General features: G+C 42.3%; 39 protein-coding genes (2 of these 39 cut by a window edge). 34 read left to right on the top strand and 5 right to left on the bottom strand.

The features are described 5' to 3' along the window. The 14 genes from KQI91_RS04670 to KQI91_RS04735 form a co-directional block, all read left to right on the top strand. Positions 1-736: the 3' portion of a hypothetical protein gene (locus KQI91_RS04670; RefSeq protein WP_216391697.1), read on the top strand. 170 nt of this gene lie to the left of the window's left edge; 736 of the gene's 906 nt are visible here — the last part of the coding sequence; its start codon lies off the left edge, out of view; its stop codon occupies positions 734-736. An 18-nt stretch (positions 737-754) separates the two neighbouring features. Further along, positions 755-1618 carry a hypothetical protein gene (locus KQI91_RS04675; RefSeq protein ID WP_216391698.1) on the top strand — a complete coding sequence of 288 codons (864 nt, stop codon included), beginning with the start codon at positions 755-757 and terminating at the stop codon, positions 1616-1618. Between the two features lie 5 nt (positions 1619-1623). After that, positions 1624-2490 carry a hypothetical protein gene (locus KQI91_RS04680; RefSeq protein WP_216391699.1) on the top strand — a complete coding sequence of 289 codons (867 nt, stop codon included), beginning with the start codon at positions 1624-1626 and terminating at the stop codon, positions 2488-2490. Next, complete coding sequence (locus KQI91_RS04685; RefSeq protein WP_216391700.1) at positions 2487-3269, top strand: hypothetical protein; 783 nt, start codon at positions 2487-2489, stop codon at positions 3267-3269. Before KQI91_RS04680 ends, KQI91_RS04685 begins: the two co-directional genes overlap by 4 nt. Positions 3270-3290: 21 nt before the next feature. Beyond that, complete coding sequence (locus KQI91_RS04690) at positions 3291-4217, top strand: signal peptidase I (protein WP_216391701.1); 927 nt, start codon at positions 3291-3293, stop codon at positions 4215-4217. Then, complete coding sequence (locus KQI91_RS04695) at positions 4214-5863, top strand: hypothetical protein (protein ID WP_216391702.1); 1650 nt, start codon at positions 4214-4216, stop codon at positions 5861-5863. The genes KQI91_RS04690 and KQI91_RS04695 overlap by 4 nt, the downstream gene beginning before the upstream one ends. Before the next feature lie 20 nt (positions 5864-5883). Beyond that, positions 5884-7791: a DUF2357 domain-containing protein gene (locus tag KQI91_RS04700; protein ID WP_216391703.1), complete on the top strand. Its 1908-nt coding sequence runs from the start codon at positions 5884-5886 to the stop codon at positions 7789-7791. Then, positions 7788-8411, top strand: a complete 624-nt coding sequence (locus tag KQI91_RS04705) for a signal peptidase I (protein WP_216391704.1) — start codon at positions 7788-7790, stop codon at positions 8409-8411. Before KQI91_RS04700 ends, KQI91_RS04705 begins: the two co-directional genes overlap by 4 nt. Before the next feature lie 30 nt (positions 8412-8441). Continuing rightward, on the top strand, positions 8442-9125 hold the full coding sequence (locus KQI91_RS04710; RefSeq protein ID WP_216391705.1) for a PilZ domain-containing protein: 684 nt from the start codon (positions 8442-8444) through the stop codon (positions 9123-9125). Next, positions 9122-10141, top strand: coding sequence for a hypothetical protein (locus KQI91_RS04715; RefSeq protein WP_216391706.1), 1020 nt, complete (start codon positions 9122-9124; stop codon positions 10139-10141). Before KQI91_RS04710 ends, KQI91_RS04715 begins: the two co-directional genes overlap by 4 nt. Positions 10142-10420: 279 nt before the next feature. Further along, the gene (locus KQI91_RS04720) at positions 10421-11257 is read left to right on the top strand and encodes a hypothetical protein (protein ID WP_216391707.1); all 837 of its coding nucleotides are present in this window, start codon (positions 10421-10423) and stop codon (positions 11255-11257) included. 108 nt (positions 11258-11365) lie between these two features. Continuing rightward, the gene (locus KQI91_RS04725) at positions 11366-12352 is read left to right on the top strand and encodes a hypothetical protein (protein ID WP_216391708.1); all 987 of its coding nucleotides are present in this window, start codon (positions 11366-11368) and stop codon (positions 12350-12352) included. 768 nt (positions 12353-13120) lie between these two features. Next, the gene (locus KQI91_RS04730; protein WP_253288359.1) at positions 13121-13735 is read left to right on the top strand and encodes a PBECR4 domain-containing protein; all 615 of its coding nucleotides are present in this window, start codon (positions 13121-13123) and stop codon (positions 13733-13735) included. 469 nt (positions 13736-14204) lie between these two features. After that, positions 14205-15131, top strand: coding sequence for a PD-(D/E)XK nuclease family transposase (locus KQI91_RS04735; RefSeq protein ID WP_216391710.1), 927 nt, complete (start codon positions 14205-14207; stop codon positions 15129-15131). A 141-nt stretch (positions 15132-15272) separates the two neighbouring features. Here the strand turns inward: KQI91_RS04735 and KQI91_RS04740 are convergent, their stop codons facing one another. Together KQI91_RS04740 and KQI91_RS04745 are read right to left on the bottom strand one after the other, a co-directional pair. Continuing rightward, positions 15273-16199: a hypothetical protein gene (locus KQI91_RS04740; protein ID WP_216391711.1), complete on the bottom strand. Its 927-nt coding sequence runs from the start codon at positions 16197-16199 to the stop codon at positions 15273-15275. A 441-nt stretch (positions 16200-16640) separates the two neighbouring features. Next, positions 16641-17579: a hypothetical protein gene (locus tag KQI91_RS04745; protein ID WP_216391712.1), complete on the bottom strand. Its 939-nt coding sequence runs from the start codon at positions 17577-17579 to the stop codon at positions 16641-16643. A gap of 415 nt (positions 17580-17994) precedes the next feature. Here KQI91_RS04745 and KQI91_RS04750 point away from each other — a divergent pair, with 415 nt between their 5' ends. The 4 genes from KQI91_RS04750 (at position 17995) to KQI91_RS04765 (ending at position 32540) form a co-directional block, all read left to right on the top strand. After that, positions 17995-19089 (top strand): hypothetical protein, encoded by a 1095-nt coding sequence (locus KQI91_RS04750; protein WP_216391713.1) that lies wholly within the window; start codon positions 17995-17997, stop codon positions 19087-19089. Between the two features lie 30 nt (positions 19090-19119). Continuing rightward, complete coding sequence (locus tag KQI91_RS04755) at positions 19120-19869, top strand: hypothetical protein (protein ID WP_216391714.1); 750 nt, start codon at positions 19120-19122, stop codon at positions 19867-19869. Positions 19870-19896: 27 nt separating this feature from the next. After that, positions 19897-20868: a hypothetical protein gene (locus KQI91_RS04760; RefSeq protein ID WP_216391715.1), complete on the top strand. Its 972-nt coding sequence runs from the start codon at positions 19897-19899 to the stop codon at positions 20866-20868. Positions 20869-20948: 80 nt separating this feature from the next. Beyond that, on the top strand, positions 20949-32540 hold the full coding sequence (locus KQI91_RS04765; RefSeq protein ID WP_216391716.1) for a hypothetical protein: 11592 nt from the start codon (positions 20949-20951) through the stop codon (positions 32538-32540). A gap of 105 nt (positions 32541-32645) precedes the next feature. Here the strand turns inward: KQI91_RS04765 and KQI91_RS04770 are convergent, their stop codons facing one another. Both KQI91_RS04770 and KQI91_RS04775 read right to left on the bottom strand, forming a co-directional pair. Further along, on the bottom strand, positions 32646-35171 hold the full coding sequence (locus tag KQI91_RS04770) for a C1 family peptidase (RefSeq protein WP_216391717.1): 2526 nt from the start codon (positions 35169-35171) through the stop codon (positions 32646-32648). Between the two features lie 136 nt (positions 35172-35307). Continuing rightward, on the bottom strand, positions 35308-35751 hold the full coding sequence (locus tag KQI91_RS04775) for an RbsD/FucU family protein (protein ID WP_022214549.1): 444 nt from the start codon (positions 35749-35751) through the stop codon (positions 35308-35310). 262 nt (positions 35752-36013) lie between these two features. Here KQI91_RS04775 and KQI91_RS04780 point away from each other — a divergent pair, with 262 nt between their 5' ends. The 6 genes from KQI91_RS04780 to KQI91_RS04805 all read left to right on the top strand — a co-directional run bounded on the left by KQI91_RS04780 (position 36014) and on the right by KQI91_RS04805 (position 42943). After that, a complete protein-coding gene (locus KQI91_RS04780) occupies positions 36014-36865 on the top strand; it encodes a class II fructose-bisphosphate aldolase (RefSeq protein ID WP_216391718.1) in 852 nt (283 codons plus the stop codon). A gap of 26 nt (positions 36866-36891) precedes the next feature. Continuing rightward, complete coding sequence (locus KQI91_RS04785) at positions 36892-37905, top strand: LacI family DNA-binding transcriptional regulator (RefSeq protein ID WP_216391719.1); 1014 nt, start codon at positions 36892-36894, stop codon at positions 37903-37905. Between the two features lie 107 nt (positions 37906-38012). After that, positions 38013-39527: a xylulokinase gene (xylB, locus tag KQI91_RS04790; protein WP_216391720.1), complete on the top strand. Its 1515-nt coding sequence runs from the start codon at positions 38013-38015 to the stop codon at positions 39525-39527. A gap of 282 nt (positions 39528-39809) precedes the next feature. Beyond that, positions 39810-40862 (top strand): galactitol-1-phosphate 5-dehydrogenase, encoded by a 1053-nt coding sequence (locus tag KQI91_RS04795; RefSeq protein WP_216391721.1) that lies wholly within the window; start codon positions 39810-39812, stop codon positions 40860-40862. A 1-nt stretch (position 40863) separates the two neighbouring features. Next, the gene (gene pfkB / locus KQI91_RS04800) at positions 40864-41796 is read left to right on the top strand and encodes a 1-phosphofructokinase (RefSeq protein ID WP_216391722.1); all 933 of its coding nucleotides are present in this window, start codon (positions 40864-40866) and stop codon (positions 41794-41796) included. 145 nt (positions 41797-41941) lie between these two features. Next, positions 41942-42943: an aldo/keto reductase gene (locus KQI91_RS04805; RefSeq protein WP_216391723.1), complete on the top strand. Its 1002-nt coding sequence runs from the start codon at positions 41942-41944 to the stop codon at positions 42941-42943. Between the two features lie 856 nt (positions 42944-43799). On the opposite strand, the gene KQI91_RS04810 is transcribed toward KQI91_RS04805, so the two are convergent. Beyond that, the gene (locus tag KQI91_RS04810) at positions 43800-44624 is read right to left on the bottom strand and encodes an MBL fold metallo-hydrolase (RefSeq protein WP_216391724.1); all 825 of its coding nucleotides are present in this window, start codon (positions 44622-44624) and stop codon (positions 43800-43802) included. Positions 44625-44793: 169 nt separating this feature from the next. Here KQI91_RS04810 and KQI91_RS04815 point away from each other — a divergent pair, with 169 nt between their 5' ends. The 10 genes from KQI91_RS04815 to KQI91_RS04860 form a co-directional block, all read left to right on the top strand. After that, positions 44794-45870 carry an ROK family protein gene (locus tag KQI91_RS04815; RefSeq protein ID WP_216391725.1) on the top strand — a complete coding sequence of 359 codons (1077 nt, stop codon included), beginning with the start codon at positions 44794-44796 and terminating at the stop codon, positions 45868-45870. Positions 45871-46073: 203 nt separating this feature from the next. Continuing rightward, positions 46074-47087: a zinc-dependent alcohol dehydrogenase gene (locus KQI91_RS04820; protein ID WP_216391726.1), complete on the top strand. Its 1014-nt coding sequence runs from the start codon at positions 46074-46076 to the stop codon at positions 47085-47087. Beyond that, positions 47084-48463, top strand: coding sequence for a xylulokinase (locus KQI91_RS04825; protein ID WP_216391727.1), 1380 nt, complete (start codon positions 47084-47086; stop codon positions 48461-48463). Before KQI91_RS04820 ends, KQI91_RS04825 begins: the two co-directional genes overlap by 4 nt. Beyond that, a complete protein-coding gene (locus KQI91_RS04830) occupies positions 48460-49635 on the top strand; it encodes a hypothetical protein (protein ID WP_216391728.1) in 1176 nt (391 codons plus the stop codon). The genes KQI91_RS04825 and KQI91_RS04830 overlap by 4 nt, the downstream gene beginning before the upstream one ends. Next, on the top strand, positions 49628-50701 hold the full coding sequence (locus KQI91_RS04835) for a hypothetical protein (protein ID WP_216391729.1): 1074 nt from the start codon (positions 49628-49630) through the stop codon (positions 50699-50701). Before KQI91_RS04830 ends, KQI91_RS04835 begins: the two co-directional genes overlap by 8 nt. A 913-nt stretch (positions 50702-51614) precedes the next feature. Further along, positions 51615-53234, top strand: a complete 1620-nt coding sequence (locus KQI91_RS04840) for a response regulator (RefSeq protein ID WP_216391730.1) — start codon at positions 51615-51617, stop codon at positions 53232-53234. Next, positions 53231-55018 (top strand): cache domain-containing sensor histidine kinase, encoded by a 1788-nt coding sequence (locus tag KQI91_RS04845; RefSeq protein ID WP_216391731.1) that lies wholly within the window; start codon positions 53231-53233, stop codon positions 55016-55018. The genes KQI91_RS04840 and KQI91_RS04845 overlap by 4 nt, the downstream gene beginning before the upstream one ends. Further along, the gene (locus tag KQI91_RS04850) at positions 55015-56007 is read left to right on the top strand and encodes a substrate-binding domain-containing protein (RefSeq protein ID WP_216391732.1); all 993 of its coding nucleotides are present in this window, start codon (positions 55015-55017) and stop codon (positions 56005-56007) included. Before KQI91_RS04845 ends, KQI91_RS04850 begins: the two co-directional genes overlap by 4 nt. A gap of 181 nt (positions 56008-56188) precedes the next feature. Next, positions 56189-57166: an ABC transporter permease gene (locus KQI91_RS04855; RefSeq protein WP_216391733.1), complete on the top strand. Its 978-nt coding sequence runs from the start codon at positions 56189-56191 to the stop codon at positions 57164-57166. Positions 57167-57186: 20 nt separating this feature from the next. Continuing rightward, positions 57187-57671, top strand: partial view of a sugar ABC transporter ATP-binding protein gene (locus KQI91_RS04860; RefSeq protein ID WP_216391734.1) — the 5' end (the start) only. 1030 nt of this gene lie beyond the right edge of the window; the window shows 485 of its 1515 coding nt (coding positions 1-485); its start codon is at positions 57187-57189; its stop codon lies beyond the right edge, outside the window.

Genomic DNA, 57671 nt, shown 5'->3' on the forward strand with positions numbered 1-57671 from the left:
TATGGCAGCAGGTGCAGGGGTGAATCTGCAGATCAGCAATTCATATAATGGGACTTATGGTTCAGCAGCCGTGCTGGAGAGTTTTTCCGGACGACTGAATCCCGTATCTACCAACCGGATCAGCGGCGGTTTTCAGAAGGTTCTTGGATTTACCAATGGCACAGAAAACCAGTCCAATCTGGTGGCCAGCCTTTTTGGCAAAGGCGATTACAGTGATTACTATCAGACAAGCCTGTTTCTGAGGACAAACGGAAATCCGACAGACATTTATATCTCGGACATCGGATTTGAGGACAGTGATGAGACAAAACCAATCTCATCAGCAATTCGTGCCGGGTTTGTGGTACATAGCGCAGGGCAGAATCAGCCAACGGAAGGTGAATATATTTTTGCCATCAGTGACAAGAAGAATCCGGAGGCAGATTATAACACAGCGACAGGACAGGAAGGCGATGTACTGGACTGCACCAAAACAGATGGAACTACAGTAACTTTTACACCATATACTTCAGATGCATATTGTACATATGACCAGAGTACAGGAGAAGTTACTTTAAAAAGCAATTCCCTGAAATTATGTACGATATCAGGACAGAATGGTTCCGCAGGACAGTCGGTCCAGATCGATCTTTATATCTGGCTGGAAGGCTGTGATGAGGACTGTACAGCCAATCTCAGCAGCCAGACACTGAAGAATCTTTCAGTGTCCTTTGCAGGAGTTGTAAAAAACACCTGAAAATAAGGGGGCAATGTTTTGGATACAGATGTTAATCAGTTAAAAAGATCGTTTACGAGAGCAGTTCTGTGGATACTGCTTCTTCTTGCTGTTGCGACCGGGTCTACCTATGCCTGGTTTTCACTTACCGGTATCAATTCCACCAATGTGACACCGATGGGAGGAACTGTCAGCAAGGGTGATGCGGTCCTGCTGATCTCAACAAGTCAGACCGGTCCGTTTGACAAGACCTGTGAACTTGTACTGAGCGGGAACCCGGATTCGCTGAAGCCACTTTCCACGGAGAATCTGGAACACTTTTTCAGAGCTGCAGCACAGAACAAAAACGGAATCACAACACTTTATACAAATGCGGACAGCAGAGTGGATCAGGATGCTGTGCATGGAACCGTGTACCTGCAGTGTCAGAATGCACCATGCAAAGTATATTTCAATAAAGAAAATCTAAAACTCGGCAGTGATGCACAGGCTCTGGCAGCGATGCGACTTGGCATGAAGGTCACGTCTCATGAAGGAAGCAGAACCTATATCTGGAAGCTGGATGAAATGGGAAGCACAGGAAGTGCGGAAACCGTACAGACGATTTCCAGAAGCTCCGCAGTGGTTTCCTCCATCTCGGACAGTGGACAGCCAACATATGCAGATGATCCTTCACAGGAGATTTCGCAGTATATGGCACAGACAGGAGAAACAGAAGGACTGTACCAGGATGGAAGCCAGATGCTGATGCAGCTGGATGCAGATGAAATTGCAACTGTAGAATACTGGCTGTATCTGGAAGGCTGCGATGAACAGTGTGTAAATGCAGTACAGAACAGAGACTCTGAGCTGCAGCTTGCGTTTGCCGGTGTGGATACAGAGGAAAGCGGGAGAGGAGAGTAGATGCCATGAAACATAGTTTCAGGACATGGTTCCTGGGTGTTACAACAGTTTTTGCAATGTTGGCGCTGGCATTTGCTACCTATGCCTGGTTTACGACGAACCGGGCAGTTTCGACAAGTACCGCGACAGCAAGGACCGGAGAAGAGACTCTGGAACTGCAGCTCAGCACTTATGGGGGCAGCAGTTTTCAGAATGCGGATTCTGCCTCAATACAGCAGATCAACAATACGGATGCACAGTATCTGCTTCCGGTCTCAACGGATGATCTGATGAATTTTGTGTATTCACCGGTAACGCAGGATGGGATGGCAAAAGTCTTTCAGCCGGTCGAAAATGAATCTTATTATTATCATGGACGTGTATATATACGGGCGTCCGGAACCGGCTGGAGCGATGGAAGCACGATGAAGCTTTATCTGGATCAGAGTGATAATGCACTGGGTCAGAAAGTATCCGGCAATATACTGAATGCGGCGAGACTGGGCCTGGTATTTGACGGAGATTATTCTTCGGCAGTGATACTGAAACTCAGCGAAAGCTCCAATGCACAGAGTCAGCAGGTATACAACACAGTGATTAACGGACAGACACTCGGCAGCAATCAGGTGCTGTCCTACAGAAACAAAAATCTTCGGGCAGTGACAGATCCATCTGTTTCAGCCAGTACCTATACCGTGAGTTTCGGAGAGGACACCATGCAGGTTCCTCAGAATGCACTGCTGAATATGCAGTTTAACAAGATTTATACAGTAGATATTTATTTTTACATAGAGGGCTGCGACCCGGACTGTTCCAGTCAGATAGAATTCAGTACATCCGATCTTCAGATAGGATTTTACGGAGTACTTGATCAGAAGGAGACAGGAGCATGAATAAGAAAGAACAAAAAAATCCGGTAAAAAGTCGTTTGTACACGTCGATCCTGCTGCTGCTTATGGCATTTGTGGCAGTTACGGCAGCGACGGTTGCCTGGTTTTCCATTGCGGACAGGGCAAAAGTTAAGACGATGAGTCTGGATATTATCGCTGATGCAGATCTGAGGATGGACCTTGATCCGCACAGGACGATAGATCAGTATGTAAAGACACTTTCTTTTGAGCAGATTGCTGCAAGGATCCAACAGGAAAAGGGATTTTCCATGGAAACGACTCCGCTGGAGCCGGTGACGACTTCAGATCAGGAAACGTTTACTTACGAAGATGGCAGGACTGTGGAGAATACCAGTGGCGCATATCTGGAATTTACCCTGCATTTTATGGCGGCGAAGGATATGATCGTCCATCTGACAAGCGGAGACAGCAGCTCGGGAGCAGGAGACGGAACAGCCGTGACATCTCAGAACAGTGCGCTTCCGGAAGCAATGAGGATTTCTTTTGCAGCGGATGGCACGACCTGGATCTTTGATCCGGGCATGGGCAGCGGAAGCAGTACACAGGGATCAGCAAGGACCTTTGGACTTCCAGATGCATCTGCGATGAAGATAAATGATGACAATGCCATGTTTTCGCTGAAAGAAGGCGTGGACAAAGAAGTAAAAGTACATATCTGGATGGAAGGAACAGATCCGGCGTGTACAGATGAACTAAGAGGTTCTGATTATTCGATCCGGCTGCGGTTTACCGGTGACAAAACAGAAGATGAGGAAACATAATAATAACCAGGGAGAAAAAATATGAAAGCATTAAAGAAAACAGGAACAATTGTGCTCAGTGTACTGCTGTGGGTGATCATACTGGTAGCTGCACTGTATGCCTTTACAACAATGGCAACAAGAGACAATCAGAATGTGTCCAATATTATGGGCTACACTCCGCTTGTAGTTAAATCAGATTCCATGGCACCGACATTCAGCGCAGGTGACCTGATCTTTATCAAGAAATGTGATACTTCCACTTTAAAAGAGGGAGACATCATCTGTTTCCATACGATCATTGACAACGAATATGCACTGAATACCCACCGTATCGAAAAGATTGAAACCGTTGGAGATGCCAGAAGTTATACAACACTCGGTGATAACAACAATGGTATCACTGATACCCATATTATTTCAGATGGTGATATCGTAGGTAAATACGTCGGACATCTGCAGAATGTCGGCAAGGTGATGGATTTCCTTTCCAGCAGCATGGGATTCCTGATCGTGATCGTACTTCCGATGCTTCTGTTCTTTATCTACCAGGTATACAATCTGATCATGATCAGCATCAGACTGAAAAAAGCAGTCGCAGTAGAAGCTGCAAAAGAGGCTGCCATTGCACAGGAAAAAGCAATGCAGGAAAAAGTGGCACAGGAAGTAGCTGCGAAGGAAGAAGCACAGCAGAATGCAGCAACCGCCGCACAGGAAAAAGCAGCATCTGAGAGTGAGGCAGAGGCAGCAAGAGCAGCGCTGGAAGAGGCGAAGAGACTGCGTGAAGAAGCGGAAGCGATCCGTGCACAGGCAGAAAAAGAGCTTGCAGATGCCAAAAAGCAGCAGAGTCAGACAGAGAAAGAAGAAAATACAGAGACATCGGAGAATGCAGATGCAGCGGAAAAAACAGAATCTGCAGAAGAGGAAACAAAGAGTGAACAGACGAAAGAGGAGGAAACGGAGTCTTGAGTGAATTTCTGAAATTTGCGTTTGAGGTTCTTTCTCAGGTCGTTTACAACATTGTGACCTGGCTGGTAGCCTTTGTAAAAGTATTTATAACAGGGTGGGGAGAATATTTCGTGATATTTCGGACCTATTTTCCGACCCTGAGCATCGCAGGCAAGATTTTATCCGTGATACTCATGGTTATTCTTGCAGCGATTCCGATCGGAATCATTCTGCTTCTGATCCGCCGTGCGATCCTGAATTATCAGCTCAAAGCAGACAAGTCAGACAATGCGGCATTATATCGTGAGATCGGCAGACTGAACAAACAGGTACTGGATCTGATGGAAGAAAAGAACAGCATCCTTGCGTTAAAAGTAAATGCCATGGGCGGTACAGAACGAATTCCATATATGGGAGCATCTGCACTGACTGACGATGTGATTCCTACAGTAGGAAATGTAACAAGTGGAGAGGCAGCAGCAAAGGCAGCTCCGGCAGCTGCATCTGCGATTCTTTCCGGAAGCAGTGATCCGAAAAAGGCACCGGTCGTGCGTGCAGTCGTTTCTTCAGATCCGGGAGAAAAAGTGGAGCACCGTTTTCCGAAACTTACACTTGTGGATCAGAAATATGCAGATTTCCAGTATCCGCAGTATAACAATGACATCACACTGGAAGAGTTTGTGGAGGGATACAGACTCTTTGCCGCAAGCCAGATGAAACTTTACTATACACCGGAGATCATCCGACGCTTTGTTGCAGGTATGGCATCAAGTAAGCTGCTGATCCTCGAAGGTATTTCCGGTACCGGTAAAACAAGTCTTCCGTATTCTTTCAGCCGATACATGGAAAACCCGGCAACGATCGTATCTGTACAGCCGTCTTACCGTGACCGTACAGAAATCCTTGGTTATTTTAATGAATTTTCAAAAAGATTTAATGAGACGGAATTCCTTCGTGCCCTGTACGAGGCAAATTACCGTCCGGATCCGACGCTGATCGTTCTCGACGAGATGAACCTTGCGCGTATTGAGTATTATTTCGCAGAGATGCTTTCCGTACTGGAAATGCCGAATGAAGATGAATGGGTGCTTGACCTCGTGCCGACTGCGTGGGAAGGGGATCCTGAGAAGCTTGACGGCGGAAAGATCCATGTGAGTACAGCGACCTGGTTCATCGGAACGGCAAACAACGATGACTCTACCTTTACGATCACCGACAAGGTATACGACCGTGCAATGCCGATCGAGCTGAACGAAAGAGCCGATGCATTTGAGTGCGAACCGCAGCCGCACTGCGACATCACGGCAGAGCATCTGGAATATCTCTTCCAGAAAGCCAAAGTGGAACATCCGATCAGCGATGATACTCTGGATAAGATGCAGAAACTGGACAATTACCTGGTTACCAGATTCAAGCTTTCTTTCGGAAACCGTATCATGAAGCAGATGTACGACTTTATCCCGGTTTATGTTGCCTGTGGCGGCACAGAACTTGGTGGTATGGATTACATCATTGCACGTAAAGTACTCAAGAAATTTGAGAGTATGAACGTGACCTTTGTAAGAGACGAGATCACAGGTCTGATCAACTATATTGACAAAACATTTGGCAAAGCAGAGATGGAAGACAGCAAGTCATATCTGAGAAGAATCCAGAATCTGTATTAAGCGCAGCAAGGGGATAGAGCATGTCAGAAACAACAATCAGTGATTTATATGAGAAATATACAAATCAGGTTGGAGAAGCTCTGGAAGATGACCGGTATTTCCAATATCTGTTTGAGATGGTTCAGGCAGGTGATAATACCCTTCAGCAGAAAAACAGGATTCTCCACAAAGTAATCGATGAAAAATGGCTGACCGTAGTAGAAGAGGGAATCGAGGCTATTTTCAACATTGTGGACAAACCACGGCGTTTTATTGCTACCAGCGAAGAAGTCGTGCCGGTGGCACTTGCCAAGAAGATCACGGCAGACAGTGTGCGACATTTGAGCCAGCATACACAGTTTATCACAGAGAATGCGGCGGGGGAGATCCAGCCGACCAAAATCCTCAATGTTACAACAGAAGAAAGTTATGATCTGTATGAAAACCGCTTCGTGTATCATCTGATCCAGCGACTTTTTGCCTTTGTTGACAAGCGAACAGATGTCATCTTCTGGTCAACAGGAGACGAGACCTGTAATGTTATGAGCATGGAAAGTAAAGTCGACGATGCTTATGAAGAAATTTCATACAAAGTAGAGATGACGATCAAAAACCGTCAGAGTTATGTAGAAAACGACACCGACCATATGGACCTCTTCAAAAGAATTGACCGTGTGCGAAGGCTGTCCAGAACTTTAAGGACAAGTTCTTTCTGCGATATCATGAACGGCTGTGCAAAGGTGCGAAGTCCGATCCAGAGAACCAACCTGATGATGAAAGATCCGGATTACCGTACCTGCTACAAGCTCTGGCAGTTCATAGAGAGCTACGACGAAGTAGGATATACCATTGAGGAACAGGATTCCGCATTACAGTTCGATGAAGAATATCTTCTGCAGATGTACATCAACTTTATTACAAACTATACCGTCTTCAAGAGTCTTCTGGAATCCGACCAGAGAAATGTGACAGAGCTTGCCAAAGAAAAGAGGGAACCTGTCAAACCGAAATTTGTCAAAGAGATCAAAGAAGAGATCGTAGAGGACAGGAACATCCCGGATGTGGAGATCCGTCAGGTCTTTGTGGAAGAAGTCACACAGGCACAGCTCGATGCAGAGGCAAAGCTGGAAGAAGAAACGCAGCGAAGAGAAGAACTCGAACGGTCTCTCTCTGAACTGGAATTCCAGATGGATTCGCTGAATCAGCAGATGGAATTCCTGGAGCAGACCAGAATGCAGATGGAGCAGGAACGCGCAGAACTGGAAGAACAGCTCCGGAAAGAACAGAAAGTCCGTCAGGAAACTGAGGCAGCGATGGTTGCTGCGGACATAGAAGCAAGAAATGCAATAGAGACCGCACAGGCAGAAGCGAAGAATGCTGTAGAGGCAGCACAGACTGAGGCAAAGAATGCTGTGGAGACTGCGCAGGCAGAAGCGAGAAGGTCTGTAGAAGAAGCAGAGATAAAGGCGAAGGAATCTGTAGAGGCAGCGAAAGCAGAAGCGAGGGAATCCATCGAGAAGACCGAAGCCGAGGCAAAACGTTCTGTCGAGAATCTTCAGAAGGTACTTGATACTGTGCGAAGAGAGAAAGAACGTGAGCTGACCGCAGCACTGGATCGTGCAGAAAAAGCCGAAAAAGATGCAAAGAATTCCCGCAAAGAAAAAGAAAAGAAACAGAAAGCAGCAGCAGAAGAGATAGACAGAATCAGAAAAGAAGCGACAGATGCAGCTGCAAGATCAAAGAAAGAATCCAAAGCAGCGGTTGCAGCGGCACAGAGAGAGGCAGCAAAAGCGGTTGAGGAAGCACTTCGAAAACAGGAAGAAGCCGAGAAAGAAATGCATAAGGCTCTGGCAAAGGCAGAATCTGCAAGTCTGTCTCATTATATTGTGAAGCGTTTGCAGGAACGCCGCGAATCCAAAAACACAAAAGAGGATGACAGAAATTCATGATAAAGAAATTTTTTCTGACATTGATAAATATCATTTCTGTGATGATCATTGCGGCGGCAGTCGTGGTCCTGTGTCTGGTAGTTTTTACGAAACAGGGAGAAGCGCCCAGCCTTGGAGGATACACGGTTTTCCGTATTACGACCGGGAGCATGAAACCGACTTATGATGTGGATACGCTGATCGTGGTCAAAAAGACAGATCCGGCACAGATCAGGGTTGGAGATGTCATTTCCTTTTATTCTGCTGATCCGGCACTGGATGGTTCGGTAAATACACACAGGGTCATAGCCGTAGAACAGGATGGGGCAGGATGGAATTACACAACACAGGGTGATGCAAATAATATCCCTGATCAGTATGGAACAGATTCCAATGCTCTGATCGGAAAAGTGGTTGCTTCCTCTCTGGCACTTGGGAAGCTGGCACGTCTGGTATCCAATCCGCTTATTTTTATACCGGTCATTCTGATACCGCTGGCGGTCATTCTTGTCAGCAATATGATCCGGACCATCCGGCTGGCGGGCAAAATTGCCAGGGATGAGGAAGAAGCAGCGGTCAGAGAAGCAATCCGCGAGATTCAGGAAAAAAGACAGAAAGAAAAAACTTCAGATAAAGAATAATAGAACAGGATTTATTAGGAGGAAACTGACATGGCAGGAAGTATACAACTGAAGAAAGGTACCAAAATGCAGCTTGCATTTGATGTGCCGGTAGGGCAGGAGCCTCAGTTTAATATGCTCTGCACATTTAACAAAGCACTGGATGAATCAGCATTTCTCGTGTCGGCACCTATGGTGGACGGCAAGAGACTGGTACCTGATGAAACACAGAAATTACTGTTTAAATATACCGAAGGAGACGAGAGTAATATTCTGGCGGGATATGTGGACGATGTCGTAAAAGAAGGAATCCGCCATTATCTCAAAGTCAGACGAGTGGCAGAACAGAGACAGTTTGTCAAACGTATGGATGTCCGTATGAAAGTCGAACTTCCGGTTACTTATATGCAGGATACCTGGGAACTGAATTCGGATGGAGAAGTAGACAGGGAAAAAGGACAGACAATGGATATTTCCAACAACGGTCTTGCGGTATACATGAACCGTTGGTTTGAAGTAGGGGAATCCTGTATCTTTACCCTTCCAAGGCTCGGAACTGCAACAGAGGGGCAGCCGTCCAGAGAAGTTGTAGGCGTGATCTGCTGGACACGAGAGATGCCGAAGGGCAGCCCGTTCCGCTTTGTAGCAGGTACACAGCTGAGATTTGCAGATCAGCAGGAACGTCAGGATATGCAGGATTACGTGGCATACGTAAAGAAAAGGTATAAACTGTGAGAAAGAAAACAGAGAAAAAGAAAGTAGATAAAAAAATCGAAAATCTTCAGAATGGAAAAGCGAACAAAAAAAGACGGCGGCTCTTTCACAGGAAGTCTGACACAGATCAGCTGATTCGTATTGAGGAGCTCGAGTCCCTGATGATGGAACAGAACGGAGAGGTAGATCCGGAAAAAATCGTCAGTATGTATCGGCCTCACAGGAAGAGACGACAGATTGGTGCGGCATTGCTGCGTATGGATAAACTCAGTCTGGTACTTATGGGAATGATGCTTCTGGTTGCGGTTCTGTTTGTTGCTGCATTTATGCAGGAAAAAATGGGCAACTTTACGATCAACCTTGATCGACTGGAACTGTATCGACGGGGTATCAGTATTGCGGATAATGGTGACTTTGAAGGAGCAACAGCCAGACTGACAGCGGCAACTGTAAAAGATGCTACCAATATTTCCATAGAAGATCTTCCGGATAATCTGGATTCCCAGGATGGAGATCATAATGGAAAAAACTATATGGCATATACTTATTATGTCAGAAATGCGGGAAAAGAGGACCTTTCTTATATTGCCAGGATTACCCTGGATTCCTGTTCCAAAGGAGCCGAGGATGCAGTTCGTATTGCAGTATGGCGAAACGGACAGAAAATAATTTATGCAGAACCGGCAAAAGATGGAAAAGCTGAGAAAGATTGCACAAATTTCTTGTCAGATGACGTCGTATGCGAGTATAATGAAGAAAACTTCCTTGTTGGAAATGTCGATAAATATACCATTGTTATCTGGATGGAAGGTGACGATCCGGAGTGCGTGGACTCCATTATCGGAGGAAGCGTGGAACTGAGCATGCACATTGATTCAGATTTCGATGATGATACCAGCCTCCTGTGGAAGTTTGTACAGGATATCAAAGATACCCTCAGTGGAGACAAGCCGATCAATGCGGCCGGTAATGAAGCTCCGAATGACAGCTACTATACAGATAAAGAAGTAACATGGAATAACAGACGTAATAAATAACAGAGGGATTGTGGAAGTGCGCGGCACGGAACAAATCCAGATAGTATAATACATAATTTTATTTATGGTATAACCGGTGCCACAACCGCCGATTATATAAATCTACAACAGAAAAACCTTTCATGGCAGAAAAGAAAGACTTGTGTGGTCAGATGAGCACCTCACCGGAAACGGTGGAGGGAAACTCTCTCAACCGGGCCCGGTGGGAGTTTGATCTGAACACAGAAAATCTTTCGAAGATGTCTCGGAGGGAAAAAACTGTATGAAGGAGAGAATGATATGAATGATACAAAAAGCACCGTAAAAGGGCTAAAAAAACAATTAGCAGCGGCTGTTGCAATGGTAACAGTTGCAGCTGTTGCGTTAGGATCAAGTACATATGCTTGGTTTGTAAGTAATAATACGGTAACAGCAACGACTACAACAATTAGTGCACAGTCAAATGCACCGTTCCTGAAAATTGCTAAAGATCAATTAACGGACGCTTCAACAACTGTTGCAACAAGAGCAGATGAAACAAGTGTAGCTCTTTATCCGGCAGAAGTTATTGCAAATGGTACAAGTCCGAAATTTGTATCAGCATATGCATCCGCAAAAGATGCTGCTACTGAGCTTGCAAATTCTCGATTTAATGTTGGTGATACAACTGCCGCAGTAAAAGGAAAATATGCAATTAAACAGTCTTTCGTTATTGGTACTACTGATGATAAGGCTGGTTCTTTCAAAAATCTGAAAGTGTCCAAGGTTGAACTGACCGGTAATACTACTTCAAGTAAACTTACAAAGGCATTATCTGTTTTGATTGTATGTGGTGAGAAGTGGGCAGTTTATAAAGCAAGTGATAATGGTGCAGTTCTTGAAAAGTACTTTGATAATACTAGTGCAGTAGGAAATAACACAAATGGTGTGTTAGCAGATACAATTGCAGCAAAAAGTTCTGTAACTGTTGATTGCTATGTATTCTATGATGGTTCTGAGGAAGATGTTCATACTGATAACTACAGCGAGAATCTGCTGACAGCCCTTGGAGCAACTGTAACATTCACAGCTACACCTGTTAATACAGATGGTACTGCTGTTGATGGTGCAAATAATGATGTAACCAGCAACAACTAATAACTATGAATGTTTCCCCACGGTTGTGGCGTGGGGGACATTTTAAAGAATAGAAACATTCTATTGATTTCCGTTTTTTAAAATGTCTAATTAATGAGGAGAAAGCGTATGAAGCAAGTAAAAAAATTGAAAAAAGAACTCGCTGCGGCAGTTGTTTCAGCAATGATTGCAGCAGTGTCGCTGACTTCGGCAACTTATGCGTGGTATGTGGCAAATAATACTGTCACAGCGACGACCTCTACAATCAGTGCAACAACAAATGGATTTATTTTGCAGATTGCAAAGCTTTCAGAAGGTGCACAGCATGGTGGAGAACAAAAATCATTGGAAGCCTTTTCTACAGGCGCGACATTAAGTCCCGCATCTTCAGATGATATGAAAAACTGGTATATATGTCAGAGCTGGGATAATCAAGGTCTGGTTACGGATTATTCAGTTCCTTCCTTTGAAACCGGGATCGATGCAAAACCGGGTAATTATAAAGTAAGTGGTAACGATTATTATGCATTTATTAGAAGTGATTATATCGTTTATACGATTACAGAGACTGGCAGGGCAGATGTGTATTTGGCAATTGAAGATAATCAATCACCAATTACTATTACTGCGAAAAACGGAAATGGGTCGGAAACGGTTACAGGTTCCATGCGAGTGGCTATAACTACACAGGAAGTTGATACTGACGGAAAGACGCCTGTCGGTGAAGAAACGCTCCGTGTGGTGTATGCGAAAGATGATGAAACAGGCAAAGGCAATGACAGCACAGCAAAAGCAGGATGGACAAGTATTCAGAATATAAATGGAAGTCCACAACTTGATACGGTTACCTATCCATATATTTACAGTGACCATTATGCTGATCAGAGAACAGATGGAGCCAAGAACTGGGTAGCAACAAAGGACGGTGAGAATTTTACAATTCCAGATAATTCAGAAGCAATAGCAAAGAATGTAGGATATAACGGAGTTGCTGTTCATGTTTATATTTGGATGGAAGGAACAGATGCTGATTGTGTTAATGGAAAATCTATTGAAAATGATTCGTCTACGTATGATGTTGAAGTAAAATTTGCGGGTGTAGCAACTGGAAATTGAATACAATTTTTTTGAAGAGTCATGGCAAACTGAGCTATGGCTTTTCTTTTCCCATGATTTCGCCTATTGTTTACTATGTTCAATCACTCTACTCATTTTCAGTACATCTGATGAATTGCTATTTTCTAAACTTCTGATATAGCCATGCAAGTGCAAAGAGCACACTCAGAAGGGAGAAATTGCAATATGTGAAAAAACAGGATATCATGGGGGAACGAAGCGCATTATGGGAATCCATAGAAAAAGTGGGCATCCGGTATCTGAAATAGAACCACCTGGAGTACCGGGAAATGCAGGCACAGGCAATCAAGCTAGTGGAGAACAATCCGGCACTGTGAAAATTGATGAATGAATCAAGAGGTGTAGCTCTGACACAGAAGGATCACAAAGACCTGTACAAATATTTTGAATTTATCTAAACTATTCTCGCGTTCAAAGCGAATATATGCTTACCACAAAATAAAATGTTGCTATTTCCAGAATTCTGCATATAATACAGATGAGCGTGGAAATTCTAGCTCCACAAAATTTTTCGGAGCTATTGAACTCTGGCAATTTTGTGATATAATGATTTCAGAGGATAGCGGCGATGACCAGCTATCGCGGTGATGAAGCAATTGACTGGTTCGGTTTCAGCCGATTGTGGAGCCAGACCGTGGGTTATGCGGTAACCACAAGCCGAATAGATTCTTTGAATCGAAGAAAAACGCTTAGTGAGAGCCTTGCTTCGGCAAGGCTCTTATTTATGTGATAAAGGAGATGATGTGTATGGAAAACAATGATCACGGATTACTGTATAATGCAGCAGTTACGTGGAAAGAACTGACAGAATATTATTATGTTTTTACATTTGGCTACAAACAGCAACTATACACAATTCATCTATCTTTCCCACCTGAGAAGTTTCCACATCTTGCAGGCTTCCAATATTTAAAGGATATCAACTTGCCACGATTTAATCCAGCTAAAACAATGAATATGATTCTTTCAGGAAAAATCAGGCACAGTCATATTGAAAAAGGATCTCAATATGAAGGATCTGTAAAACCACGTCTGGAAGCACTGATCCGATTAAAGGAAACGTTGGAACAGGATTTTCAATTACATTCTTATATGCCCCGGTTCTATTCTTTTACAACTCAGATTAAGGCAGATTATCTGATTTCCAGTGCGACAGCACCAGTGGACTTTATATTTATCATTAAGTCGAGTTCATCCGGTGAGATTTCAATTTGCGATTTCGTGTGTTGTTCTGCTTTTACGCAGACGAAGCGAGATTACCGTGAAAATCAGCGTCCACGATGTATTTTGAAAAAAGAGCGGGTACATATCGCAACCAATACAACTACAGTGCTATTTGACCGTCTGAACAAGCAACAATAAAAATACACAAATATACAAGGCACAGCTCATAAATGAGTATGTGTCTTTTTTATTGGAAAACAGATAAATTACCACTAATCCTTGACAATGCAAGCTGGCATACGACTATGCGTTCCGAAAGCCTTATTGAAGCAAGTTACAAAATCGTTAAATGGTTGTTTTTATGGGATTATAGGCGAAAAAGTATCATCGTTCAGTAAGAAACGTTGCAATGGTAACAGTTGCAGCAGTTGCGTTAGGATCAAGTACATATGCTTGGTTTGTATGTGATAACAAATTTAGTTTATGATTTCTGAAATTCGTTGTCGTCGGTAGTGCAAAAACTGTCGAACGGTTTTTCTTGCGTGCCAGGTACATATTGTGCTAATATCTTTATATCTAAAAATTCTGGCCCGTCGGGCGTTCTTAATGTTTCAAATCAGAAACAATATTCCATGAAATCCAGATCTATATGAAAGGAAAGCAGCTTATGCAGACAAAATTACAGAAATACTTTCCCATGCTTCGAAGTCGTGAGGAGATACTGAAAGACATTGATGCAAATGTGAAACTTACAGAACAATTATTCCTGAGTATTTTATTTAAGCGGAAAGTAAAGATTGTGGAAGTCCTGCCGGGAGATTCAAGCAGGCTTGCAGATGAACAGTCGTTATTGCTCATGGATATCCTGGTACGTTTTGAAGATGGTACATATTGTAATATAGAAGTACAGAAGATAGGATATGCATTTCCAGGAGAACGTTGTGCCTGTTATTCTTCAGATCTGTTGCTGCGTCAGTACAAAAGAGCCCGGAGTGCGAAGAAAAATAAATTTACATATAAAGATGTGAAAGGTGTTTATACCATCGTGCTGATGGAAAAAAGCCCGGCATTATTTCATAAATATGCGGATGATTACGTGCATACATTCAGTCAGAAGGCAGATACCGGACTGGAGATGGACTTGCTGCAAAAATATATCTTTATTCCACTTGACATCTTCCATAAAAATGTACAGAATAGAGGTGTCAAGAACAAAATGGACGCATGGCTGACATTCCTGGGAAGTGACGAGCCAGAGGAGATTATAAATCTGCTCAGGGCTTATCCGGAATTCAGCACATTGTATGAGCACGTGTATTACATATGCCGGAATGTGGAGGATGTAATGGGAATATTTTCAGAAGAGTTAAAGATTCTGGACCAGAATACGGTGAAATATATGGTGGATCAGATGCAGGAGCAGATTGACGAACAAAGAGAGCAGATTGATGAACAGAAAGAACAGATCGGTGAACAGAGAAAGCAGCTATCGGACAAAGAAGAGCAATTGAGGGAAAAGGATTGTGAAATACAGCAAATAAGGAAAGATATGGAAACACTAAAAAGACAAATGGAATCTTTCCAAAAGAAATAGAGGAAAATATAACCATTGATTTTTACAGGAAGCCGGGGGAGTAGGCTTCCTGTTTTTGAGAGTATTTCTTTTGAAATACTCCCTCAAAATGGTGATTCTTGGTTTGGAAGTGTCCTTCCCAAGGGGCACTCCAGATTCATACTAGTCTATTTCATATTTCTGGTAGAGCCTCTTAAGAACTTCAGGATTTGTCATGGCCTGAAGAAATTCATCCACACGTCCATCCTGTTTCAGCTTTGCATATAAAAGTTTTAGATGGTTTTCGCCTTCCATTATACCAGCTTCTCGTCCGGCTTCCATTCCGGCTTCATATTCTGCCTTCCGAAGTTTTCGTTCTTCCTCTTCCTTATCATATTCGAATATACTCGTCGCAATCACCTCCGACCTGTTCTTCCGAAGAAAATCTGCAAGGATATCGTTCTGAATACAGTAATTAACTGCTTTCTCTACAGCTGCATTCAATTCGAAATCTCGTGCATATGCCCTCACTTTTGCAACATATTGTGCATATTCTTTGAGAATCTGGCATTGTTCCAGCAGGTTGCTGTTGTGCCCTTCGTTGATATTCAGGGTAATGACTTTTAATTCAAGGTTTGCTTCTCCTGTCAGGTTTTCGTATGCATCTGACAGATAATTGGTCCAGCTGTCCGCTTTCTTTTCTGTGCCATTATAAAATACAAGAAAATTTGGTGCCGGGATTTTCTGAAGAGCTGAAGAATACAGGGATCTGTGATCTACAAGCTTCTGGTATTCTTCTGCTATATAAAATAAATCTCTTAATGGCATATTCGGTGTGTACGTGGATTGATGTTCATATAAAAACAATCCCGTATCCACAATAAATGCCAGGTCATTCTTCATTCCCATATAGACAGCATTTTCCAACGTTACGATTTCCAGTACATCTGGATCTTCATATGTACTCCCATTCACTGCATTGTAAAGCGACAATAGATTGTTGCGGTCAGTGAACAGCATTCGGAATACCGTATCTTTGTATTTTCTGTTGGCTGTCAGATTTTTGCCTGCATTTTTTACAGTAACTTTTCGATTCTTTCTTTTTGCCATAGGCAGTACCTCCTGTTTGGGTGCAGGAGATTAGGAACGAAATGTGCTTTACCTCGCTTCAGACCTCCTGCTTTTATTGAAATTGGAATTTAAAAGCATGGATTTCTGAAATGATTTTAGAAAAAATAGATAGACGGCAAAATGCCCTGAACTTCTAAGAAATATGCTTTAGTTTCATAGTAACATGCTTTTTTCGGGGAGTCAATGAGCAACGATATCTTCAATTCCCCTTGACATCTTTCATAAATATGAAATACAGCAAATAAGGAAAGATATGGGGATGCTAAAGAAACAAATGGAATCTCTCCAAAAGAAATAGAGGAAAATATAACCATTGATTTGTACAGGAAGCCGGGGAGTAGGCTTCCTGTTTTTGAGAGTATTTCTTTTGAAATACTCCCTCGAAATGGTGATTCTTGGTTTGGAAGTGTCAGATTCATACTAGTCTATTTCATATTCCTGGTAGAGCTTCTTAAGAACTTCAGAATCTGTCATGGCCTGAAGAAATTCATCCACACGCCCATCCTGTTTCAGCTTTGCATATAAAAGTTTTAGATGGCTTTCGCCTTCCTTTATACCGGCTTCTCGTCCGGCTTCCATTCCGGCTTCCATTCCGGCTTCATATTCTGCCTTCCGAAGTTTTCGTTCTTCCTCTTCCTTATCATATTCGAATATACTCGTCGCAATCACCTCCGACCTGTTCTTCCGAAGAAAATCTGTAAGGATATCGTTCTGAATACAGTAATTAACTGCTTTCTCCACAGCTGCATTCAATTCGAAATCTCGTGCATATGCTCTCACTTTTGCAACATATTGAGCATATTCTTTGAGAATCTGGCATTGTTCCATCAGGTTGCTGTTGTGTCCTTCGTTGATATTCAGGGTAATGACTTTTAACTCAAGGTTTGCTTCTCCCGTCAGGTTTTCGTATGCATCTGACAGATAATTGGTCCAGCTGTCCGCTTTCTTTTCTGTACCATTATAAAATACAAGAAAATTTGGTGCCGGGATTTTCTGAAGAGCTGAAGAATACAGGGATCTGTGATCTACAAGTTTCTGGTATTCTTCTGCTATATAAAATAAATCTCTTAACGGCATGTTCGGCGTGTACGTGGATTGATGTTCATATAAAAACAATCCCGTATCTACAATAAATGCCAGGTCATTCTTCATTCCCATATAGATAGCATTTTCCAACGTTACGATTTCCAGTACATCTGGATCTTTATATGTACTCCCATTCACTGCATTATAAAGCGATAATAGATTGTTGCGGTCAGTGAACAGCATTCGGAATACCGTATCTTTGTATTTTCTGTTTGCTGTCAGATTTTTGCCTGCATTTTTTACAGTAACTTTTCGATTTTTTCTTTTTGCCATAGGCAGTACCTCCTGTTTGGGTGCAGGAGATCAAGAACGAAATGTCCTTTGTCTCGCTTCAGACCTCCTGCTTTTATTGAAATTGGAATTTAAAAGCATGGATTTCTGAAATGATTTTAGAAAAAATAGATAGACGGCAAAATGCCCTGAACTTTTAAGAAATATGCTTTGACTTCATAGTAACACGATTTTTTTTGGGAGTCAATGAGCAACGATATCTTCATTCCCTCTGACAAATGGAATTGCTAAAAAGAAATAAAGGGACGCTAAAAAAGTCGCCGAACACTTCCGTCATGGCAATTTTTTATTGAAAAGAAAAGCTTCCTATGATACCATAAAACAGAGTATAGGTATATAATAAGATGTTAATATAGAGTAATTATGTAGAATAAAGTAACTACGGAGGTGTGTTCTGATGGCGGATGAACACAAAACAGATCAGAATCCGGAAGAACTCGAAAATCTGTCGCCGGAAGAGCTGCAGGAGCGCATACAGGAAGAAAAAAAGAATGCAAAGCGCAGCCTCAGATTTGCGTTTACAGCACTGCTTGCAATTATCGCAGTCTGTATTGCCTGGTTTGTGGCGAATAATCGCGTGAGTATGACGGGGACACAGATATCGGCGGATAATGACAGACCATTTGAGCTGGCGAGTGTTGGCGAGAGACTGACAGACGAAGAAGAATATCTGAAGGATGCTGATGGTAATGACATTCTTTCAGCAGGAACTGAAGAAAAATATTCTAAATATATTGATATAAATACTGGCGAGGAAGTATCGGGAGAAAAGATTTATCATACCGGCAGTAGCGGTCTTGCATGGTATATGAACAGTGAAGAAAGCCTGATTCCAGGAGCCGGAGATGAACTTGAATTTTATCTGATTCCAAAGAAAAGCGGGCTTACAAAAGTAGAAATTTCAGTGGATCTGGATGGTTATACATTTGAAACTACCAAAAAAATCTCAAAAAATACAGATTCAAAAATTGCTGATTTGCTGAATGGACATATTCTGTTCTTTCGGTATCTGGATGCAACATATGGATACCATGGCTGGCTGGGAGCTGATCGCAAAATAACACTGAATGCACCAAAGCAGACTGTGGATGGAAAGACTGTAACAGAGTTTCAAAAAGATGTTCCATACAGGGTAACTTTACGCTGGAAATGGCCGAAGTACCTGCGTAATTATATTTATACAGACAGAAGTTACGGAGATTTATTTACAGCGGCGATGAAGACAGATACTGATAAAAAAGAAGAATATGATAAGCTTATCGAATTCGTAGTGGATCAGTTGAATACTGATATAACTACTAAGGATGAGGATAAAAAAAATAAGCTTTTTTATGATTCTCAGTCAGCAACCAATAGTGCGCCAAATCCCAAGATAAGCGCCGCCGATATATCAACGACGTTACTGGATACTTACAGTAGTTATTATAATCAGGCAGATGAGTACATCGGAACAAATATACAGTATGTTTACATACAGATTAATGTTGATTAATGAAAAATGTAAATGACAGGGAACAGATAAATGAACGAAGAAAAAAAAGAAACAAAGCAACCTGACAAAAAAATATCCAACAAGAAAAAGCTATGTTATTCCATAGCAGCACTTTTGGTTGTTGTGGCTTTGATTGCAGGACTTTCTTATGCATGGTTTTATAACCAGACGGATATGGCAACACTGATGGCAATCAAACCGCCATCTACCATATCCATTCGTGGACCAGGTGGTTCTGAGATGACGTCACTGGATCTGAATTATTCAGATGGCGACAAAGATGCTGATAATAAAGTGACTGTCCGAAGAGTGATCTGTGTGCAGAGTGAAGAGAGTGTGACAGGTTATAAACTGGAAATTGTCCATACGACAAATCTTAAAGGTCTGACATTTAGTCTGTATCCAGTTTCGGAAGCTGGAAATGCTACAGTGACAGACAGTGATGAAAAAGGTACTTCTTATACATATAAGTATAATTCTAGTGAGGAAAGTAAGCTTTCTGGAAACTATCTTAATCTACAGAAGAGTAGCGATTCCGGTTATAAGTATGCAAATGGTGATAAGCATCAAAAAAACTATGGCGATTATACCAACGTCCAGGCACATGCAGAGCCATTGTACTGGCTGGCAAAAGATACTCTTAAGCCAAATGGAGATACTGCAAATCAGGTAACAATCGATGATACAACCTACAATCGTACTTATTACGTTTGTGAAGTATCCTGGACAGAAATAACTAAAGAAACAGATATTTTCTATATTCTGGTCAAAACTGCATAAGACTGCAGCAGAATAAGGAGTCAGAAAATGAAATTTACAAACAGACCAAAATGGAAAAGAATAGCACTGGCAGTAATATGTCTGATTGGTTTGCTGGTAATAGCAGGAGGAAGCTTCGCAGCGTATACCAGTCAGGATTTTCAGCGTGGTGTTGCGCGAAACAGAGATAATGAGGCAGTACGTTTTACATCAAATTATCTCCAGAGTTTTGCGTACAGTGAAAACCCGGATCCAAAATCATATGCAGGAAGAACTGTACTGTTCAGTGATACAGAAAAAGACAAAAATTTAAGTATTGATATTTGGGTATATAACTATGCAGGCAGTACAACGCTGGTAAACCAGAAAGATATTACTTACAATATGTCAATTTCCTTTGGCGAGGGAAACGGAACAGGCTATAGTGTTACCACGGATACTGGAAAAACAGTTGAGCAAAATGGAACGACTTATACGATCAGTGGCGTAACACTTCCTGGAATTACACCAACAGCTCACAAATATACCGTGACATTCCCAGGCAGTGATTTAGATAAACTTAAAATCACGGCAACGGCTATTCCACAGAAGGTATCTGTAACCAATAATCAGATGCTTGCGGCAGTTATCGCACCATGTACCGGATCATCGACGCAGACATTCTCTTTTGAGGGTAAATTTACGGATACATCAGTGGCACCGAACTTATATGATGGATTCAACTATGAGGTTTCCATTTCGAGTGGCAAAGCAAATGCCACTCTTACATGGGATGCAAGTGCAGTGGAAATAGATAAATTCTTCCTTCAGAATCTTGGAAAAAACGAGACAGAGATAGCGACTATTCTGAAAGATGGGACGTTAACGTTCGTGATGAATCAGCCGGAAGGAACAGGAGATTATCTGATTCCATTTTATATTAAGGATAGAAATAAGATTCCTGCCAGCTGGGATGATACAGAAGGCGAAAATGGAATGAAAAAGATAATTTCTTTTAATGCAACAGAAATAACGCAGTAACACAAAATCAGACTTTATGACAGATTACCTGATATTATGAATATCAGGCAGCAGATCTTAATTCTGGAGGAGTGACATTCGTGAAAAAATATAAACAGGTCATGGCAGCACTTCTGGCAATGAATTTAACGGTATATGTAATGCCGACAGGTGTAGTAAAGATCAGTGCCAGTGTTGAAAGCCAGAGTAATGAAGATACAACAGAAAAAACACAGACAGAGCCCACCACGGAATCTGTTGGTGAATCGGATACGGCAGAGAATATTAGTGTAACTGCGGCAGATTCTGCAGGTGCAGAGGCTGATGCTGTCTCAGATGCAGACGATTCTTCTGAGACAGAGCCTACAGAAACTCCGGCATCGGACAGTGCAGATACAGATGTAGAAATTACAGATGAAGATACGGAGGACAGTGAAGATATCCCAGATATAGAAATTTCTGATGAGGCAGATGCAGATGCGTTAGAAGGTCAGGGAGAGAATGAGCTGTTTTCGGATGGTGTACAGGAAGAGGAAAATGTAACAACAGATGTACAGGCAGATGAATCAGACGCTCCAATTAAAGCTGATGGTACAGTTGAACTTGAGCAGCTTTTAAATTATGATTCAACTACCAAAACAATGAAAATAACGGCTAGTCAGGATTTGATTTTGCTGTCGCACTGTGACCCGAAAAAAATTCAGAAGATTAATATATATTTTTATAATTCAGGTGATATTAATGTTTCAGAAAGTAACACGAATAAGATAACCAGTGGAAAGAATATTTCTGAGTGGTTTAAAAGTACGTCAACAGCTTCAGTAAATGAAGCAGAAAATACTGAGCCGGATATGGAAATATCTGAACAGAATGAAGAAGAGGAAAGTTCTGTTATAGAGGATAATTCAGAAAGCGGGGAAGAAACTGCTGCAGCAGACAATTCACAGGATATTGCAGTACAAAGCACGATAACAGCACCTCAGGATTATACATATCAGGGAATTGGAAATGCGGATTTTCCGTTTCAGGGATATATATATGGAGAGACCAAAAGTGTAACAGTGGACCAGACATTTTTTGGGGGATTGTCTTCAAGTGTAACATATCCGGATAACTGGAAATTATCTGTTATATGGCGAGGTAATGGAACTATACCAATGGCAGCTGATGTATATCAGTTTGATGCTGCATCTGAGGAGGGGTTTTCACTTCCAATTACGATATCAGGTGATTCGTCAGGAACGATGGGAAGCCTGATTGGAACTGTCAGAGAAACAACAGAGGATGCTGGGCATATATTAAATATTGGAGATACAGTTACTTATTATGATAAAGATACAAAGGTAGCTAGAAAAGTAGGGGTAACTCCTAAAGCGGGAGATGCAGGTTTTATATGTAATACATTAAGTGGTGGAACAATTCGTATTCAAAGTGGTTACCAGTATCCAACAGGTACAAGTGAAAATAAAGTAAAAATACAATCAGCGGATGGAAATGCCGGTGGTTTAGTTGGCGTACTGGGAAATAAGGCCTGCCTTAGAATAGAAACAGATCTGACACTTGCATTTGATGATGTGAAGTCTTCGTCTACTTCGACTGATAAAAAAGGAAATGTTGGCGGCTTAGTCGGAATGTTGGGGGAAAATGCCAAAATCCAGGTGCAAAGCAAGATTACATTTAATTCTTTAACTATTTCAGGAACAGCAAATGCCGGTGGATTGGTTGGATTGATGCAGAAAAGTGCAACGATTTCAACCGAAGGAGCAGTAGAACTGACTTCACCAGATATAAATGGAGCTGTTTCAGCAGGTGGTGTAGCCGGTACAGCAGAAAATGCAAACATCACAGGTGTAAAAGACTCATTAGAGATAACGACACCAATAGCAAAAGGAACTACAGCAGATTCAAATGCTGGTGGATTTATTGGACATTGTATACTTACTGCTTCAAATCAAGAAGAAAGTACATATGTTTTGCCTGAGTGTCTTAACCTTACCTCTCCGACTGCATCAGCAAGTGGAAATTATGGCGATACTGGTGGAGACAATATTGAGAATAAAGATGTTGCTAATACAGGAGGATATTTTGGATATTTAGAGCTTTCTGGAAAATGGAACTGTACATTCGGAAATACAGATGCTGCTAAAGTTGAGTTTACGGCAACACATGGTGATAGTGGCAATCGTGATAGATCTTATGGTGCAATTGCAGGAAAAGTAACCAGTAGTACTATAGAAAGCACGATAAAAGTGCAAAATATGGATATTACATCTATATACAAGAATAAAACGGTCTACCATGGCGGCCTGATAGGAGAACTGGGAACAAAGGGAAAGTCAGAAAAATCTGTATATATGAAAACCAGTAATGTTGGGGTTACAGTAACAAATCCGTATGCAGATGGCACTGAGCGTGGCTTCGGAGGGCTTGTGGGCTGTCTTGGTCAGGGAAGTATTCTTAGAGTAGAGGGGAATACTACAATCAGCACAAACGGAAGTGATCCAAAAATTTGGGAAGGTGGCGGAATCGTAGGTCATGCTGATAAAAGAAGTGTACTGGAACTTTCTGGAAATACAGACCTTTCAGGCGTAAAGTATGTTGGAAGCAGAAAAGAAGTCGGCTGGCTGGTTGGATATCAGGATTGTGCTCTGATTTATGCAAGGGGAGACGGGAATAGAAAAGGCTGGACTTATAAACGTGGATATGCAAAAAACCAGTTTGATGTAAGAAAATATGTTGCAAATGATATTGCCAATTATGGACAGATTATTCGACTTCAGGCAGATGGCAGTGAATCTAGGCTGAGTAGCAGTCTTATTACAATTAATGATACAAATCATGCCGTGACTCTTGGAAGTCTGTCTTTGTCGGAAAGCGAGGGCATTACTCTTGGTTCTGCAGATGATTTTGCATTACTTTCGATTGCGTGGAATTCTCGTGGATATTTTAGTCCGGATTCCAATATTGGGCCGAACGAATGGGGAAATCTCAAAGGGAAAACTATAAAAATGTCCCAGTCTATAGATCTTACTGGTAGCGGTATCACTGGATTAAGCCGTGATAACAATAATGATAGCAATGATATTTATAAAGGCATATTTGATGGACAGGGAAATACGCTAACACTGGACATAGGAGAAATTTTCGGATCCAGAGACGATGGAAAGAACACGGATGGTTGTGGAACGGTGTATGCAATTGATAATTATCATGCGGCACTTGGTATATTTGCCAAAACTCAGGGGGCAACGATAACAAATGTTGTACTTGACGGTAATATTAATTTAAGTAATAAAGGAAGTAATCCGATTGTAGCAGGAGGTATTGCGGGATATACATTAGGAAAAACGACAATAAATAAAGTAACTGCAAAAGAAACAATTACAGCAGACTGTTCTGGTGCAACAGGAACAGACAAAGTAACTCAGAATCTGTCTGTTGGTGGATTTTATGGTGAAGGAAGCGGAGGAGATGTTACATTACAAAATGATACAAAAGCTTCTGCGAATATCAGTCTCGTTAATACAGGAGATAAAGGCTCCTATGCGTATGCAGGAGAGATTTTGGGACAAATTACATCGGACGGTTTCACATTGGCGGTTAATGGGCTTACGGTAGGAGGCAGTACTGAATCGGAAAACGCCTTGATCAGTACAGATGCAACAGATTATGCTTATGTGGGCGGTCTGATAGGCATCATAAAGCCAATAACGAAAGATGGAACAGTAACAAATACAATAGAAGAAAATCGTTGGATAGAGATTCGTAATTTGACATTTAACAATTTTGCAATTACGGCAAATGAGGTTACGGAAGCATGCGGTGGCTTATTTGGCAGTATCTGGGCAAATGTTGGTGTCTACTTTATGGGAGAAAAAGATGCGGATGAAGGAGCGTACGCAGGGAAAACCAAAATGACTGTAAAAAATTCTTCTATCAGTGCACAGAAGGCATCTGGTGTTGGTGGTCTTGCTTACCGGTCAAGTGGAATCTGGGAAATTCGCGATAAAGGAATTGATATTCAAAGTATAGATATTAAAGCAAAAGGCGATGTTGGTCTACTGATCTGCAGAGGAGAAAAGGGGGAAGAAGGAGAAGATAAAACAGCAGAAAATGTCTTTGACCTTGGTGCTGTGTATGTGAGACTGACAGAGAACTGGGCAGATGTTTATAATCTGGCAACAGATAATAAGATTTCAGTTGAGAATATTGGTATATTTGATGAATTTGTTGCACATACAGCTGCTAATAGTGCGGAGATTACTTACAATGGAGACAATGGAGTGATATCACTGGCAACAGCAGAATCTGGGAATGAGCGCGCAGGAGTAGAGGAAGATACCCCGGATAATTGCACAACATACCAGAATCGTACGGCTTATGGCCAGACACACAACACAAATGCATGCAGTCGATATTATTATGACCTCGATCAGTGTTGGAACTACCTGAATAGTAATCGCGAGAAGGGAACGGATAATATAATTGACGATCCGCGAGAATTAATGCTGTGGAGTGTATATCGATATGCGAGCGATAATATTAAACATTTCTTTATAGATGCTAAGAATGCCAACGGCAATGTTGTTTCAGGTGTTTTTTCAGATCTTAAAGATTGTAATACTATTGGTGCAAATTCAGGCACTGCTATTTTTAATATGAAAAAATACAGTTACTATCCAATTGACATCAGCAATGATGTTACTGTGAAAAATGCGGAGATTACATTTTATAATGAACAGATAGAAACAGCTGAAAGTAATAATAAATCCACACAGGCTAAAAATCAAATAACCCAGCATTATACTATGCATTGTGGGTTATTCCTAAATCAGTTACAAGTAAAAAGAAATACAACTGTAACTGTAGATACTGTTACTTTTAAGGGAAGTATTGGAAAAATAAGCAGTAATGGTAATTCAGGAGTGTTATTTGCCGGAAATGTTTCTGGAACAGCAGATACACAGTTATACATTGCAACGGTAATATTGAAAGAAATTACATTTGCTGGATTAAAAGTTAATGAATGTGAGACAGGATATGCACCGCTTTTAATTAATAGTATTGGAAGCTATGCAACATTAGATGTAAATGGAATTAAAACACAGGATTATACGGAACAAACGGCTGTGGCATCCAGCTTGATTGGAAATGTAGGTTCAAATGATGGAAAGCAGATCAATCTTTCATTTTTAAATATTACGTTGCCGGATATGCCAGCGGGTGGAAATGATGGGATTTTTTCGCATGCTACTTTGCTGGAATCATTTAAACATGATGGTACATCTTCTGTAGCAACCTATAACTTTTATATGGATGATGAATGGAAGAATGGATCATATACGCATGGTGTAACTTATGGACGGGAAATTACTGAATCAGTCGAGTATAGAGAAAATGGCGAATCGAAACAGCTGTGGTATTACGATGAGGAAAATTATGGAAGTAATACTAACCGAGTACACACAGATGCAGATGATCTGACAGGTTTTTCCTCAGTATCATATCTTCCTTATGTATGTGAGGGATTTAATGAATCTAACAGAACTCACGAGATTAAAGTAAATCAACGTGTAATTGATATTACGCATGGCTGTGGCACGTACAGTCATCCATATAAAATTACTTCTGAGAGAGAAATGAACATTCTTTCTGAGTATATGGCAACAGGTACAGCGAGAACTGACTGGCGAGTTACAATCACCAATTCACAGTCTTCCTACCATGTGAGTGGTGATACAGATAAATATAGTTATTCAGGAGATAAAACATATCAGTTTGATGGTACGGAATGGATACAGGTAACGAAGAAAACAGTAAGTGGCAAAGAAGTTTGGGAAAGCGTAAAAAATTCAAGTGGTGATAAAATTACATTGAGCAGAGAGTTTATGCTGCAATATCTTCTGAATGCTTATTATGATTTACAGGGAAGTGGTACAGAAAAACAACTGAAGTTAGATAATTTTGGCGGCTTTGGTATTTCCACCCGTCCATTCCGTGGTGTGCTCACCAGCAGCAATGGAACAACAGTTGTTCTGAGTGGTACAAGTACCAGCAATGGTCTGATTCCTTATAGCTACGGAAGCGTGGTAAAGGACCTTGTTATTTCTTATGAAAAAGGCGAAAATACCGGTAAGACATTGACTTATGATGATACAAAAACTTCAGAGTATTATCAGGATGAATGCTTTGGAGGAGTGATTGGCTGTGTACTGGGTGGAGATAATATTATTGACAATGTAACTGTACAGATGGAGAGTGGATGGCTGACCCTTGCAGGGGATAAGGCACATCTGATTCAGGTAGGCGGTTATGTTGGATCTGTCAGTGGTGGCGGAGTGATTTTTCGTGATATGCCGAAAGGAACTGGTCTGGCAGATGGAGCAGTTTCCGGTATAACAGGAATTGCTGTTAATGACAAATATGATCATATGTATGTGAATCCGTACGTAGGTCGTGTGTTGGATGGATTTGCATTTTATGAAGTCAGCGATACGAATAAGTATGAGGAGAAACTGGAAAATTCAAATAAAAATTACGAAATCAATACACTGAATACATCAAAGACAGATAGTGTAACCGTGGATGAAAATAATACAGTTACAGTAAAGGATGCACAAGGACTGTTAATATTATCTGCAATTGTAAATAGTGGAGCTGCATCTGGTGGAGCTAATAATGCTTATAGTAATATGACAGATAACACAACGCAGTATTCAACAACTGGTGATAGTGTAACGTATAGTTTTGCGGGAAAGTATGGTAAAGTACGAAATGCATCTTATGGCAGCATCAAAGGTACAGCAGAAGATACAGAAAAGACACTGTCCATGGCAGATGATCAGACAAAACCAGGAACTGGCAGTATGCCGTATTTGATTAAAAAATATTGTAAGGAAAATGCATCAATATTCAGTCTTTGCAGTTCAGGAATCAAAATTAAACTGTCAGGCGAAAGTTACGATATGACAGGTTATGGAAAAGGATTTCAGGGATTTGGCGTTCGTTATGTATCCAATGCTATTTTGAGTGGAAATAACGTTAATGCAAAAGGAATTTTACCGGAACTTTCCAGCTTTGAGGGAAAAAGCACTAACAGTATTGTAACGATTGATACGCAGGTAAACGAGTATGTGGATGATGATTTTAAGACTGCATCGGTGGGCGGCTTATTTAATCTGCTTCGAGTAGGCAGTGATGGTACGGTTAGTGAAATCAAGAATCTGACAATTTGTGGAAAGAAGAACGAAGAGACAAATTCATACAGCGGAGTTGTTCTGCAATATTATAATTCCAATGGAAGTACAGCTACAGTTGAGAATTGTAATGTAGATGTAGGCGCTTTCGCGGGAGCGGTATCTGGGTTATCTGCTACATCAGGAAAAACAACAGGAAAAGCAACGTTCGAGTCTGTAACACTTCAGAATCTGAATATAGATGGTCCGCAAAATGCAGGTGGTCTGTTAGGAAGTTCGAAAAGAACTGATAAATTAGAAAAAAATACAAATGGAACTCTACGCGAAACGGGAACAGCACTTCTTTTTAAGAGTTTAGATGCTGTATTTTCTGTTGGAATCACAGCAAAAAATACAGAGCACGATAATATTACTGTTACAGCAGCGAATGCAACTGGTGGATTTGTAGGATATATAGATAATGATGCTGACAGTTCACTTATTGTGACAACAAAAGATAACACTTATCGAACAGGCAAGGATTCCAAAATTGGAAAGAGTGATAATAATACGACTGCTTATGCCGGAGGAGCATTTGGCTATGTAAAACGCTCAGATGATAATGTGGGATCATCAGTAAATTTAAATACAGGTGGAACAGAAGAGTATCAGTATGCAGTGATGCAGAATGTTACAGTAAAAGCAACAGAATGTGCCGGAGGTTTTTTCGGAAAAATCGACGGAAAAACATATCAGATTAACAAGGCTGAATTTACAGGAAACAGTGCAAAAGCAATGGCAGTTATTTCAGCAGATTCAGCGGCTAAGTACGCTGGTGGAATTATAGGTTTGGCAGATGGAAGAGGATCTGACTGTACACTTCAAAGCTGTAAGGCAACTTGGGCAGAGATAACAGAGAAGAATACGGCTTCTACAGATAGCGGTGTAACATCCGGACATGGTGGAATTGCAGGTAGAATTCAGACTGCACAGATTACTGTCAGTGACTGTACTGTACAGGAAACTTCAGTAACAGGAGGAAAAGCTGGTGGAATTATTGGCAATACCGCGGTCAGAACAGTGATTAAAGGTTGCAAGGTACTGGGGGCAGATAATAAGAAATATGAGTTGACCGGATCTGAAACAGCAGGAGGAATTATTGGGCTTTCGAATGCAGGAAGTGCCAAGATTCAGATGGAACAATGCAAAGTCCGTAATATGACGATGCTTGCTAAAAACTGGGGCTGCGGTGGAATGCTGGGAGATGTTGACTGGAATGCTGTGCTCGACACACTGTATTTGTTTGACTGTGCAGTAGAAAATTCAGAGGTAAGTGGCAATAATAACTCAGGAACAACTGCCGGTGGATTTGTAGGTGATATACGAGGAAAACTGAAAGCGGCGGATTTATTATTATCTGGTGTAACAATCCATACAAAGAGTGAAAACAAGGTAGGTATGGTTATTGGTATGGCTGACAGCAGAACAGGTGGGACTGCGACTGATAAAGAACCGGGCATTGTGTCCGTGGCTGGCCTGAGTATACAGAATGTGCATGCGTATTGTGATGCCGACTCAGAGAAGAAGTCGCTGACACAGTTGTATGGAGTAATTGCTGATGCTACAAAAGATACGACTGAAGATAATATGAAAAAGTACAGCTATTTTGCTTTTGCGGATTATACCGGCACAGCATCTGCTCATCAAGAGAACGATGATAAGACACTTGTAGGTGAGACAAAGGAAATTTCTCCTTATGTTGTAACCAGTCCTAAGAGTCTAATGGCAGTATATGAAAGTGAGGACGTGGATGCAGCATCTGGATACCTTTATGGCGATGGTTCGTCATGGGGAACAGATAATAAACTTGTGGCAGAGACAATTTGGGGAGAAAGCAAGAATGGAGCAACGGCGGGTCATTATGCATATAATAATATTACTGACAGTAAAAATGCAGGTTATGTGAAAGATTTTGACTTCTCAACAGCATTTTCTACATATAATGAAAATCAGTCCGTCAAGGCGTCAACAGATTTTCCAGTATTACAGATTAGTGGTGGAGATACTACCAAGGTGACAGATTATCTTAATATTGTGACAAATGGAGCATTTTCTATCGCAAGTAATACAAGTACTACATCGGTAACAGTTACAGAAGATGTGTATAAATATGTAATGGACGCAGACAGTGAGAAGGGAAAATTTATAAAAGATTCTACAATGGAGTCGCCGTTGAAAATAGAAACCAGAGATGGAAAAATCGCTTTTTCAACCACGACAGATTATGATAATGATAAGAATCGTTTTACTCTTTTAACAGTGACATTCACAGAAATGGATATAGATGGGGAAACGGAACATAAATATAATGTAATGGTTCCTGTTATTGTCCGTCGTATGCTGGAGGTGGATTTTTCGGCTACATTGAGTTATGGAACCAATTTCAGAGAAAGTGATTATGAGAACTTAAGTGCACATGTTCTGGAAAGTTTTGGAAGTTCTATAACAGGTTATCTGAAGTATACTTATAACAGTGAAATGGGAACATTCAGAGACTACGGATGGCAGAGTTATATCAATGCCGGAGGAGATGTGGCTGCTTCATTAAATAAATCTATCTGGTTTGACCAGAATGTGCCACTTCCAGAGGGAACACAATTATCATTGGTAGATTCCCAAAATGGTAAAGTATATTATTATACAGCTACTGGTGAGGAAAATAATAAAATTGCATTTAGTGCTTTTGTGAATTCTGATGGAGATGCATATGAGGCTCCAAGCATTGCTGAATTGATGAAAGCGAAGGTTGAAAAAAATTCGGCAGGTATCTTTGTTAAAGTTGAAGAAGACGGAAGACCGGCAGGAACAGAGATTTCCAGTGACAAAACATATCCTAAACCAACTGTTCGGATTGGAGATGATTACTATAGGCTGGCAGGATCAGATGATACTGGAGGAGATCGTTATAGCGTTACGGTTACAGATACAAATTTGAAGGATGGTGATGTGAGTGATGTTACAGAATCGTTTTATCTGGTAATTACGGTTCCTAAAGACAGTAAGAGTAGTGGCTTGAATGGAATATTAAAGACAGAAATAGAAAAAACGGTTCCGAATCATATTAATTATATGCTGATAAATGGAGTGGGGGAAGAGGGAATAGATCCGCAGGGTAATTCTCCTAGTACTTATGTCATTTCCAGTGGATATAATCAGGTTCTTAATGAGTCGTCAGAAGTAACGTTACTATCTAAAAAAATGAGTGCAGCAGAAACGGCTTTGAATGTAGATGTAATAGATACCATTACATTTCCAAACAAGCAGATTTATCAGGACACAGGAACGGTAAAAGATGAGTTATACCAGAGATTTGTAGGAAGTTTACAGAAGACAGTCAATGGTAAAACTTCTGCTGCACAGTTTCCAAGTGGAACGACAGGAAATGCACAGTTTTATGTATATACAGAAATTGACGGGACAAGAGTTTATTATATATACAGGAATGGAGTATGGAAACCAGCAGATGAGTCAGGAGACGACGTTGCAGTAAGTTATACATGGACTTCTGACGGTAGAAATATGGAATTACCGTTAGCAGATGGAACAATTGATAATATAATCAGCCTTCAGGGTGCTCGTAAGTTGGTAAAGGATGCTACTCAAAGTAAAAATAAAGATGCGGAGACAAGCACTTTTTATGTGGAAGTAAAAATGGAGGCTTCCATACCCGCAACGGGACTTGATGTGATTCCGGAATCAGAGGAGAAAAATAATTTACCGGTAGATTACGCTAAATTGACATATTCTTCGCAGCTTTCCACAGAAACGCAAAGTCTGACATACAGTACAAACCGTGCATCTGAGATGAATACACTGACTAAATATTACCGCGAAGAACCAACAGGTGCAAAACTCACATACGAAGCGGATCTGGACAAGATCGGACAGCTGGGAATCAACCTTCTGGATTTGCAGTATCAGGATGAGATTGAAACGCAATATTCGATGATTGATACAAATGCTACATATGATCTGACAAATATGAAGAATTTGGATACTGCACTGAAAGATTCCAACGGAATCAGGTTTACTTTGAATTTGCTGCCGAAGAATACAATTGCAAGCGGAACTTCATCATTGGAAGATTATCAGGAAGCAGTAAAAGATGCAAAGCAGTATCTGGAGATAAATTTAAGATCTAAAGCATCAGGTGAGGTAAAATATAGTAACGGTACGTGGTCATGGACTGTGCCTAAGACGACTTATTGGGACGACACAAAAAAGACTGTGAATACGACAAATGATGTTTTTAACGGAACAGTTTTGACACAGGATATTCAGCTCAAAGTCAGGATAGATAATGTGGAAGCTGCAAATGTAGGACACTATTATTCAAACTACAGAGTTGTACTTACAGCAGAGATTCTGAAAAACGATGGTACAGTTATGGCTAATACACATTTAGATGACAATATCATCTATACTCTTGCAAAGATTAAGCCAGAATTTATAGATTAGACCACAAATTAATAGCGTTCAACGAATCTGAACAAAAGAAATCCCCGGTCAGGAGAATGTCATTATGACAGACTTTTCTGAGCGGGGATTTTGTATACTCAAAATTTAAAATTTCTTTATGATTACACTCTTTGATTTCTTCCGCAGCAATTTTTTATAAGCACTATATTTTTTCTTTGGAACGCGTACAGTCATTTTCTTTACGGACTGATCAATCCGGGAAGAGACGGTTTTGAGTTTCTGGCTTTTGATGGTAATGGTGCATCCGCTCTTTACACTGCGAAACGCATTGCTGTCGATTTTGGTAAGTCCGGTGCCAATCGTCACCTTCTTCAGATTTTTGCATTTATAAAAAGCATTTTTTCCAATCACTGATACGTTGTTTCCAATCGACACGGAAGTAAGTTTTGTCTTGCTCTGAAAGGCTTTGCTTTCGACAGAAGTTACGCGGTATGTGATGCCATTGTATTTGATCGTAGAAGGAATGCTGACGGTTTTGATTTTGCTGTTCGTTGTGCCATAACAGGAGACCGTATTTTTTCCGGTTACGCGGTATTTCAGTTTGGAAGAAGCGGTATAACTGCTTCGCCATTGTGCATACAGAGTAACATTCTGTTTTATACGAATTGTTTTTCCAGGCTGGTACATGGTGCCTTTTCCATCTGACTGTGTGTTCCAGCCAACAAAAAATCTGGATGTGCAGAATGGAGCACTGCTGATTTTTACGGATTGACCGGCCGTGCAGGTAGTGCTGTTCTTAGGCATGTTTCCGACAGAAAGTCCCGTATTGACCTTGTAACTGACTCGATAAGTGACCGGAGTTGGAGTCGCGGTTGGAGTTGGAGTCGCAGTTGGAGTTGGAGTCGCGGTTGGAGCAGGTGTTGCAGTAGGTGTAGGTGTCGCGGTTACGGCTGTGCCGGAGGTATCGAGAGTTTTTGTATGTGCTTTGAGTGAAAAACAATAACTCAGATCACTCTGACCGACATCAACCCATTTGCGTCCATTCAGAGAATAAAAACTCTGATCGAGGGCGATTCCGGCGATGGTCGTAAACCAGGAATTATTGCTGGTTGATTTTTCCAGATAATACCGGTCATGTCCGTTCATTACCTTGATCACGACAGAATAAAGGCTGCCAGGCTGCAGGGTAACGGGACTGCTCAGAGAAATCGTATCAATGCCGGCGTAACTCTGGGTATAAGTGAGTGGCTGTGCATAGGCAGGAGTGCCGCTTGTCGGATCGGAAGAATCCGTCAGATTCGTATAGATCTGTATCTGGAATTCAGTACTGTCCTGAGGTGCGGCAGTGACGATCTCGCCAAGCTGTTCAGTCTTTCCGTTTCCGGCACTGGCTTTGAAAATATTGGAAAGATAATAACTGTTGCCGCTGCTGGTTCCGGGGAAAGTTACACTGCCTGTGGAGGCACCATCATAAAAATAATTGTTGGCATACTCAGGGGAGGTGGTAGCAGTATTACATACCATATTTGCGATAGAATTATCTTCATAGGAAAGATAAAAATATCCGTCGTCCCCCCAGTCGGGACCATAGCTGTTTTTGACGATCCATGCTCCGTCATTTTCTACATTGGAAGCGGCAGAAAAATTATTTCGGGAATAGCTGTCATCCCATCCTATGAGTGTGACTGCGTGATTGACAAGACCGGAGGCCGGGTAACAGGAAGCAGCAGTATCGGCATTGTAATAGGTTCCGGTTCCGTCCATATAGATCATTGCAGAAACCGAATGATATTCTTCCAGGAGCTGCTTGGTCCGGTCAACACTGTATTTGGAAAATACAGCATCTTCCATATAGGCAGATGTATCGTAAGCAAGACTGTCCGGCCAGGTAGTGGCAGTATAGGAAAGTGGGACTTTGGCTTCGGTGGTCATACCCGACCAGGTGCTCAGGAAAAAGGAAGCGACCTGTCCGTTTCCGGTTCCGTGATAGTCATTTTTCGGACGGATGATCTGATCACCGGCAGTATTTCCAAGCGGATCATTTACTCGATGAGCCCAGAAATAAGCAAGATGTTCTTCGGAAAGATCCCAGGTTCCAAGGTTCCTGGAAAGCAAAGAAGTTTCAAGGTTGGAAGCAAGGCTGAAAGCCCAGCATAAATTAAGACTGCCCTGGTCTTTGACAGAGGTGATCAGGCCGTCTTTGCGCGCATCGTAAGAGGCAGGATAAAGTGCATAAGTAGCAATATCCAGATTGCTTTCAACAATCTCTTCAGGAACACTGTCGGTAAGTTTCAGGAGAGGAGCAAGCTGTGCCTGTCGTTCTGCATCTGTAAGTGGACGTCCGAGGATATAAGCCGGTTCGTCGGAAGTTTCAGAAGAATATCCAGAAGTAAAAGTGTCGCTGATTTCTCCGGAAGAAAAGGAATCCGATGCGGAATCCAGACTGTCAGAGGCAGGTGCTGTGTCGGAATCCTCCGTTTCTATGGTAAAATCTACGGAATCTTCTGTATCAGTGCCGGGATTTTCCTCTGGCTGATCAGTTTCCTCGTCAGAGGAAAACGTGATATCAATGTTGGCAGGTTCTGCGGCATAGATGGAAATATTTCCAAGCATAAGGCTTCCTGCCAGAAAGAGGGAAAGTCCATGTATAAGTTTGTTGCGTTTTTTCATTGAAATCCTCCAGATCTCTTTGGTGCAAAATGTAATAGCTCACTTTTATCATAGCATATACGACAAAAAATGCCAATAAAAAGCCCCGAAGATCCAAAAGACCTCCGGGGCAGCTTAGGAAAAATCTGATTTTTGATTAGTTGTTGATGACAACACCTTTCTGCAGCATAACGTTTGCGTACAGAGCTTTTTCGCTTGTAGAAATGATGCAGTAAGCTGTTTTTGCTTCATCATAAAATGCGAATCGTTCGATATTTCCGACAACGGCATCGCCTCTGTCATCGTATTTGCGGATGATTTCTTTGTAGGTATCCCAGATTGGTGTTTCTACATCATCCCCAGGCATTACTTCCATCAGATTTACCGGATGTTCTACGTATGTATCCAGTGGGAAAACTTTCAGGATTGCTTCCAGAATTTCCGGAACACCATGTCCGTCGCAGCGAATTGTGATTGCATTTTTACCCATGGATTCTACAGGGAAGTTTCCGTCAGCGATTACAAGGCGGTCGCTGTGACCCATCTCGCACAGTACTTTTAATAATTCTGGTGATAAAATTTCAGGAATTCCTTTTAACATATCTTTATGCCTCCGTTTAAATATTTACTGATTTGTGGCATATCCCGCACAGGGATGACCTTTATATAAAGAATGTACCTGCATTCCATATACTTTGCAAGGGAATATTTTCCGATAAAAGATGAATATTTTACGGTTGACAGAATAGAGGTTAAGATGTATGATTAGCTCAAACGGAAACGTTTCGGTTTTGGAATCGGATCCGGGAAAATGATACAGTAAAAACCAAAAACATACATATACCATGAGGAGGAAAATCATTATGCCACTTGTTACATCAAAAGAAATGCTGTTAAAAGCTCAGGAAGGCGGTTACGCAGTAGGTGCATTTAATGCAGAGAATATGGAGATGGTCAAAGCAATCATCCAGGCAGCAGAGGAACTCAAAGCACCGGTTATGATCCAGACAACACCATCCACTGTAAAATACGGAACCGTAGATACCTATGCAGCAATCGTTGCAGCAGAAGCAAAGAAAGCATCTGTTCCGGTATGCCTCCATCTGGATCACGGCAGCAGTTTTGAGCTGGCTATGCAGGCAATGCATGCAGGATATACTTCTGTTATGATCGACGGATCCAAACTGGATTTCGAGGCAAACATTGCAGAGACAAAGCGTGTGGCTGATGTGGCAAGAGCACTGGACATTCCATGCGAAGCAGAACTTGGAAAAGTCGGCGGCAAAGAGGATGATCTGGAAGCTGAGGCAGATACCAATACAGATCCGCAGGAAGCAAAAGAATTTGTAGAGCGTACAGGTGTTACTTCTCTTGCAGTTGCGATCGGAACAGCACATGGATTCTATGTAGGAACACCGGTACTTGACAAAGAACGTCTCAGCGAGATTCGCGAAGTTGTTGATATTCCGCTGGTTCTTCACGGAGCATCCGGCCTTAGTGATGAAGATGTTATGGATTGCGTAAAACGCGGTATCTGCAAGGTAAACTTTGCAACAGAGCTTCGTGCGGCTTATTCCAGGGCAGTCAAAGAACTTCTTGCAGAAAAACCAGATACTATCGATCCAAAAGCATATGGCAAGACAGCTATTGCTGCAGTCAAAGAACTTGTTATGGCAAGAATGAAAGTCTGCGGATGCGACGGCAAGGCTGAATAATCAATAATAGAAGGCAGTGAAGCAAAATGGCAGCGACGATGAAGGACATTGCCAGACGGACAGGACTTGGTCTGGCAACAATTTCTTCCTATTTTAATGGAGGGAATGTCAGAGAGAAAAACAGAATAAAGATCGAAGAAGCCATTGAGGAACTTCACTACGAAGTCAATGAGGTTGCAAGAGGGCTTAAGACCAATGCGACGAAAACAATCGGTGTTGTGATACCGGAACTGAACAACACGTTTTGTGCCGAGATCATCACCGGCATGGAAGACGTCCTGCGTAGTCATGGGTATGCAACGATTGTATGCGATTGTCGTACAGATAAGAAGCTGGAACGCGAAGCGGTAGAATTTCTGATTCGCAGGCGTGTGGATGGAATTATCAATATGCCGGTGGATGAAGAAGGTGCACATTTAAAGAAATTTCAAAAAACAGGAAAACCGATCGTTCTGATTGACCGCAGGATTCAGGGAATCAATTGTGACAGTGTGCTTGTGGACAATGAAAAGGCGGCCGAAGATGCAGTGCGGCAGTTTATAGAAAGAGGGCACAGATATATTGGTATCATCGGTGGCCCGAAGGGGATTTTTACAGCGCAGGAACGTTTGGCCGGATACTACAGGGCAATGCAAAAAGCCGGGATTCCGGTCAGAGAATCTCTGATCTGTCATGGAGATTATACCATTCAGGGTGGGGCCAGAAGTCTGGAAGAGCTGGTTCAGAAGAATCCGGACATGACAGCAGTATTTGTTACAAATTACGAGATGACAATGGGTGCCATGATCGGAGTTAATGAACTGGGAATACAGATTCCGGAGCAGCTTTCGATGATCGGTTTTGACAATCTGCAGTTTGCCAGAGCCTGCAATCCGAAGCTGACGATCGTGTCACAACCGACGGATGGAATCGCAAGGGAAGTGGCACGGATCATGCTGGAACATCTGGAAAATGGCAGTCAGGAATCCGGGGAGCTTTTCACAGAAAAGCTTCAGACAGAAATCATCGAAGGCAAATCAGTAAGTGCAATTACAGATTGAGCGAGTCAGATAAGAAAACTGAGCGAAAAGATGCAGAGTACTGCAAACAGTAAGATATTTGCAAAAAAGAAGGTATCCGGATTTTCCGGAGAAATGGGAGCAGCAAAATGAAAAAATCATATTTACTTGGAATCGATATCGGAACAAGTGCCTGCAAAGTTGCTGTGTTTGACAGAACCGGAAAGGTTCTGGCAGCAGCAAATGGCGATTATCCGGTATATTATCCGCACGAGGGATGGGCGGAGCAGAATCCGGAAGAATGGTGGACCGCAGTTTGTGGTGCCACAAAAGAGACTGTTCAAAAAGCCGGGATCGCACCGGAAGAGATTGCCGGTGTAGGGATTGATGGACAGAGCTGGTCAGCAATTGCTATTGACAAAGAAGGAAATGTTCTTACAAACACACCAATCTGGATGGATACCAGAGCACAGTCAATCTGCGACCGGCTGAATCAGGAGATCGGAGCAGATAAGATTTTTGAGGTGGCAGGAAACTCTCTTCAGCCGTCTTATACAACTGCCAAAATCATCTGGTACAAAGAAAATCTGCCGGAAGTTTATGCGAATATCTACAAGATCCTTCAGTCAAACAGTTACATTGCATTCAAACTGACAGATGCTATTACGCAGGATGTATCTCAGGGATATGGAGTACACTGTTTCGATATGAAAAAAGGCTGTTGGGATGAAGAAATGTGCGAACGTCTTGGTATTCCGATGGATTTCCTGCCGGAGATCTGCAACTGTGATCATGTAGTTGGCACAGTTACGGCAAAGGCAGCACAGGAGTGTGGTCTGGCAGAAGGTACTCCGGTTGTTGCCGGCGGACTGGATGCAGCCTGTGGAACCCTTGGTGCAGGAGTTATCCATCCGGGCGAAACCCAGGAACAGGGTGGACAGGCGGGCGGAATGAGCATCTGCATGGACGAATACAAAGCCGATCCAAGACTGATCCTCGGCTATCACGTTATCCCGGACAAGTGGCTTCTCCAGGGCGGAACTACCGGAGGCGGTGGAGTCATGCGCTGGTTTGAACACGAATTCGCAGACTACGAACGAATAATGAAAGAGCAGACTGGTGTTTCTTCTTTGAATCAGCTCAATGAGATTGCAGAAAAGGTTGCTCCGGGCTGTGACGGAATGGTATTCCTTCCATACATGTCCGGTGAACGTTCCCCGATCTGGAATCCATACGCAAAAGGCGTTTTCTATGGACTGGATTTTGCCAAGACAAAAGGTCATATGGTACGTGCATGCATGGAAGGTGTAGCACTTTCTTTGAAGCATAACCTTGAGATTGCCGAAGAAGCCGGAGCAAAAGTCGAAGTTTTAAGAGCTATGGGAGGCTCTGCAAACTCTCTTCTCTGGACACAGATCAAATCTGATATCACAGGAAAACCAATCGTTGTACCGGCATCTGATACTGCGACAACCCTTGGTGCAGCACTTCTGGCCGGAGTAGGTGTGGGCTTTTATAAAGACTACGATGAGGCAGTTTCCCTCACCGTCAAAGAAACCCGCCACCATGAGCCAAATCCGGAGAACAGGGCAGTTTATGATCAGACCTATCAGACTTACCTTGAACTCTATAAGTCTCTTGCCCATATGATGACCGCGAAATAAAAACATGTTACCAATAGAATGTCCCCATACAGGAGTTCTTCTATTTTGGAACAATTGAGATTATATAATCAATAGAATGTCCCCATACAGGACATCTGACCTACATAAACAACCAGGAGAGAATACCCTCACCACAACCTTCTGCATGGAACAACCAAGAGAATTTTGGCTTTTAATGCAGGGGGAGTCTGAGGGGGCGACACTCGCCCCCTCGGATACGTCTCCATTTTTGAATGGAAGAAAAAGGGCTTTCCCTCCTTTCACGAAAGGAGATTACATATCATGAAAGCAGCAGTAGTAGTTGCAAACGAAGATGTACAGTATCAGGAAATTGAAGAACCAAAGGTAACCAAAGGCGCAGTTAAAATCCGTGTCAGATATTCAGGTATCTGCGGATCTGATATTCCGCGAGTTCTCAATAACGGAGTTCATTTTTATCCGATCGTTCTCGGACATGAATTTTCTGGTGATGTTGTAGAAGTTGGCGAAGGCGTGACCAAGGTAAAAGTTGGCGACCGTGTATCCGGAGCACCGCTTCTTCCATGTATGAAATGCGATGACTGTCAGCAGGGCAACTTCTCTCTTTGCAAACATTACAGCTTTATTGGTTCCAGACAGCAGGGAAGCAACGCAGATTATGTAGTTGTTCCGGAACAGAATGCAGTTCCGTTTGACAAAAGTGTTTCCTACGAACAGGGTGCAATGTTCGAGCCTGCAACAGTAGCAATCCATGGTGTATTCCAGAATGATTATCATGGTGGAGAATATGTGGCAATCCTCGGAGGTGGTACTGTCGGAATGTTCACTATGCAGTGGACAAAGATCTTCGGATCCAAAAAGGTAGTTGTATTCGATATCAGCGATGAACGTCTGGAACTTGCAAAACGTCTTGGCGCAGACGAAGTCATTAATACAACAGAAGAAGATTACATGGAAAAAGCTATGGCAATCACAGGTGGCAAGGGATATGGATTTGTATTTGAGACAGCAGGACAGGTGCCGACCATGCATATGGCATTTGAGCTGGCAGCAAACAAAGCACATGTATGCTTCATCGGAACACCACATGAGAATCTGACCTTTACACCAAAACAGTGGGAGAACATGAACCGTAAAGAGTTCAAACTGACTGGTTCCTGGATGTCCTACAGTGCACCATATCCGGGACGTGAATGGGATCTGACTGCACATTATTTTGCAACTGGTCAGCTGAAATTTGACCCGGGATTCATTTACAAAAAGATTCCGATGAGTCAGACTCAGGAAGCATTCCAGTTATTCAAGACACCAGGACTTGTAAAGGGCAAAATCCTTTTATCAAACGAGGAAGAATAAAATGATACTGACAGTTACATTAAATGCCGCAATTGACAAACGATATGTGGTAGATGATTATAAAGTAGGCGAAGTAAACCGCGTCCGAGAATGTTCTTATGTTCCCGGAGGCAAGGGTCTTAACGTATCCAAACCGGCATCCATCTATGGTGCGGAGGTAGTGGCTACCGGATTTGTTGGTGGTCATGCAGGAAATTACATCGAGGATGCCCTCAAACCGTTTGGAATCAAAGGTGAATTTTATCATGTAGATGCAGAGAGCAGATCCTGCATCAATATCTGGGATGAGGTGAATCACGTGCAGACAGAATTTCTGGAGCCGGGATTTACTCTGACAGAAGAAGATTTCCAGGGATTTGAAAAGAAATTTACAGAACTGGTCAAAGGCGCAGATGTTGTATCTATGTCTGGCAGTGTACCGAAAGGTCTTGACGGAACGGCATATCAGAGACTGGTCAGGATTGCAAAAGAGGCTGGTAAGCCGGTGATTCTTGATACCAGCGGAAAACTTCTGGAAATGGGAATTGAGGCATGCCCGACACTGATCAAACCTAATATTGATGAGATCCGTATGCTGACAGGAAAGCATTGTGATAATATACAGGATATCATTGATGCGGCAAAAGCGATTCATGAAAAGGGTGTGGAGATCGTAGCGGTTTCACTTGGTGCGGATGGTTCACTTGCAGTTGGGGAAGAGGGTATCTTCCGGGCAATCGTTCCGAAGATTGATGCAGTGAATACAGTGGGATGCGGAGACTCTATGATTGCAGGCTTTGCACTTGGATTAAGTGAGGGACTTTCTCTGGAAGAAACCCTGAGAAGAGCAAGTGCAATCTCGGCAGCGGCAGCGATGCGTGAAGAGACAGGATTTTTCGTAATGGAAGATATGGAGAAACTGTTACCACAGATCAAGATTGAAAAATTACAGTAAGTATTCTAAGCAATGTAAGTTGAGTCAGGCAGGAATAATTAGAATTTTGCGGTTTTCAAATTCGTCAGATTGTCCATGCTTGTATGATAATGTAACTAACAAAGCGAAAACTATATAATAATTTCAAAATCAGGAGGAAACAAAAATGGCAGAATTTATCAATCCGGCAATCGTGCCGAAAGTAACACTTCCGTCAGGAGAAGAAGTTCCGTGTATGGGAATGGGAACCTTTGGTTCTGACAGAGTAAGTCCGGAGGATGTATCTGTAGCAGTTGCAGGTGCGATTCGCAGTGGTTATCGTATGTTTGACTGTGCTGCATGCTATGGAAACGAAGATCAGATCGGAAAAGTTTTCAAAGAAGCAATGGATGAAGGCGTTGTAGAGAGAAAAGAACTCTTCATCATGACAAAAGTATGGAACGACATGCACAGAAAAGTAGAAGAAGCCTGCACAAAGAGTATTCAGGATCTCCAGTGTGATTATGTGGATCTCTATTTCATCCACTGGCCATTCCCGAACTATCATGCACCATTCTGTGATGTAGATTCCAGAAATCCAGATTCCAGACCGTTCAGTGTGGAAGAATTCATGGATACCTATCGTCAGTGTGAAGAACTGGTAGAAAAAGGTAAAATCCGTTATATCGGAATCTCAAATATGACTATTCCGAAACTGGAAGCTGTTCTGCCACTGATGAAAATCAAACCGGCAGCTTGTGAGCTGGAACTTCATCCATGCTTCCAGCAGCAGGAGCAGTTTGACTATCTGGTAGCTCACAACATTCAGCCAGTAGGCTACATGCCACTTGGTTCACCAAGACGACCAGAGAGAGATATCTGCCCGGAAGATGTTGCTGATATGCAGACACCGGAAATGCAGGAAATCGCTAAAGCACATGATGTACATCCGGCACTGATCGCTCTGAAATGGGCACATCAGAGAGGTGAGATTTCCATTCCATTCTCTGTACATAACTATACAAGTAACCTGAAATGCGTGACAGAAGATCCGCTGACAGAGGAAGAAATGGCTAAGATCGGCACACTCGAAAAAGGAAACCGTCTGGTAAAAGGACAGGTATTCCTGTGGGAAGGCGCAAAAGACTGGCATGATCTGTGGGATGAAGAGGGATTTATCGTAAAATAAGGGAACTGCCCTTAAACCGGTCAATCATCCAATTTGACAATTGAAAACTCTGCGAGGGGAGGCGCTCACAGTTGCGAAGGCCGCTCTCCCCTCGAACTCCCCACCGGGCCACGCGGTTAAGGTGCCGGTAGTTTGCTGGAGAAGAACTAAAGGGGAGTTTCTATGAATATGTAATAGTTTGATTTACCCCACCGGGCCACGCTGCCTGTGTGGGGCTTTTTATTGGAAAAATATCAGTTTTTTGAATTGTAGATGGCTGAGATTAAAGCAAGTATTAAACAAGTCCACGAAATTTCCGACCGCGGATGACCAGAAGAAGAGAAAGTATTGAGTAGGCCCACGAAATTCCCTGGTCTTGGATGGTCAGGAAGGGAGTAAGTACTTTGGAGGTCAATAAAGTGCTTGAAATTTGATGACTCTCATGAGACTTACTATAATAAGAGTCCATAAAAGGGGAAAATTTAGATGGTTTCCATAGCACTTACTGTAGATCGAGTCAATCACGGACCATTTTCTATACTATCTGACAGCAAGCCGCAACATTTCCTTATGATTTCCACAGTTCAGCGGGTGGAGAGAAGTAACTCTGTCCAGTGACTCAGCGAGGCTTTCGAGATTTTCTGAGTGCTAGCTTCCCCTTCCTGTGTTCTGTCTGAGCGAAGCGAGTTAACGAAAGGAAGGGGATAATAAGCGCACGAAGAAAATCCGAAAACATAGCGTGTCACAGGACAGAGTTACTTCTACTCATGCCCGCGTATCATAGGAAATTCACTTGTATAACTCATGCCCGCGTATCTATGAAATTTATACTATAAATCTTCACATCCCCCCACTACGCGTGCCAGAGGAATCATAATCACCCATATATAAATCCCTCGCCTGGCATGAAGATATGATACCTCTGTGCAGGATTGATCCGTTGCTGACAATCCACAAAATATGCCGGGTTCACCGCATTTACGTCATACAGATCAAAATGCGTCGGAATCAGCATCTTACAATGTGCCTCTTTTGCAAGAGTAAGGGCTTCAACACTGTCAAAGCATCCGATAATATCCCCGCGATTTCTGTAATAATCCCGCCCGTTAATTGGAAGCATCAGAATATCCGTATCCATGATTCGCTCTGTCAGTCCATCATACATACAGCAATCCCCGGAATGATACAACGTGACATCTCCAAATGCAAAACGATAGCCGACTTCTTCATATCCCCCGTTTCCGTCCGGATGCAGTTCCTCATGTGCAGACGGAATTGCCGTAAAAGAGATATCCTCATCCAAAACATATTCCTTATCGGTACAAACTCCCTGAATACGGTTTCCTGCAATATCATATTTTTCAATAACCGGGACAATTGCCTGTGGTACAACAAACCGTGCTTTTGGATTTACGCGGGCAATCGCAGAGAGGGTATCAGGATCCGCATGATCATAATGTGCATGCGTGCAGAAGACGTAATCAACAAAATCCAGTTCGTCGCCTGTAATCGGTGCAGGGTAGCGGCGGACCCACTGAACCAGTTCACTGCAGCAGTTCTGGTCTACATAATCAGAGAGATATCCATCAATCAGAACATATTTTTCACGAAACTTCATAAGAAAGCCAACCTGTCCGAGATAAAAGATTCCAATCTGGTCTTCTGTAAGATGTTTATTTAATATTTCATTTTTTAATCCCATAAGTAACCTCCTGAAAAAATATAAGTTTGCTTATTGACAATTTTATCACTGCGTGATATAAATGTCAATGAAAGATGAAACAAGAAAACAAAACAGATAACAGGAATGAATCAGACAATAAAAATAGATAAGACGATGAAAAAATAACAATGATAAAGGAGCCCGATACATGGAAAATAAAGTAATTAATCAATTGCATATGCGAGAGATGAATCTGAATGAAGTTCTGAAGATTATCCGTGAGCAGGGTCCTCTGACCAGGCGAAAACTTCAGGATCTTACGGGACTGAGCTGGGGTGGTGTTTCTCAGATTGTTACAAGATTGCTGAACCAGAATCTGATCATAGAAGAGAAAGATATGACTCAGACAGCCGGAAGAAAACCAACCTGTCTCAAAATTAACGGACAACAGAATCTTATTCTTGGAATTGATATCAACAGCAGCGGAATCACAGCAGTGATCCAGAACCTGCAAAATGAAGTCCTTGAGCAGATAACAGGAACGGCGGACTGCACTTCAAAGGAAGGGCTTCTGACGAGCGTATATCAGTTGGCGGATGAACTCTATCAGAAATACAAAGACAGAACAATTCTTGCAATGGGAATTTCCATGCAGAGTGCAGTTGATGAGCAAAAAGGTCTTTCCCTTTATCTGAAAGAATGTCCGGGCTGGAAAGACGTGCCGCTTTGTGAAATTTTTACAGAGCGATACGAAGTACCGGTATATCTGGCACATGACCCGGACTGCCTTGTTGCTTCGAATGTATCCATGTTTGGAGAAGATGTGATTTTGTTTCGTATAGATTACGGAATTGGTATGTCAGTATTCAAAAACGGCGATTTTATTAAAGCACCGGGGATGCTGGAAATCGGAAATACTCTGATTCAGGCAAAAGACCGGAAAATACAGACATTGAACAGTCTTGCAACGATTTCTGCAATTGAAAAAAAGACCGGCCGGAAAATACAGGATTTTGCACAGGATATGCCTGGAAAATCCGGGATTCTGCAGGACGCAGCAGGATATCTTGCAATGGCAATTACAAATTCTGCTGTCCTTTTTGATATATCAACGGTTTTGTTGAGTGGAAAATTGATTGAGCAGGTACCGGAAATTTTTACAGAACTGCAGAAAAATTTAAAAACATATCTTCCGGAACAGACGAGGATTTTTAAATATGACGAGAAACGTGCAGCAGCAGGAGCTGCCTGGATTGCAGCAGAAAGACAACTTACGGCATTCTGACAGAAGCAGTAGAAAGACAGCTTACAGAATTCTGACAGAGGCGGCAGAAAGACAGATTTTACAACATTCTGCCAGAATCAAAAACGCATAGAGTGGAATGGATAACAAGCAAAAACAGAGGCAGTATGTATAAGAAATGCAGACAAAAATAAAACGAAAAAATATACAGAAACAACGGTAAAAACCGGGAAAGAGAGGATTTTATGAAAGCAGTAGTAATTGAGAAACCAGGGACCATGGTCCTTAAGGACATGCCGGTTCCGGAACCGCCAAAAGGGTTTGTTCGAGTGAAAGTAAAACGTGCCGCGATCTGTGCAACAGATCTGGAAGTACTGGATGGAAATATTGCAGCAAAGTATCCGTTGATTCCTGGTCATGAATGGAGTGGAATTGTTGATGCACTGGGTGAAAACGTTGATCCGAAATGGTTAGGTGAGCGTGTGACAGGAAGTAATGATGTTGTCTGCCTGACCTGTCCTGCATGCCGGAGAGGCGAATGGCGCTACTGTAAGTCCTTTAAGGAAATTGGTTTCAAAATGGATGGGGCTTACGCAGAATACGTGATCGTTCCAGCCTACGGGCTCTGTAAACTTCCGGAAAATGTTTCCTTTGCACATGCAGCACTGGCAGAACCTCTTGGAGTAGCACTTGGAACCATGAAAAAATCCCATGCAAAACTTGGCGATACCTGCCTGATCATGGGAGCAGGTTCTATCGGGCTTTGCACTCTGGTTGTTGCGAGAGCCATGGGACTTCGTGATATCGTAGTCTGCGCATCCAGCCGTGGCAGAGAAGAACTTGCCAGAAAACACGGTGCAGATCATTTTATAGCAACAAAAGAACAGGACCTTGAAGAAGAAATGAAAAAACTTCATCCGGATGGAACAGACGTGATCATTGATGCAACCGGAATGGAAGAATGCATTCAGAAAGCACTTCGTCTCTGCAAAAAAGGAGGCACAGTGGTTCTTGAAGGATACGGAAGAGGCAAGACTATGCAGATCCGAATTGATGATATTCACATCAATAATCTTCATCTGATCGGGGCCGGAAACAACTGGAACATGCATCAGAAAGCGATTGACCTGATGGCATCAGGTGTAATAAATATCGAAGATTTTGTATCAGAAACGATGCCGCTGGATGAGTTTGAAAAAGGCATTTCCATGGTGCGCATGCGTCCGAGAGGCTTTGTCAAAGCGGAGTTTCAGCCATGATCGCCGGAATTGATCTGGGAACGTCGTCCGTAAAAATTGTCTGTGTGGATCAGGCAGGAAACATTCAGAAAGCAAGCTGTCGTTATCAGGAAAACACTGTAGAAGAATGGATGCATGCGATCCGGGAGGCTTTTTGCCAGCTTGATACACAGAAAATTACAGCAATTTCTCTTTCTTCGCAGGTGGGAACTTATATCATGGATGGAAAGGTTCTTTCCTGGAGAGACAGCGGGGGAGAAGAGGAACTGAAAGAATTACGGAAAGTGTTTACTTCGGAAGAATTTGTAACAGAGATTTCAATGATTCATCCGTCACTGGTATCTTACCCGATACCAAGAATCCATTATCTGCAGAAACGGACGGAGCCGGATCATATACCACAAAACATCTGTCAACCAAAAGAATGTATCTGTCGTTACCTGACAGGAAAAAACGGCAGCGATCAGTATTCCTGGCGAGGGCTGGCAAATCAGCAAACTGGGAAGTACAGTCAGAAATTTCTTACATATCTTGGAATTTCCGACAAAATTTTACCGTCTCTGCAGTCTCCGTTTGAACAGGTTGGGACACTGCTTGAAGCAACAGCAGTGGAATGTGGATTAAAAACAGGGATTCCGGTTTACACAGGATGTAATGATTTTTATGCGTCTCTTCTTGGAATGGGAATCGTGAAGCCGGGAGACTGTTTTGATGTAACGGGAACCAGTGAACATGTAGGCATGATCACAGAAGCACTTGTACAGGATGAAAAAGTGATTGCATCACCGTATCTCAATGGTTGTGTGGCTTACGGAGTGACGGCTTCGAGTGGTGGTTCACTGGATTTTGGTCTCAGAGAACTGGAACTGGCAAATGTCAGTTACGAAAAATATCGAAATAAAAAGAAAATGCCGCTTTTTCTTCCGTATGTAAACGGGGAACGAGCACCAATCTATGATGCACAGGCACGTGGCGTTTTCTTCGGAATCGAAGCTGATACGACAAGAGAAGATATGGCATATGCGGTTATGGAGGGGGTAGCCTTTTCCACATGGCACATTATGGAAGCACTTCCGAAAGAAAATATCCGGCAGATGATCTGCGCAGGTGGTGCAACAAGAAACAGAGAATTATTACAGCTAAAAGCGGATCTGTTCGGAATTCCATTTGTGCGTGCGGAGGAAGAAGATACGTCAGCATATGGCGCATGTATGATTGGAGCGGTCGGAGAAAAATGGTATCCGGATGTCCAGACTGCAGTCACAGATATGTGCAGCTACGCTTCTGCAATACAGCCGCAGGAAAATAAAAGATTAAAGGAAAGATTTCAGTTATACAAAAAAATATACAGAGATTTAAAACAGGAATTTCAGGAATTCAGGAGGATAAGTCAATGAGTTGTGTGATTTTTGGAGCAGGAAAAATAGCAAGAGGTTTTATCGCTCATCTTTTGAGCCTTTCCGATATTGATTTTGTATTTGTAGAAAAAGTAGATGCACTGGCAGATCTGATCAATGAGCGGGGACAGTACACCATTAATATTCTGGGTGCACCGGAAAAAAATTATGTTGTAAAAAATGCCCGTGCTCTTAAATTCAGTCAGGTAGATGAGATAACAGAAGCAATTGCAGAGGCCGATGTTGTTTTTGATGCAGTCGGCGGAAAAAATCTTCAGGAGATCGTACCATTTTATATCAAAGGTATCGAAGCAAAAGCCAAAAAAGGTGGATATCTTAACTTTGTTACCTGTGAAAACTGGAAGCAGCCGGCAAAAATCCTTCAGGATGGTGTAGAAGCTGGCATTTCCGAAGATACAAAAGAATACCTTGACAAATATGTTGGATTTACAGAGTCTGTCATTATGCGTTCCGGAATTGAAGCACCAAAGGAACTTCTGGAAAAAGATCCGCTGATCGTCAATGTACAGGATTACTGGTATCTTCCGGTAGATGCAGACCGTGTCAAAGGCAAGCTTCCGGAAATTAAATATATGGATGCCCTGACCGGATTTTCCGGATTCCTGGAAAGAAAATTTTATACATACAATGCTGCAAACGGAAGCACTTCTTTCCTGGGAGCACTGCTTGGATATGAAGTACTGGCAGAGGCTGCACATGATGAGAGAATCCTGAAGATCCTGGATGGTGTATATCATGAAACAGGCAAAGCCCTTTCTGAGAAGCATGGAATCCCGCTGGAAGATCAGATGGCGTTTACTCAGACATCCCTGCACAAATTACAGGATTATACAATTGTAGATTCGATTGAAAGAAATGCCCGTGATCCACTCAGAAAACTTGGCAAAGACGATCGTCTGGTAGGATCTGCAAGAATGGTACTCGCCTGTGGCATCAAACCGGAAAATCTTTGCACAGCGATCGCAGCAGCCATTTATTACAGAAATCTGGAGGATCCAAGTGCAGTTGAGCTTGAAAGAATCGTCAAAGAAGAAGGAATTGATGCAGTTCTTGAAAAAGTATGCGGAATTGATCCAAATGGAGAACTTGGCTTAATGATCAAAGAAAAAATTGAGAAAATCAAAGAATGGGGATGGCTTAAAAATGAATAAGATCATGATCATCGGAGCAGGAAAGACCGGAAGAGGATATCTTGCCAGACTGTTGAAAGAATCCGATAAAGAAATCTGTTTTGTGGATAAAGATGCAGCACTGATCCAGAAGTTGCAGGAAAAGAAAAGTTTCCTCATTCACTTCTTTGGAAAAGTGAGAGAAGATTTTGAAGTAAAAGATTACTCCGCAGTTACATGGGAAGATGCAGATTTTGCGGATACGTCACTGATCCTTGTTTCTGTAGGCGGCACAAATCTTACAGATGTAGGTGTCAAATTGAAAGAAAAACTTTCGAAAGGTCATCATTACGATATTATTACCTGCGAAAACTCTTCACATCCGGCACAGGTGCTCGAAGATGCGATCGGAGAAGGATTTGATCTTTCCATCAGCGAATCTACTGTATTTTGTACAACAATTGAGACAGAGGGAACAGAGCTTGACATCAACTCCGAAAACTATCCGTATCTGCAGTGCAATGCAGATCTTCTTCCGGGATTTGTAAGTGATATGCCGGGAATCCGCCCACTGAAAGATTTTGGAGATTTTCTTACCAGAAAACTGTATACTTACAATGCTGCAAGCTGTGTGCTGGCATATCTGGGAGCTGTAAAAGGATACACGGATTACAGAGATGCAGGAAAAGATCCGGAGATTCTGAAAAAACTGGATCAAAATTACGAAGTGACCAACAAGGTTCTCTGTGAAGTTTACGGATATGATCCAAAAGATCAGGAAGAATTTGCAGCACTTTCCCGGGCAAAATTCACAAGTCAGGTAATTGTAGATACAGTTGATCGAAATGCAAGAGAGCCACAGCGGAAGCTTCAGGATAAAGAACGAATCATCGGACCAATGAAACTGATCTATGAACATGGAGTCGTGCCGGAAGTGCTGATTGAGACCGCTGCGGCTGCACTCCTTTACGACAAAGGCGATGCATGGCTGGAAATTAAGAAAAGCCACACACCGGGCAAGATTCTGGAGGAAATCTGCAATTTGCATCCGGGGGAATTTCTTTATGAAGAAGTTCTGAAGAAATATGAAGAACTGAGTTCTTTGTAAAAATCTGCGAGGGGAGGGCGCTCATAGTTGCGAAGGCCGCTCTCCCCTCGCACACCCCACCGGGCCACGCGGTCAAATAGCCGGTAGTGCATTGGAAATGGATTTAGAAGCTGAATGATAATTGTTTTGTCAAATAATTTAGATTATTTTAATTCACCCCACCGGGCCACACGTCTGTGTGGGGCATTTTATTGGGAAAAATGTCAGTATATTGCATATGAATGACTGAGATTAAAGCAAGTGCTGAGCAGGTCCACAAAATTACGGGCTGTGAATGACCAGTAGAAGAGTAAGTACTGAGCAGGTCCACGAAATTATGGGCCGTGAATGACCTGTAAAAGAGTAAGTACTGAACGGACCAACAAAAATGGCCGAGCTTGGATGGCTTGGAAGTAAATAAGTATGATAAAGGTCAGTGAAGTGCCGGAAATTGGATGACTTCTACAAGACTTAGTATAATGCAAGTCTATTATGTGCGGAAAATCAGATGGTCCCCGAAGTACTTACAGGAATCTGAGTCAATAGCCAGATGATTAGTGAAGCATTTACAGGAATCTGAGTCAATAGCTTGATGATTTTTATAGTATTTTATTAATGAGAGTCACCTTCTTATATGCTTTCCTCTGGAATTTGGAATGATTTCCCTATGATTTCAATAGTACAGCGGTGGAGGGGTACTTCTTTTCCCACCGCGTACGCAGGAAAACAACTACATACTTTCCCTCCTTTACTGCGTTTCGATAGAGTTCATAATAAATCTCATTGCAATCATTTCCCAACAACTTCCACAAAAAATCCCATCTTCTTATACAAAAATCCCTCAAATCATGCTACAATAAAATACTGACAAAAAATAGTCAGGGGCAATCTGACTTAACAAGACACATGAATTTGAAAATGGGGGAGTAAATACATGTATCGAATACTACTGGTGGATGACGAGATCCTCGTCCGGGATGCCATCAAAGAAAATATCGACTGGAAAGCAATCGACTGTGAACTCGTCGGCGATTGCGAAAACGGCAAACAGGCTGCCGAATTTGTAAAAGAGCATCCGGTTGATATCGTACTTACAGATATCCTCATGCCATATATGGATGGCATGGAACTAAGTCATTTCCTGCATGATAATTATCCGGATATTGTCATTGTGATCTTCAGTGGCTTCGGAGAATTTGAATATGCAAAAAAAGCAATTCAATATGGAGTCAGTGAATATCTCCTCAAGCCGGTAACGGCTATGGAACTCACCGGAGTGATCGAAAAAATGAAGAAAAAAGTAGATCAGCTCCGTATCGAAAAATACAAAATGGACAGGCTGACCAAGACATCCGAAAAATATCACAAAAATGAACAGATCATTCGTTCCAAAAATATGGAAGCACTTGTGAACTGTACCACGGATGTTAACAAAAGCATTCAGAGACTTGCAGAAATGGGAATCGATATTTCAGCGATCAGTTATCGTGTGGCACTTTTTGATATAGATCTTTATTCCGGAATGTACCAGCTGGATACCGAAAAACGCCAGGAAAGTGCCCTTATGGCATTTGTTCTGTTTAATATCAGCGATGAGATCGTCACCAGAGAAGATGCCGGAATCGCATATCAGGAAGGCAATAACCGTGTATGCGTTCTGTTTCAGGAAAAATGGAGCCGCAATTTTACTGCCAGAACCAAAGAAATCTGCCGAGAGATCCAGGAAAAAACAAAAGAAGTGATGGGATTTGATGTTTCTATGGGAATCGGAAAATGGGTAAAAAATCCAGAAGAACTGATTCAGTCACATGATATGGCAGAGCAGACCCTTCAGTATCGTTATCTTTTGGGTGGAAATCTTCTTATTGATATGGAAGAACAGCATCCGGCACAGGAAATCGGACTGGATGAATCACTGGCAGAACTTAAGGAGGGCATGAAGACTGGACAAAAAGCGCAGGTTGATCAGATACTGGCAACGATTGAAGAGTCCATTCGACATGCATTGATGGAAAAGAGCCGTGCATGTATGTATCTGCAGCAGGTTATTCGAACTATGGACAATGCCTGCGAGGATGTTTCAGCAAACATGGATGAAGTTCGCGAAGACAGAGATGAACTGCTCCGACAGGTTACAGAACAGAAATCCTTTGAAGATGCCTGCAAAGTTGTACAGAAACATATGGATCGGGTATTTGGTATCCTGTCTGAGATGAATACATCCAGCAGTGAGCGGCAGGCCCGTCTGGCAATCGATTACATACAGAAAAATTACATGGACCCAGATCTCAGCCTGAACAGCATCTGTTCTTATCTGAATATCAGCACAAGCTATTTCAGTACTATTTTCAAAGATGAGACAGGAGAGACCTTTACAGAAGTACTGATCCGTACCCGCATGGAAAAGGCAAAAGAACTGCTTGAGAATACCACCATGAAGAACTATGAGATTGCCGAAAAAGTCGGGTTCTCTGATCCTCATTATTTCGGAATCTCATTCAAAAAGATGACAGGCTGTACACCTACCGAATATGCAAGGGAGAAGCGCAGATGAAAAAGAAAAATCTGTCCGCAAGATTTATTGGGAAATTCAGCAGTATCCAGAGTGTCATTTTTGCAACAGTTGCAGTACTGGTCTTAAGTGCTGTGGTGATCGTAACCGGTGTTTCCATGCGATTTACAAACAATTCCATTTTTGAGAATTCATCAGAATACACACATACGATCATACAGCAGATGAATCAGAATATCGATTCATACATCGATTATATGGAAAATATCGCATATCTGATCTCGAGCAATGAAGACGTGCAGGACTATCTTTTTGCAGATGAGATTGATAACGAAGGAAGATACCGTATTCTGAATCAGTTTCAGACGATTCTGGACAGCCGAAGTGATATTCGAAATGTCGGTATTATCAGCAAAAATGGCAGGATGCTGATTAATGACGGAAGCAAATCTGTAAATCAGGATCTTGACCTTAATACACAGGAGTGGTATGCCAAGGCACTCAAAAGTCCAAATGGTCCGATGCTGACTTCCTCTCATGTGCAGCATATTATCAGCGGAGAACGTCCGTGGGTGATCACATTAAGCAGAGGAATCCGTGACCGGAGCGGCAGCGGTCAAAAAGAAGGCGTCTTTTTTATCGACCTGAATTACAGTGCGATCAGTGAACTCTGTGATCAGAGTACCGTTGGAACAAAAGGCTATGCCTTTATCCTCGACGCAAAGGGAAATATTGTCTATCATCCGCAGCAACAGCAGCTTTACAACGAACTGCAGACCGAAAACATCAGTCTGATCATGGATACAGATGAAGATACCGTGCTGACCGGTACGGGCAACAATGGTAAACTGTATTCCATCTCCAGATCTGACAAGACAGGATGGACGGTTGTAGACTGTACCAGTGTGCGGGAGCTTCTGAGCAAAAGCCGGCAGGCGCAGAGCGTTTACGTGCTGACTGCGATCGTACTGGTCATTGTGGCACTTCTTTTTTCAAGATTTATGGCAAGGAGTATCACGCTTCCGATTCAGAAACTGCGCGATTCTATGAAAAAAGTCCAGGAGGGCGATTTCAGTGTTTCTGATGTTGTCGTAGATTCCAAGAATGAGATCGGCAGTCTGACCAAATCTTTTGATGTGATGACACACCGGATACAGGAACTGATGGAACAGAATGTCCATGAACAGGAAGAAAAACGTAAGAGTGAACTGAAGGCACTGCAGTCCCAGATCAATCCACATTTCCTTTATAATACACTGGATTCTATTATCTGGATGGCAGAGGGCAAGAAGAACGAAGAGGTTGTACTGATGACGGCATCTCTGGCAAGACTTCTTCGTCAGAGTATCAGCAACGAAGATGAAGTTGTACCGATCGCAAATGAAGTGGAGTATGCGAGAGGGTATCTGACGATCCAGAAAATGCGCTATAAAGACAAACTGGAATTCCAGATTGATGTAGATTCTTCTATATTATATATACCACTGATCAAACTGGTTCTTCAGCCGATCATCGAAAATGCCATTTACCATGGACTGAAGTACAAAGAGAGCAAAGGACTTCTTATTGTAAAGGGATTTATGAGAAACGGAAATGCTGTGCTTCAGGTCATAGATGACGGGGTAGGCATGGATGAAGAGACGCTTGCACATATTTATGATAAACATAAAGTGAATTACCATTCCAATGGAGTTGGAGTCTATAATGTACAGAAACGACTGAAGCTCTACTATGGAGACGACTACGGCATTACCTACGAGAGTGAAAAAGGCAAGGGAACAACCGCGACGATCACGATTCCGGGCAGACAGGAGGGACAGTTATGAAAAAACAGAAAAAATGGCTGAGCATCCTCCTGGTGGTCTGTCTGGTCGCCGGCATCGGTGGAGGAGTCTGGTATCGGCAAAAGAAGATTGAAGAACGAAAACTCTCTCTTATCTATATTCCCAAAGTTGTAGATAAGACCAATGATTTCTGGAAGTCACTGATTCTTGGCAGTAAAATGGCGGCACAGGAGTACAATGCGGCAATCGAGGTTAAAGCCCCGTCTGAGGAAAACGATGTGGAGAGACAGAATGAACTTCTGAGAGAAGCCATAGAGGAAAATCCGGATGCGATCCTTTTTTCGCCTTCCAGTTTTACAGAGTCAAATGCACTTCTGGAAGAGGCAAAAAAGAAAGGAATCCGGATAAGCTTTATCGATTCTTATACAGAAGAGCCGGTACAGGATCTGACTGTTGCGACGGACAACCTGGAGGCCGGAGAGAGACTGGGCAGATTTGCAGCCTCTCTTCTTGAGCCGGATGACCAGATCGCAATCGTGGCACATGTCAAAGGCGTATCTACGGCAGTAGAACGAGAGGAAGGCTTCCGCAAAGGTCTTGGTGATCTGGCTGATAACATCGTAGAAGTTGTTTACTGTGATTCTCAGTACGAGAAGTCACGAAAACTTACATTGGAGTTGATGGACAAATATCCAAATCTCAAGATGGTAGCCGGAATGAATGAATATTCTTCCGTCGGAGCAGCACGTGCTGTAAAATCAGCCGGCGCAAAAGACCGCATTCAGGTAGTTGGCATAGACAGCTCGCAGGAAGCCGTTCAACTGATGGAAAATGGAGTATTCAAGGGACTTGTTGTTCAGAAAGCTTTCAAGATGGGCTATATGGGAGTAAAGGAAACAGTCCTTATGCTTCGGGGCAAGAGCTATGAGAAAAATGTAAATTCAGGTTGTGAGCTTGTAACTCCGGAAAATATGTATACAAGTGAGATCGAGAAACTGCTGTTTCCGTTCAATACGCTCAAACTTTCCTGAGTGGAATGGTTAAAAAAAGAATATAATAGTGAAAAAACTCTAAAAAAGGTTAAATATTTATGTACGAACCGTAAATATTTAACCTTTTTTTGGAAGATATTCCATTACATTTGTGCACAATTAACGGTATTATATAGAAAACGCAAGATGTGTGTGTAAAACTTTTAAGGAGGGCGAAAAATTGGAAAAGCTGAAACAAAATCCAATCGTGAAAAAACTCGGCCTGAACAGGATCTTACTTGTCTGTATCCTGATTCTGATGTTCGTAGTTTTCAAGGTGGTTCTCGGAAGTAAATTCCCTGTTGGAGACAGTATCAAGTCCACACTGAACTATGTATACTTCCTGGGCTTCCTGTCACTTGGCGTTACATTTGTAATCGCAACAGGAGGAATCGATTTCTCCATTGGACCGGTTATGTTCTGTTGTGCACTGGTATCCGGTTACTGCATGACAAGCTACAAAGTTCCATGTGTAGCAGCAATGGTAATCTGTGTACTGATCGGTCTTGCATTTGGTATCTTTAACGGATGGCTGGTATCTTACTTATCAGTTCCGCCATTCATCGTATCCATGGCTTCCATGAATATCGCAAAAGGTATTGCATCTGTATTTACAAAAACTCAGTCCGTAAGTTGGCCACTGGCAAGTGATCCGACAAACGGCTGGTTCCGTAACATCGTATCTTACAAAGGATTTCCGGTAGGTCTGGTGATCTTCCTGGTAATGGCAGTTATCTGTGGTATCGTTCTTTACAACACCAAACCTGGACGTTACATTCTTTGCCTGGGATCTAACACAGAAGCAGTAAGACTTTCCGGTGTAGATACAAAGAAATGGAACATGCTTGCATATATCATCTGTGGATTCCTTGTAGGAATTGCAGCACTGTTCTTCGTAGCTACATATACAACTGTTCAGCCTGGATACGGCGATCAGTACAACAACGAAGCAATCGCTGGTTGCGTAATGGGTGGTACATCCATGGTTGGTGGACTTGCATCCATCGGCGGTACAGTAATCGGTGTATTTATTATCTCTCTTCTGCAGCAGGGAATCATGGCATTTGGTCTTGGTAAAGGACAGCAGATGATCATCACAGGTATCATCGTAATCGTAGCTGTATATGCCGACGTTTCTGCAAGACGTAGAAAGAACTGATCGAAAGGGAGGATGAAACAATGGGTGACGTTATTTTAACAATGAAGGATATTGATAAGTCCTTTCCTGGTGTTCATGCCCTGGATCACGTTAATTTCGAAGTAAGACGCGGCGAAGTACATGCACTTATGGGAGAGAACGGTGCCGGTAAATCAACACTGATGAAAGTTCTTACCGGTATTTATCAGAAAGATTCCGGTTCTATTACATACAAAGGTCAGGAAGTTGCTTTCCACAATACACGTGAAGCACAGGACAATGGTATCGTAATCGTACATCAGGAATTAAACATGGTCGGTGACCTGACTGTTGCGCAGAATATCTTTATCGGACGTGAGCCGAAAAAAGGTATCCGTGTAGACGATAAGAAAATGATTGAAGATTCCAAGAAGTTATTCCAGGATCTGAACATTGAGATTGACCCAAGAGAAAAGATGAGCAACTTGACAGTTGGTAAACAGCAGATGTGCGAGATTGCAAAAGCGATTTCCCACAAGGCAGAAGT

Origin of the sequence: Blautia sp. MSJ-19, assembly GCF_018918125.1 — a bacterium.
In the GTDB taxonomy this organism is placed as follows: Bacteria; Bacillota; Clostridia; order Lachnospirales; family Lachnospiraceae; genus Blautia_A.

What these genes read in the sequence shown, in the direction of transcription:
- KQI91_RS04680 (WP_216391699.1), top strand. Translation starts at nt 1,624, where the DNA reads ATGAAACATAGTTTCAGGACATGGTTCCTGGGTGTTACAACAGTTTTT.
- KQI91_RS04685 (WP_216391700.1), top strand. Translation starts at nt 2,487, where the DNA reads ATGAATAAGAAAGAACAAAAAAATCCGGTAAAAAGTCGTTTGTACACG.
- KQI91_RS04690 (WP_216391701.1), top strand. Translation starts at nt 3,291, where the DNA reads ATGAAAGCATTAAAGAAAACAGGAACAATTGTGCTCAGTGTACTGCTG.
- KQI91_RS04700 (WP_216391703.1), top strand. Translation starts at nt 5,884, where the DNA reads ATGTCAGAAACAACAATCAGTGATTTATATGAGAAATATACAAATCAG.
- KQI91_RS04705 (WP_216391704.1), top strand. Translation starts at nt 7,788, where the DNA reads ATGATAAAGAAATTTTTTCTGACATTGATAAATATCATTTCTGTGATG.
- KQI91_RS04710 (WP_216391705.1), top strand. Translation starts at nt 8,442, where the DNA reads ATGGCAGGAAGTATACAACTGAAGAAAGGTACCAAAATGCAGCTTGCA.
- KQI91_RS04720 (WP_216391707.1), top strand. Translation starts at nt 10,421, where the DNA reads ATGAATGATACAAAAAGCACCGTAAAAGGGCTAAAAAAACAATTAGCA.
- KQI91_RS04725 (WP_216391708.1), top strand. Translation starts at nt 11,366, where the DNA reads ATGAAGCAAGTAAAAAAATTGAAAAAAGAACTCGCTGCGGCAGTTGTT.
- KQI91_RS04730 (WP_253288359.1), top strand. Translation starts at nt 13,121, where the DNA reads ATGGAAAACAATGATCACGGATTACTGTATAATGCAGCAGTTACGTGG.
- KQI91_RS04735 (WP_216391710.1), top strand. Translation starts at nt 14,205, where the DNA reads ATGCAGACAAAATTACAGAAATACTTTCCCATGCTTCGAAGTCGTGAG.
- KQI91_RS04740 (WP_216391711.1), bottom strand. Translation starts at nt 16,199, where the DNA reads ATGGCAAAAAGAAAGAATCGAAAAGTTACTGTAAAAAATGCAGGCAAA.
- KQI91_RS04745 (WP_216391712.1), bottom strand. Translation starts at nt 17,579, where the DNA reads ATGGCAAAAAGAAAAAATCGAAAAGTTACTGTAAAAAATGCAGGCAAA.
- KQI91_RS04750 (WP_216391713.1), top strand. Translation starts at nt 17,995, where the DNA reads ATGGCGGATGAACACAAAACAGATCAGAATCCGGAAGAACTCGAAAAT.
- KQI91_RS04755 (WP_216391714.1), top strand. Translation starts at nt 19,120, where the DNA reads ATGAACGAAGAAAAAAAAGAAACAAAGCAACCTGACAAAAAAATATCC.
- KQI91_RS04760 (WP_216391715.1), top strand. Translation starts at nt 19,897, where the DNA reads ATGAAATTTACAAACAGACCAAAATGGAAAAGAATAGCACTGGCAGTA.
- KQI91_RS04770 (WP_216391717.1), bottom strand. Translation starts at nt 35,171, where the DNA reads ATGAAAAAACGCAACAAACTTATACATGGACTTTCCCTCTTTCTGGCA.
- KQI91_RS04775 (WP_022214549.1), bottom strand. Translation starts at nt 35,751, where the DNA reads ATGTTAAAAGGAATTCCTGAAATTTTATCACCAGAATTATTAAAAGTA.
- KQI91_RS04780 (WP_216391718.1), top strand. Translation starts at nt 36,014, where the DNA reads ATGCCACTTGTTACATCAAAAGAAATGCTGTTAAAAGCTCAGGAAGGC.
- KQI91_RS04785 (WP_216391719.1), top strand. Translation starts at nt 36,892, where the DNA reads ATGGCAGCGACGATGAAGGACATTGCCAGACGGACAGGACTTGGTCTG.
- xylB (WP_216391720.1), top strand. Translation starts at nt 38,013, where the DNA reads ATGAAAAAATCATATTTACTTGGAATCGATATCGGAACAAGTGCCTGC.
- KQI91_RS04795 (WP_216391721.1), top strand. Translation starts at nt 39,810, where the DNA reads ATGAAAGCAGCAGTAGTAGTTGCAAACGAAGATGTACAGTATCAGGAA.
- pfkB (WP_216391722.1), top strand. Translation starts at nt 40,864, where the DNA reads ATGATACTGACAGTTACATTAAATGCCGCAATTGACAAACGATATGTG.
- KQI91_RS04805 (WP_216391723.1), top strand. Translation starts at nt 41,942, where the DNA reads ATGGCAGAATTTATCAATCCGGCAATCGTGCCGAAAGTAACACTTCCG.
- KQI91_RS04810 (WP_216391724.1), bottom strand. Translation starts at nt 44,624, where the DNA reads ATGGGATTAAAAAATGAAATATTAAATAAACATCTTACAGAAGACCAG.
- KQI91_RS04815 (WP_216391725.1), top strand. Translation starts at nt 44,794, where the DNA reads ATGGAAAATAAAGTAATTAATCAATTGCATATGCGAGAGATGAATCTG.
- KQI91_RS04820 (WP_216391726.1), top strand. Translation starts at nt 46,074, where the DNA reads ATGAAAGCAGTAGTAATTGAGAAACCAGGGACCATGGTCCTTAAGGAC.
- KQI91_RS04825 (WP_216391727.1), top strand. Translation starts at nt 47,084, where the DNA reads ATGATCGCCGGAATTGATCTGGGAACGTCGTCCGTAAAAATTGTCTGT.
- KQI91_RS04830 (WP_216391728.1), top strand. Translation starts at nt 48,460, where the DNA reads ATGAGTTGTGTGATTTTTGGAGCAGGAAAAATAGCAAGAGGTTTTATC.
- KQI91_RS04835 (WP_216391729.1), top strand. Translation starts at nt 49,628, where the DNA reads ATGAATAAGATCATGATCATCGGAGCAGGAAAGACCGGAAGAGGATAT.
- KQI91_RS04840 (WP_216391730.1), top strand. Translation starts at nt 51,615, where the DNA reads ATGTATCGAATACTACTGGTGGATGACGAGATCCTCGTCCGGGATGCC.
- KQI91_RS04845 (WP_216391731.1), top strand. Translation starts at nt 53,231, where the DNA reads ATGAAAAAGAAAAATCTGTCCGCAAGATTTATTGGGAAATTCAGCAGT.
- KQI91_RS04850 (WP_216391732.1), top strand. Translation starts at nt 55,015, where the DNA reads ATGAAAAAACAGAAAAAATGGCTGAGCATCCTCCTGGTGGTCTGTCTG.